The organism is Nocardia sp. NPDC050712 (assembly GCF_040654295.1).
Taxonomy (GTDB): Bacteria; Actinomycetota; Actinomycetes; order Mycobacteriales; family Mycobacteriaceae; genus Nocardia.
The window spans coordinates 456810-505453 of the sequence record NZ_JBFAHT010000006.1 but is presented as its reverse complement, the minus strand read 5'-3'; the positions used below and the strand labels follow the sequence as shown (position 1 = coordinate 505453).

Sequence of the window (48644 nt, the reverse complement as noted above, 5' to 3'; positions counted from 1 at the left end):
GCGTGGAACGCTGCTGGTGAGTTGGAGTATCGGGGTCGTACGGATTTCCAGGTCAAGATTCGTGGTTTCCGTATCGAACTCGGCGAGATCGAGGCGGCACTGCTTGCCCTGCCGGAGATCTCGCAGACCGCGGTGCTGGCGAAGTCCGATCCGCGCACCGGCGATCGCCTGGTGGCCTACCTGGTCGGCGCGGATATCGAGGTGGCGCAGGTGAAGTCGGCGCTCGCCGCCGCACTGCCGTCCTACATGGTGCCCGGTGCCTTCGTCGTGCTCGACGAGCTCCCGCGCACCGTCAACGGCAAGCTGGATCGAAAAGCATTGCCGGAGCCGGAGTTCGAGGCGCACAGCTTCCGAGCCCCGGCCACGCCGATCGAGGAGATCGTCGCGCGGGTCTACGCCGAGGTGCTCGGCGCCGACCGCGTCGGCGCCGACGACGACTTCTTCGACCTGGGCGGCAACTCCCTGCTGGCCACCCAGGTGGCCGCCCGCCTCGGTGCGGCGCTGGACGCCACCGTCCCGGTGCGCGCGCTCTTCGAGGCGTCCACCGTCGCCGGACTGGCCGTCGAGGTCGAGCGGCACGCGGGGAGCGGGCACCGGGCGCTCACGGCGGGCCCACGCCCGCAGCGGATTCCGCTGTCACTGGCCCAGCAGCGGATGTGGTTCCTCAATCAGTTCAACCCGGACTCCGCGGTCTACAACGTGCCGGGCGCGGTCCGGCTGACCGGCGACCTGGATGTGCCCGCGCTGCGCGCGGCGCTCGGCGACGTGATCGCCCGGCACGAGGCGCTGCGCACCGTGTACCCGGATACCGACGGCACCGCCCACCAGGTGATCCTGCCCGCCGAGCAGGCCACCCTGGAACTGACGCCGGAGCCGGTGGCCGCGAGCGCGCTGCGGGCGCGGATCGTCGAACTGGTCTCGGCCGGATTCGACGTGACGACCCAGGTCCCGCTGCGGGCCGGTCTGCTGCGGGTCACCGACGCCCCGGACGAATTCGTCCTGGTCGTCGTCGCGCACCACATCAGCGCGGACGGCTGGTCGATGGGGCCGTTCATCCGCGACGTCGTCCTGGCCTACGCGGCCCGGTCGGCGGGCGCCGCGCCGGGCTGGGCGCCGCTGCCGGTGCAGTACGCGGACTACGCGCTGTGGCAGCGCGAGGTGCTCGGCTCGGAATCCGATCCCGGCAGCCTGATCTCGGCCCAGGCCGGTTACTGGCGGACCGCGCTGGCGGGCCTGCCGGACCAGCTGAACCTGCCCGTCGACCGGCCGCGGCCGCGCCTGCAATCCTTCGCCGGCGGCCAGGTGCCCTTCACCGTCGACGCGGCGCTGCGGGACCGGCTCGACGAGCTGGCCCGGGCGCACAACGCAACCACGTTCATGGTGCTGCACGCGGCGCTGGCGCTGCTGCTGGCGCGGTTGTCGGGCACCGGCGACATCGCCATCGGCACCCCGGTCGCCGGACGCGGAGCGGCCGAATTGGACGACGTGGTCGGCATGTTCGTCAACACCCTGGTGCTGCGCACCGAGGTGCGCGGCGAGCTCGGCTTCGATGCGCTGCTGGCCCAGGCCAAGGCCACCGACCTGCGGGCGTTCGCGCACGCGGACATTCCGTTCGAGCGCCTGGTGGAGGTGCTGGCTCCGGAGCGTTCGACCGCCCGCAACCCGTTCTTCCAGGTGTCGCTGTCGCTGCAGAACCTGCCGCAGGACAGTTTCGAGCTGCCCGGCTTGCGGGTCGGCGCGGTCGATTTCGAGGTCGACATCTCGAAGTTCGACCTCTCCTTGACGATTCGCGAGGCGGGTCCGAACACCGCGGACATCGGCATGCTCGCCGAGTTCACCTACGCGCGTGACCTCTTCGACGAGCCGACGGTCCAGGACTTCGCCCGGCGCTTCGTGCGCCTGCTCGAAGCCGTGGTGGCCGAGCCGGGCACCGCGGTCGGCGATCTGCCACTGCTGGACGCGGCCGAGCAGGCCGCGCTCACCCGGGTGTCGGTCGAGCAGACCGGCGGGTTGTTCCCGGAGCTGCTGGCTCGTGGCCTGGAGTCCGGACCGGACCGCGCGGCCGTGCGCTACGCGGGCCGGACTATCACCTACGGGGAACTCGACGCCGAGTCGAACCGGCTGGCCCGGGTGCTGGCAGCGCACGGTGTCGGCCCGGAAAAGACGGTGGCCCTGGCTGTTCCGCGGTCCTACGAGCTGGTCGTCGCGGTGCTGGCCGTGGCCAAGGCCGGTGGCGCGCACGTGCCGATCGATCCGGCGCACCCCGCGGACCGCGTGCGATATCAGCTCGCGGATTCCGGCGCGGTCCTCGGCTTGTCGCTGACCGAGCCGGGCATCGAAGTGCCGCAGGGCCTCTCGTGGCTGCGGCTCGACGATCCCGAGTTCGCCCGACTATGCGCCGGGCAGTCGGCGGCGCCGCTGACCGACCGGGACCGGATCGCGCCGTTGCGCGCCGAGCACCCGGCTTATGTCATCTACACCTCCGGCTCGACCGGCCGGCCGAAGGGCGTCATCGTCACCCACGCCGGCCTGGGCAACCTCCTCGCCCACGCGACCGAGCGGTACCGCCTGACCGCCGGGCACCGGGTGCTGCACGTGCGCAACCCGATCGCCGATCCGTCGGTGCTGGAATGGCTGAGCGCCTTCGCGAACGGCGCGACGCTGGTCATCGCGCCGGCCGCGGTGCTCGGCGGCGTGGAACTGAGCGAACTGATGCGGGCGGAGCGCGTGACGCACGCGATCATCCCGCCGGGCGTGCTCGCCACCATGGAGCCGGCGGGCCTGGGCGATCTCGAGGTCATCCACGCCGGCGGCGATGTCACCACCCCGGACCTGCTGGCCCGGTGGCAGCCGGGGCGCACCTATCTCAACGCCTACGGGCCGACCGAGTCGACCATCGTGGCCACCTATGCCGAACTGGCGGCCGGGGAGCGGATCACCATCGGCCGCCCGGTGCCCGGCACCTCGGCATTCGTGCTCGATGCCCGGTTGCATCCGGTGCTTCCCGGTGTCGCCGGCGAGCTGTACCTGTCCGGCCCGGCGCTGGCCCGCGGGTATCTCAACCGAACGGATCTGACCGCCGAGCGTTTCGTCGCGAACCCGTGGGCCGGACCCGGCAGCCGGATGTATCGCACCGGCGACCTGGTCCGCTGGAACTCCGCCGGAGACCTGGAATACCTGGGCCGCACCGACTTCCAGGTCAAGGTGCGCGGTTTCCGGGTCGAACTCGGCGAGATCGACGTGGTCCTGCGCGGTCACCCGGACGTGGACTTCGCGGTGACCCTGGGCCGCACCGGCCCGGCCGGGCACCAGATGCTCGTCGGCTACGTGCGCCCGGTCGGCGGCCGCGCGCTCGATCCGGTCCAGATCACCGCGTTCGCGGCCGAGCGGCTGCCCGCGCACATGGTGCCCGCGGCCGTCGTGGTGCTGGACGAGATTCCGCTGACCGCGGCCGGCAAGCTCGATCGCCGGGCGTTGCCGGCGCCGCAACTGGTGGAACGCGAGTACCGGGAACCGGCGACGCCGCTGGCGCGGGCCGTCGCGGGTGTCTTCGCCGAGATCCTCGAGGTCGACCGCGTCGGCGCGGACGACGACTTCTTCGAACTCGGCGGCACCTCGCTGTCGGCCACCCGCGCGGTGAGCCGGTTGCGCACCGTCACCGGCGCCGAGGTGCGCGTGCAGTGGTTCTTCACCGATTCCACCGTCGAGGCCTTGAGCGCCCGGATCGTGGCGGCGCTGTCGGCCGGTTTCGACTACACCGAGGACTCGGAGGCGGCGCTGCGGGTACTGCTGCCGATCCGTGCCGGCGGCACCCGGCGCCCGCTGTTCTGCATCCATCCGCTGTCCGGATTGGCTTGGCCCTACGCGGGTTTCACCCGCTACATCAGCGTCGATCGCCCGATCATCGGCGTGCAGTCCCCGGCCTGGTCGGAACCCGATTTCCTGCCGGATTCGCTCGCGGACCTGGTGCGGCGCTATGTCGCCGAGATCCGGGCGGCGCAGCCGGAGGGGCCGTATCACCTGCTGGGCTGGTCGATGGGCGGCCTGCTCGCGCACGCGATCGCGGTCGAACTCCAGGCGCAGGGCGCGCAGGTCGAAACCCTGGCCATGCTGGACAGTCGCGTCGCGGGTGACATCGCCGAGTTCCGCGCCGAGATCGGTGAGATGTTCGCCGAGCTGGGTGCCGGTCCCGACGCCGTGATCGTCACCGACGACAGCGACGATCTCAGCGCGGCGGCCGTGGCGGCTTTGCACGCGAGCATTCCCCCGGAACTGTCGATCCTCACCGAGGACCGCCTGCGGCGGATCTACCGCAACGCCGCCCGCGCCATCCAGCTGAAATCCTCGTTCGAGGTGGGCGTCTTCCGCGGCCGGGTCGATTACTTCAGCGCCGAGGGCAACGACGTGCTGGACGCGTGGCGCCCGCATATCGACGGTGACCTGATCGTCCATCCGATCGCCGCCAAGCACGAGCAGCTCACCTCGCCGGAGGTGCTGACCGTGCTCGGGCCGCTGCTGGCCGCGCTGCTGGCGGCCGGGTAGCCATCTCGGTGCCACACCGGTGACGGTGCCGGACCAGTTGCGTACCGCATGGTTCGATTGCCGTTCCGGTGTGGACCGAGCAGAAGGGCGCGGCATGCACAATCTGACCAGGGAGGAAAGCGCCCGGCTCCGGGATCTGCTGCTGGCCTCGGCCCGCGAGTTCGAGCCCGAATGGGCCACGCGCTCCGGCCGTTTCGTGGTGCCGGGCCCGGCGGTGAGCAAACTGGCCAGTGATCAGGGCGCCGCCCACATCCTCAACGGCTTCTCCTGGGGTGGGTACGAGCAGATCTACGGCCTGACCACCGAGCGACTCGGCAAGAGTAAAGAGGACCAGGCGGTGCTGGCCAATCTCGAGGACATCGCCGACTGGCGCTGGCCCGGCAAGGCCGATGTGCTGCTCGCCTCCACCGATCACATGGTCGCGGTACTGATCACCACCGACGACTTCATCCTGGTGGCCGGCGATCGGGTTTTCGTGGAGACCGCCCTCGGCATGACCCTGGACCAGGCCCGTACCAGTTTCCAGGCCTATGCCCGGGAGCGGGCGCTGAACGCGCCCCACCTCCCGGAACTGGCCGAACAGTACCGCTGACTACTTCTTGCGGACCTTGTCGACCGCGGCGACGAAGAACTTTTCGGCGGCCGCCTCGTCGAAGTTCGACGTCTGCACGGCGGCGCGCACCGTGACGGTCTGGTTGTCGACGATGGCCCAGCCCAGATAGGCCTTGATGGTGAACGCGCCGAAACCGGGAACCGAGGAGACCGTGGTGGTCCGGTAGGCGACGGCGTCGACGCCGTCCAGCCCGGCCGGCGGCTTGCGCGGTTCCAGGGTGACCTTCGAGCTGAGGTGCTGGCGATCCGGGCTGGTGCTGGTGACCTGCATGCTGGCGCACTTGTCCACGGCCGTGCTGAAAACCGCGAGGTCGACCTTGGTTTTGGAGACGGCTTCGAAGTAGACCGAGGGCGGCGTGCCGCCGGAGGCCGCGGCGAAATTCGCGTCGGCGGTCACCTTCTCGGCCTGGTCGGTCATGTCGTCGACGCGGCCCTGACAATCCGCGGGCGTGACCGAATCGATGGCTTGCACCGACAAAACGTCCGTCATGCGGTCGCGTACCTGGTCATCGGGTATATCCATGGTCTTCTCGCCCGCCGGGAAATCGGATTCCGAGAGCACCACCCCGCCGCTAGAACCGCCGTTCGTAGACGAGCAGGCGGCCATCAGCAATCCTGTGCATATCAGCAATGACTTGCCAAGTGTCCGAATTGTCACCGACCCAGCATGCCAGTGGCAACCCTGTTTACCGGGCAGCGACGCTCGCGGTCGTCTCGAGGGGTGGGCCGGTCCAGGCAATGTGGTAACGAGCGCCCGGTATCTCTACGATGCTGTTCCAGATGGTCGCGGTGTCTAGGGGAGCACAATTGCCGACTGATTGCTGGAGAGATAGGGAAGCTGCTTCATGGTTCGGGTCGACTTGGGTTGCCGCTACGTGCTGACAGGACCGGTGGGCAAATGACCCGGCCGACCAGGACGCGTCCCGCATCCCGCGCTCAGCGGTCACGCGTCAAGACGCTGCCGCAACTGCTGGGCGCCGCCGTGGAGGCGAATCCCGGCGGTGTCGCGGTGTCCTTCGCCGACGCCGAGCAGACCCTGGCCCAGCTGTCCTATGCCGACCTCGATACCCGTTCCACCCGCCTCGCTCGTTTGCTGATTGATCGCGGGGTTGGACCCGAGGATCTGGTCGCGGTGGGTGTGCCACGGTCGGTGGAGTCGATTGTCGCCGTGTGGGCGGTTGCCAAGACCGGTGCGGGCTTCGTCCCGGTGGACCCGAACTACCCGCAGGACCGGATCGAGCACATGGTCGCCGACTGTGGCGCCGTGCTCGGCCTGACGCAGACCGCTCACCGTGATCGCCTGCCCGATTCGGTGCCGTGGCTGGAATTGGACAGCTCCGAGCAGGTGCTCGCGCTCGCCGGGCAGCCGACCGACGCCGTCACCTACGCGGACCGGGTCCGGCCGCTGCGGGCCGAGCATCCGGCCTATGTCATCTACACCTCCGGCTCGACGGGCAAGCCCAAGGGCGTGGTCGTCACCCAGGCCGGTCTATCGAGTTTCAGCGACGAGCAGCGTGACCGCTACCGCGTCACGAGTGATTCGCGCACACTGCATTTCGCGTCCCCGTCCTTCGACGCGTCGGTCTTGGAACTGCTGCTGGCCGTGGGTGGTGCGGCGACCATGGTCGTGGTGTCGCCGACCGTGTACGGCGGCGCCGAGCTTGCGGAGCTGTTGCGGCGCGAGCGGGTGACCCATGCCTTCATCACGCCGGCGGCACTGGCGTCGGTGGATCCGGCCGAGCTGGACGAGTTCCGGGTCGTGGTCGCGGGCGGCGAGGCGTGCCCGCCGGAACTGGTGCGGCGCTGGGGATCCGGCCGCGAGTTCTTCAACGGCTACGGTCCGACCGAGACCACGATCATGACCAACATCTCCGCGCCGCTGGTGCCGGGGGAGACGGTGACGATCGGCGGCCCGATCCGGGCGATCACCGAATATGTGCTGGACGACCGGCTGACGCCGGTGCCGAACGGTGTGGTCGGCGAGTTGTACATCACCGGTGCGCAATTGGCGCGCGGCTATCATCAGCGGCCGTCGCTGACTTCCGCGCGGTTCGTCTCGAACCCGTTCGACGCCAACGGTTCCCGGCTGTACCGTACCGGCGACCTGGTCCGCTGGAATCCGGCCGGTGAGCTGGAGTATCTGGGCCGCAACGACTTCCAGGTCAAGATCCGTGGTTTCCGGATCGAGCTGGGTGAGATCGACGCGGTGCTCGCGGCACACGAGTCGGTGGACTTCGCGGTCACCGTCGGTCACGACCTGGATACGGGTGCAACCATTCTCGCCGCCTACGCGCACGCCGCCGAAGGCCACCGGATCGACGCCGAGGAGCTACTCCGCTTCGCCGCGCGCCGGCTTCCCGAGCACATGGTCCCGACCACGCTGACCGTGCTCGACGAGATCCCGCTGACCCCGGTCGGCAAACTCGATCGCGGCGCCCTGCCCGCGCCGCAGCTGCGCACCGAGGAGTTCCGCGCGCCGGAGGGCCGGTTGGAGACCCTGGTCGCGGCCGTCTACGCCGAGCTGCTCGATCCGCCGAATCCCATTGGCGCGGACGATGATTTCTTCGCGCTCGGCGGCAATTCGCTGATCGCCACCCGGGTGATCGCCCGCCTGGGCGCGGCCCTGGACGCGCAGATTCCGGCCCGCCTGCTCTTCGAGGTGCCCACCGCCGCCCGGCTCGCCGAGCGGCTGCTGGAACTCGAGGGTTCCGGCGGCCGCCACGAACTGAAGCCGATGGCGCGGCCCGAGCGGATCCCGCTGTCGCTGGCCCAGCAGCGCATGTGGTTCCTGAACCGCTTCGATCCGGAATCGGCCGCCAACAACATTCCGTTCGCCATCAGGCTCTCCGGTGAGCTGCAGGTGGAAGCCCTGCAGGCCGCCGTCGCGGACCTGATCGACCGGCACGAATCGCTGCGCACGCTCTACCCGGCCGTGGACGGCACCGGCTACCAGTCGATCCAGCCCACCCTGTGGGTGCTGCCCGACCTGACCCCGCAGCCGGTGGCCGAGCACCAATTGCAGGAGTGGCTGCTCGGCTACGCGCTGACCGGGTTCGACGTCACCACCGAGGTGCCGTTGCGGATGGGCCTGGCCCGGTTCAGCCCCGACGAGCACGTGATCATCGTGGTGGTACACCACATCGCCGCCGACGGCGCCTCGGTCGCGCCGATGGTGCGAGATCTGATGACCGCCTACGTCACCCGGGTTTCCGGCGCCGCTCCGAGCTGGGCGCCGCTGCACGTGCAGTACGCCGATTACACGCTGTGGCAGCGCGAGATCCTCGGCGACGAGCACGACCCGGCCTCCATCGCGGCCGAGCAGATCGCCTACTGGCGAACGGCTCTGGCCGGCGTCCCGGAGCGCATCGATCTGCCCGCGGACCGGCCCCGGCCCGCGGTCGCCACCGGTCGCGGCGCGGTCTACGGGTTCGAGATTCCCGCGGACACGCACCGACGGCTCGACGAGCTGGCGCAGGAGTCCGGCGCGTCGCTGTTCATGGTGGTGCACGCCGCGCTGGCGACCCTGCTCGCGCGCCTGTCGAATACCGACGACATCGCCATCGGCACGCCGGTCGCGGGCCGCGGCGAACGCGAACTCGACGACCTGATCGGCATGTTCGTCAACACGCTGGTGCTGCGCACCCGGATCGACCGGGGCGCCTCCTTCGCCGAGCTGCTGGCGCAGGCCAGGGAAACCGATCTGGCGGCGTTCTCGCACGCCGAGCTGCCCTTCGAGCGGCTCGTGGAGGTGCTCGATCCGGTCCGTTCGCAGGCGCATCACCCGCTGTTCCAGGTGGCCCTGTTCTTCCAGAACATGGAGAACGCGACGCTGCAACTGCCCGGATTGGCCGCGGAGGTCGTCGATTTCGACGGTGCGCTCGCGAAGTTCGATCTGCAGCTGACCATGGTGCCGCAGGATCGCGACGGCGCGCCGAGCGGTTTGTCGGCGCTGTTCACCTATGCCATCGATCTGTTCGACGAGCCCACCGTCGCCGAGTTCGCCGACCGGCTGACCCGCCTGCTGGCGCTGGTGGCCGCGGATCCGCAGCGGCCCGTCGGCGCGATCGAGGTGCTGGAACCCGCCGAGCGCAATCGAATCCTGCTCGGCTGGAACAACACGCATCGCGGCGTCGCCCCGGAGCTGCTGCTGGACGGCTACCGGCGCGCGGTCGCCGCGCACCCGGACGCCCGCGCGCTGGAGTTCGAAGGCGCCCGGCTGACCTACCGCGAGTTCGACGAGCGGGTGAATCGGCTGGCCCGGCTGCTGATCTCGGAGGGCGTCGGCTCGGAAGCCCTGGTGGGCTTGGCCGTCCGGCGTTCGCTGGACCTGGTGGTCGGCATGTACGCGATCATCACCGCCGGTGGCGCCTACGTGCCGCTGGATCCGGACCATCCGGCCGAGCGCATCGGCCATATCCTCGAGACGGCGCAACCGGTCTGCGTGCTGAGCACCACCGACGCCGCCGCGGCGCTGCCCGCGGGGCCGCGCACGATCCTGCTCGACACCGCGGACCTGTCCGGTTTCGACGCCGAACCCGTTCGCCCCGAAGAACTTTCGGCGCCGATCCGTCCGGAGCACCTGGCCTACGTCATCTTCACCTCGGGTTCGACCGGTCGCCCCAAGGGTGTCGCGATCTCGCACGAGGCGATCCACAACCAGATCACCTGGATGCTGGCCGAGTACCCGCTCGGCCCGGACGATGTCTATCTCCAGAAGACCGCCACCACCTTCGACGTGTCGCTGTGGGGCTTCTTCATGCCGCTGCGCGTCGGCGCGACCCTGCTGGTCGCGACGCCGGACGGGCACCGCGATCCGCAGTACGTCCAGGAGGCCCTGGTCACCGGCCGGGTCACGGCCACCGACTTCGTGCCCTCGATGCTGACCGTGTTCGCGGCGCACACCGCGGAATTCGCGGCCGACGGTTCGCGCCGGTCCCCGAACCGCCGCGAGGATTCCCCGCAGCGCTACTGGGACGCCTATCCGTCGCTGCGCCACGTCTTCGTCATCGGTGAGGCGCTCCCGCCGGAAACCGTCGGCGCGTGGCGCACCGTGTCCGGCGCACCCCTGCACAACCTCTACGGTCCCACCGAAGCCGCTGTCTCGGTGACCTATTGGCCCGCTTCGGTCTCCGACGTGCGCACCGTCCCGATCGGTGTCCCGCAGTGGAACACCCAGGTCTACGTGCTGGATTCGCGCATGCAGCCGGTACCCGCCGGTGTCCCCGGCGAGCTCTACCTGGCAGGTGTCCAGCTGGCGCGCGGCTACGTACGCCGCCCGGACCTGTCCTCGGATCGCTTCGTGGCCAACCCCTTCGGGCGCGGCGAACGCATGTACCGCACCGGTGACCTGGTGCTGTGGCGCGACTCCCCGCACCGCCTGGAATACCTCGGCCGCACCGACTTCCAGGTGAAGTTCCGCGGCCAGCGCATCGAGCTCGGCGAGATCGAAACCGCGCTGCTGGCCCAGCATTCGGTCAGCCAGGCCGTGGTGGTCGTGGCCACCGGCCCGACCGGTGATCAGCTCGTCGGCTATGCCGTCGCGGTGCCGGGCGCCGCGCCGGATCCGGTCGAGCTACGGTCGGCGCTGGCCGAGGCGCTACCGCCGTACATGGTGCCCGCCACGGTCATGCTGCTCCCGGAACTCCCGCTGAACACCTCCGGCAAGCTGGACCGCAAAGCGCTGCCCGCACCGGTTTTCGAGACCACCGCCTTCGCCGCGCCCGCCACCCCGATGGAAGCGGCCGTGGCCGAGGTGTTCGCCGAGATCCTCGGCGCCGAACGGATCGGTCGCGACGACGACTTCTTCGCCCTGGGCGGCAACTCGCTCAGTGCCACCCGCGTCGCCGCCCGCCTGGGCGCGGCCTTCAACACCCGCCTACCGGTCCGGACCCTGTTCGAAGCCTCCACCGTCGCCGCGCTGGCCGCCCGCATCGAGGTCGCCGACGACAGTGGCCGCCCGCCGCTGGTCGCGGGCCCGCGACCGGACCCGATCCCGCTCTCGCTGGCTCAGCAGCGGATGTGGTTCCTCAACCAGTTCGATCCCACCGCGGCCGCCTACAACCTGCCGGTGGCCGTGCAGCTGTCGGGCAACCTCGATATCGAGGCGTTGCGCGCGGCGGCGGCCGACATCGTGGTGCGCCACGAAACCCTGCGCACCGTCTACCCGCAGACCGCCGACGGGCCGACCCAGGTCATCCTGGCGCCGGCCGACGCCACCCCGGATCTGGGCCCGATCGTGCTGCCCGAAGCGGAGCTCTACGAACGCGTCTCCGAACTCGCCGCGACCGGCTTCGACGTGGCCGCCGAAGTGCCGGTGCGGATGTCGCTGTTCCAGCTCGCGGACCGCCCCGACGAATACGTCCTGCTCGTGGTCGTGCACCACATCGCCGCCGACGGCTGGTCCCTGGGCCCGCTGACCCGCGACGTGATGGTGGCCTACGCCGCCAGATCCCAAGGCTCCGAGCCGACTTGGGCGCCGCTGCCGGTGCAGTACGCCGACTACACGCTGTGGCAGCGCGGGCTGCTCGGCGCACCGGAGGACCCGGAGTCGACCGCTGCCGCGCAGCTCGGCTTCTGGCAGTCCGCGCTGGCCGAGCTGCCCGAGGAATCGACGCTGCCGCTGGACCGGCCGCGCCCGGCCACCCAGTCCTATCAGGGCGGCGCGGTGAGCTTCCGGGTCGACGCCCGGACCCACCACGGCCTGAAGGACCTGGCCCGCTCCGCCAACGCCACCGTGTTCATGGTGGTGCACACCGCGCTGGCGGTACTGCTGGCCCGCATGAACGGCCGCAACGACGTCGCCGTCGGCACCCCCGTCGCCGGTCGCGGCGCGGCCGAACTCGACGACGTGATCGGCATGTTCGTCAACACCGTGGTGCTGCGCAGCCACCTCGATCCCGCCGAGCCCTTCGCCGCGCTGCTGGCCCGGCAGCGCGAAGCCGATCTGGCCGCCTTCGCGCACGCGGACATCCCGTTCGAGCAGCTGGTCGACGTGCTCGCGCCGGTCCGCTCCACCGGCCGCACCCCGCTGTTCCAGGTGGCGCTGTCCTTCCTGAACCTGCCGGCCGGCGATTTCGAACTGCCCGGCCTCAGCATCCGCGGCCTGGACGCGCCCGTCGACATCGAGCGCTTCGACATGCAGCTGAACATCGCCGAGGGCGGTGCGGGCGGCGCCGAGGGCATGGCGGGCCAGCTCAGCTATGCCCGCGACCTGTTCGACGCGGCCACGATCCGCACCTTCGCCGAGCGGTTCGTCCGGCTGCTGCGCGAGATCGTCGCCGACCCCGCCACCGCGGTGGGTGATCTGCGGCTGCTCTCCGATCTCGAAGCCGACCGGCTCGCCCGGATGAGCGGTCCGGCCGTATCCGTGACCGGCACGCTGCCCGACATCCTCGCCGCGGCCGCCGCGCGCGAACCCGATCGGATCGCCGTGCTGTGCGGCGAGGAATCCCTGACCTACCGCGAATTGGACGCGCGCTCTTCGCGTCTGGCCCGTGAGCTGATCGCCCGCGAGGTCGGCCCGGGTGACCTGGTGGCGGTCGGTGTGCCGCGCTCGATCGAATCGGTGCTCGCGTTCTGGGCGGTGGCGAAGTCCGGTGCGGGCTTCGTGCCGGTGGATCCGAACTATCCGGCCGAGCGGATCGCGCACATGCTCGCCGATTCCGGTGCGACGCTGGGCCTCACGGTGAAGGCCGCGGCCGTCTCCCTGGTCCCGGCGGACGGGGCCGCCACCATCGAGTGGCTCGACCTCGACAGTATCGATGCCGAGGAGCGCAGTGCCGCACCGGTTTCCGATCCGGAGCGGGTGCGCCCGCTGCGCGCGTCGAACGTGGCCTACCTGGTCTACACCTCCGGCTCGACCGGCGTGCCCAAGGGCGTCGCCGTCACGCACGCCGGGCTCGCGGGCTACAGCGCCGAACAGTGCGAACGGTTCACCCTCACTCCGGAATCGCGGACCCTGCACGCCGCGACCCCGAGCTTCGACGGCGCGGTCCTGGAGCTGCTGCTCGCCACCGGCGCCGCCAGCACCATGGTCGTCGTCCCGACCGACGTCTACGGCGGCGCCGATCTGGCCGAACTGCTGCGCGCCCAGCGGGTTACCCACATGTTCATCACCGTGGCGGCACTCGCCTCGATCGACCCCACCGGGCTGACCGATCTGCGGGCGGTGTTCACCGGCGGCGAGAGCTGGTCGCCGGATCTGGTGCGGCGCTGGGCCATCGACGGCCGCCAGTTCCACAATGCCTACGGCCCCACCGAGACCACGATCATCGTGAACTTCAGCGAGCCGCTGGAGCCGGGGACCGACCTGACCATCGGCGCCCCCATCCGCGGCATCACCGAGTGGGTGCTCGACGAGCGCCTGCACCCAGTGCCCGCCGGCGTCGTCGGTGAGCTCTACATCGCCGGTGACCAGCTGGCCAACGGCTACCACCGGCGCCCGGGCCTGACCGCGAGCCGGTTCGTCGCCACCCCGTGGCTGCCCGGCGTGCGGATGTATCGCACCGGCGACGTGGTCCGCTGGACCGCGGGCGGCGAGATCGAGTTCGTGGGCCGCAACGACTTCCAGGTCAAGGTGCGCGGCTTCCGCATCGAACTCGGCGAGATCGACGCCGTGCTCGCCGAGCACGAGAGCGTGGACTTCGCGGTCACCGTCGGCCGCAAGTCGGCCGGCGGCACGATCATGCTGGTGTCCTATGTGCACGCCGCGCCCGGGCAGACCGTCGAGGTCGCCGCGCTCACCGGCTACGCCCAGCAGCGGATGCCCGCGCACATGGTGCCCTCCTCGATCATGGTGCTCGACGAGATCCCGCTCACCCCGGTCGGCAAGCTCGATCGGAAGGCGCTGCCGGAGCCGGTCTTCGAGACCTCGCTGTACCGGGCACCGGTCAGCACCCAGCAGCAGGCCGTCGCCGAGGTGTACGCCGAGGTGCTCGGGCTGGAGCAGGTCGGCGTGGACGACGACTTCTTCGCGCTCGGCGGCAACTCGCTCAGCGCCACCCGGGTGACCGCCCGGCTGGCAGCGGCCCTGGACACCCAGGTGCCGGTGCGCCTGCTGTTCGAGGCGCCGACGGTCGAGGCGCTGGCCGCCCGGCTGGCGACCTCGGCGGACACCACCGGCGCGCGCCCCGCCCTGGTGGCCGGGCCGCGTCCGGAACGGATTCCGCTGTCGCTGGCGCAGCAGCGGATGTGGTTCCTCAACCAGTTCGACACCGCGTCCGCGGCCTACAACATCCCGGTCGCCGTCCGGCTCACCGGCGCGCTCGACCTGGACGCGCTGAAAATGGCGCTGGCCGATGTGATCACCCGGCACGAGATCCTGCGGACCTTCTACCCGCAAACCGGTGTCGGCTCGGGAGATTCGGGCCCGGCCGGTCCGATCCAGGCGATTCAGCCCGCCGCGGCGGCGGTGCCGGCGCTGGCGCCGGTCGACGTGCCCGCCGCCGAACTGATCGACCGCGTCACCGCGCTGGTCGACACCGGCTTCGATGTCGCCATCGAGGTGCCGCTGCGGGTCGCGCTGCTGCGCGTGGACGGTGATGCCGAAGACCACGTGATCGTGTTCGTGGTGCACCACATCGCGGGTGACGGCTGGTCGATGGGCCCGCTGACCCGCGATTTCATGGGCGCCTATGCCGCCCGCGCGCACGGCTCGGCGCCCGGCTGGGCTCCGCTGCCGGTGCAGTACGCCGACTTCAGCGTCTGGCAGCGCACCGTGCTCGGCGCCGAGGACGACTCGGAATCGCTGGCCACCAAGCAGATCGAGTTCTGGCAGCGCGAATTGTCCGGGCTGCCCGAGGAATCCACGGTGGCGGGCGACCGCCCGCGCCCCGGCACACCCAGTTTCCACGGTGGCGCCGTCGATTTCGTGATCGCCGCCGAGGTGCGCGACGCGCTCGCCGAGCTGGCCCGCGCCCAGAACGCCACGCTGTTCATGGTGGTGCACGCCGCGCTGGCCGTGCTGCTGTCCCGGCTCTCCAACGCCGACGACGTCGCGATCGGCACGCCGGTCGCGGGTCGTGGCGACGCCGCGATCGACGACCTGATCGGCATGTTCGTCAACACCGTCGTGCTGCGCAGCACCCTGGAACCGGGGGAGTCCTTCGCCGAACTGCTGGCCCGGCAGCGGGAGAAGGACCTGGCCGCGTTCGCGCACGCCGACATCCCGTTCGAGCGGCTGGTGGACGTGCTCGACCCGGAGCGCTCCACCGCGCGCACCCCGCTGTTCCAGGTGATGCTGGCCTTCCAGAATCTGCCCGGCGGCTCCTTCGAGCTGCCCGGATTGACCGCGGGCACCGTCGATTTCGACCCCGAGGTGGAGAAGTTCGACCTCTCGATGACCGTGCACGAGAGCCCCGAGGGGCTGGGCTGCCGGCTGTCCTACGCCACCGATCTGTTCGACGCGGCGACCGCGGCGGCGATCGCGCAGCGCTGGCAGCGGGTGCTCGCGGCCATCGCCGCCGATCCGTCGATCGCGGTGGGCGCCATCGAGGTGCTCGACGCCGCCGAGCGCGCGGACCTGATCGCGCGCACCGGACTCCCCGCGGTCCCCGCGCGCACCCTGCCGGAGCTGCTGGCCGAGGCCGCGGCGATCAATCCGTTCGCCCCGGCGGTGGTCTCGGGCAACACCACGCTGGCCTACGGCGAGCTGGATGAGCGCTCGAACCGCCTGGCCCGCTTGCTCATCCGGGCGGGCATCGGCGCCGAGGATCTGGTCGCGGTCGCCATCCCGCGCTCGGCGGAATCGGTGTTCGCCGCGTGGGCGGTGTCCAAGACCGGCGCCGCGTTCGTGCCGGTGGACCCGACCTATCCGGCCGACCGCATCGCGCACATGGTCACCGATTCCGGCTCGGCCCTGGGCATTACGGTCGCCTCGGTGCGGGACGACCTGCCCGACACGGTGCGGTGGCTGGTGCTCGAGGATCTCGAGACCGAGCATCTGGACCGCGCCCCGATCACCGACGCCGACCGGGTCCGCCCGCTGCGCCCGGCGCATCCGGCCTACGTCATCTACACCTCCGGCTCCACCGGCGTGCCCAAGGGCGTGCTGGTCACCCACGCCGGCCTGGCCAATTTCAGCGTCGAGCAGCTGGAGCGCTACCACCTCGACTCCGATTCGCGGGCACTGCATTTCGCGTCCCCGAGCTTCGACGCCTCGATCCTGGAATTCCTGCTGGCCATCGTCCGCGGTGGCACGCTGGTGATCGCCCCGCCGCGCATGTACGGCGGCGAGGAGCTCTACGAGCTGATCCGCAAGGAATGCGTCACGCACGCGTTCATCACGCCGTCGGCGCTGGCCACCTTCGATCCGGCGGGCCTGGACAGCTTCCGCGCCGTGGTCGCCGGCGGCGAGGCCTGCCCGCCCGAACTGGTCGCGAAATGGGCGGCGGCACTGCCGGATTGCGCGTTCCACAACGGTTACGGTCCGACCGAGACCACCATCATGACCAACATCAGCGACCCGCTGACGCCCGGAGCCACCGTCACCATCGGCGGCCCGATCCGCGGCATGCAGTCGCTGATCCTGGACGGCGGGCTGCGGCCGGTGCCGGCGGGCGTCGCGGGTGAGCTGTATCTGTCGGGTATTCAGCTGGCGCGTGGCTACCACGCCCGGCCGGGCCTGACCGCCGAGCGTTTCGTGGCGAACCCGTATGTCGCGGGCGAGCGCATGTACCGCACCGGTGACGTGGTGCGCTGGACCGCGACAGGCGAGGTCGAATACGTCGGCCGCTCCGATTTCCAGGTGAAGATCCGCGGCTTCCGTATCGAACTCGGCGAGATCGACGCGGCCCTGGCCTCCTTCGACACCGTCGACTTCGCGGTCACCGTCGGGCACAAGAACGCCGCCGGGGCCGCCTCGCTGGTGTCCTATGTCGTTGCCACGCCGGGGCGTTCGATCGACACCGCCGCGCTGACCGCGCACGTCGAGGAGCGGCTGCCCGCCTACATGGTGCCGTCCTCGATCATGGTGCTCGCCGCGGTCCCGCTGACCCCGGTCGGCAAGCTGGACCGTAAGGCGTTGCCGGAACCCGTCTTCGCGACCACGGTGTCGCGGGAACCGATCGGCGATATCGAGGCCCGCCTCGCCGCGCTGTTCGCCCAGGTGCTCGGCTTGGAGCAGGTGGGCGTGGACGACTCGTTCTTCGCTGTCGGCGGCGACTCGATCCTGTCCATCCAGCTGGTCTCGCGCGCCAAGGCCGCGGGCATCGTGTTCAGCCCGCGCGATGTGTTCGAACAGCGCACCGTCGCCGGCCTGGCGCAGGTCGCCTCGCAGGCGGCCGAAGCGGTAGTGCTGGAAGAACTTCCGGGCGGCGGCATCGGCGAGGTGCCGCTCACCCCGGTGCTCGCCGAGTACCTGCGGCACGGCGCGTTCGACCGGTTCTTCCAGTCCATGATGCTCGGCCTGCCCGAGGACATCGACGAGGCCGGGCTGGTGGCGACCATCGCGGCCGTCATCGATCATCACGACGTGCTGCGCTCCCGGGTGCGGCATGTGAACGGGCAGTGGACCTTCGAGACCCTGCCGGTCGGCGCGCTGCAGATGGCCGACCTGATCACCCGCACCGATGTCCCCGCCGACGTGAGCGACGAGGATCTGCAGTGGATCGCCCGCGAGGCGATGGAAGCCACGGTGTCGGAACTGGATCCGGGTGCGGCCAAGATGCTGGCGTTCACCTGGCTGCACCGGCCGGACGCGCGGGATCTGCTCGTGGTCGCCGCGCACCACTACGCGATCGACGGCGTCTCCTGGCGCATCGTCATCCCCGACCTGGCCGTGGCCTGGTCGCAGCGGCTGGCCGGCGAACCGGTCTCTCTGCCCGCCAACGGCACCTCGTTCCGGCGCTGGGCGCACGGGCTGGCCGATCTCGCGGCCGGCCGCCGCACCGAGCTGGATTTCTGGAAATCCGTGCTGGCCACCCCGGATCCGCTGCTCGGCAGCCGCGCGCTCGATCCGGCCGTCGATACTCAAGCCACCGTGCAGCGGGTACAGATCCAGGTACCCACCGCGATCGCCGAGACCGTGCTCACCAAGGTGCCCGCGCTCTACCGCGGCGGCGTCAACGACGGCCTGCTGACCGCGCTCGCCTTGGCGGCCTACACCTGGCGGGCCCGCCGCGGCGTCCGCGCACCGGCCACCCTGGTGAAACTCGAAGGCCACGGCCGCGAGGAGGAGGTGCTGCCCGGCAGCGACCTGACCCGCACCATCGGCTGGTTCACCAACGTCTACCCGGTGGCCCTGGACCTGGGCCAGGTCGACATCGATGCCGCCTTCGACGGCGGCGAGGCCACCGGCGACGCGATCAAGGCGATCAAGGAACAGCTGCTCGCGGTGCCGGACAAGGGCCTGGGCTACGGCCTGCTCAAGCACCTGGACCCCGAGACCGCCGGGGTGCTCCCGGACCACCTGGGCCAGATCAGCTTCAACTACCTCGGCCGGGTCTCCGCGGGCGGTGTGCCCGAGGGGCTCACCGCGCTCGGCTGGATGCCGACCGGTGAAGCGGGACAGCACAATCCGGACCAGGACGAGGCCATGCCCGCGGGCGCGGTGGTCGACATCAACGCCATCGTCAACGACGGCGAGGACGGCCCCCGGATGGACGTCACCTTCCTCTACGCCGCCGAGGTCATCGGCGAGGCGCAGGTGCGCGAACTGGCGCAGGACTGGCTGTCCGCGCTGGAAGCGCTGGCCTGGCACGCCGAGCACCCGGCCTCCGGCGGCCTGACCCCGTCGGATGTGCCGCTGGTGCACGTCACCCAGTCCGAGATCGACACCTGGCAGCGCGCCTACCCGAGCCTGTCCGACGTGCTGCCGCTCTCGCCGCTGCAAGCGGGGCTGCTGTTCCTCACCGAACTCAGCGCCGCCGCGGACGGGCAGCAGGGTGACGACTACATCGTCCAGTTCACCCTGGAGCTGACCGGCAGCATCTACATCGACCGCATGCAGCGCGCCGCGCAGGGCGTGGTGGACCGGCACGCCAACCTGCGCACCGCGTTCGTCAGCACCGCCGACGGCACCTCGGTGCAGCTGGTGCTCGACCAGGTCGAGGTGCCGTGGCAGGCCATCGACGGCGTCCCCGACGACCAGCTGGCCGACGTGCTCGCCGCCGAACAGCAGCGCCGCTTCGATCCGGCGACCGCGCCCATGGTGCGTTTCGCCATGCACCGCACACTGTCCGGCCGCAGCTTCCTGACGCTGACCACGCACCACATCCTGGTCGACGGCTGGTCCATGCCGCTGCTGATGAAGGACCTGCTCACCCTCTACGCCACCCGCGGCGACGCCACCGTGCTGCCGCGCGTGCGGCCCTACCGCGACTACCTGGCCTGGCTCGCGCGCCAGGATCCCGCGGCCTCGCTGCGGGCCTGGACCGAGGCGCTGGCCGGGCTCGAACCGACGCCGCTCGCGCCCGCGCTGCCCACACCGCCGGTGCCGGGCGAGGGCGTCGGCTCGACGAAGTTCCAGCTGACACCGGAGGAGACCACGGCGCTGTCCGCGTTCGCGACCTCCTCGGGCGTCACCGTCAACACGGTCGTGCAGGCCGCCTGGGCGCTGGTCATCGCCGGCTGCACCGACCGGGACGAAGCCGTGTTCGGCGCGGCCGTCTCCGGTCGGCCGCCGCAGCTGGACGGCGTCGACGAGATGGTCGGGTTGTTCGTCAACACGCTGCCGGTGCGGGTGCGCTTCGACCCGCGCTGGACGGCGCGAGAACTGGTGAGCCGCTTGCAATCCGAGCAGGCCGCGCTGCTGGATCACCACTATGTCGGCCTGGCCGACATCCAGCGCCGGCTCGGGACGGACAACCTGTTCGACTCGCTGATGGCCTTCGAGTCCTACCCGGTCGACACCGAGGGGCTGGCCCAGGCCAGCAACAGCATCGACGGCATGGCCGTCGCCGACCTGAAAGCGGTGAACTACACGCACTATCCGCTGACCGTGCTGATCAACCTCGACGCGCAGCTGCACGTCGAGGTGCTGCACCAGCGGTCGATGCTGAACACCGCCGTCGCCAACGCGGTCGCCGAGCGGCTGCGGATGCTGATCACCGGCTTCGTCTCCGCGCCCGGTCGCACGCTGGCCGAGACCAGCCTGCTGCTCACGGCGGAGAGCCGAATCCTGGGTTCGCTCAACGACACCGAAGCTCCGGAGCTGGCCGCCGACGCGACCCTGGTGTCGCTGTTCCACGAGCAGTGCGCCCGCACACCGCACGCACCGGCACTCACCTTCGGCGCCGAGACCCTGACCTACGCCGAGCTGCGCTACCGCGCGCGCAGCCTGGCCGGAGCACTGGTGCAGCACGGCGCCGGCCCGGAAACCCTGGTCGCGGTGGCCATGCGCCGCTCCATCGACCTGGTGGTGGCGATCTACGCGGTGCTCGAGGCCGGCGCGGGCTACGTCCCGGTCGACCCCGACCATCCGGTGGAACGCAACGACCACGTGCTCTCGGGCGCGCGGCCGCGGTTCGTGCTGACCACCGCCGCGGACGGCTTCGAAACCGACACCGGCATCGAAGTTCTCGACATCGCTTCGCTCCAGCCGATCCCGGCCGACCTGCCCGAGCCGAGCCCGGACAACCTGGCCTACGTCATCTACACCTCGGGCTCCACCGGACGCCCCAAGGGCGTGATGATCACCCACCGCCAGATGGTGAACCAATTCCGCTGGGCCCAAACGGTGTACCCACACGACACCAACGACGTGGTGCTGCACAAGACGCCGATCACCTTCGACATCTCCACGTGGGAGTTGTTCTGGCCCTTGCAGACCGGCGCGCGCCTGGTCGTCGCGGCGCCGGACGGGCATCGCGATCCGCGCTACCTGGCCGAGATCATGGCGGCCGAGCAGGTCAGCACGGTGCACTTCGTGCCGTCCATGCTCGACGCGTTCCTGGACCTCGGCGCGGAACTCCCGGCCACCCCGGCTCGGGTGTTCGCGGCCGGTGAGGCGCTGAGCGGTTCGACCGTCGCCCGGTTCGGCGCGACACTGCCCGGCGCCCTGCACAACTGGTACGGCCCGGCCGAAGCGACCGTGGTCACCGCCTACTGGACCCGGGCCTCCGACGGCGGCGCCGCGGTCCCGATCGGCACACCCGTGGCCAACACCCGGGTGTACGTGCTGGACCGGCAGCTGCGTCAGGTCCCGGTCGGCGCGCCCGGCGAATTGTATGTAGCCGGTGTGCAATTGGCGCGCGGCTACCTCGGCGCGCCCGCGCTGACGGCGGAACGCTTCGTCGCCAGTCCGCACGGGACGGGGGAGCGGCTCTACCGCACCGGTGACATCGTCCGCCTGACCCGCGGCGGCCTGGAGTACCTGGGCCGCGCCGACTTCCAGGTCAAGCTGCGCGGCCAGCGCATCGAGCTCGGCGAGATCGAAGCCGTGCTGCTGCAGCACGATTCGGTCGGGCACGCCGCCGTGGCCGTGGTCAAGGATCCGGATCGGCTGGTCGCCTACGTCGTCGCGGCGGCCGGGCACACGCTCAGCGAGACCGGCCTGATCGAGCACGCCCGCCGCGGCCTGCCGGCCTACATGGTCCCGTCGGTGGTGGTCACCCTGGATCGGCTGCCGCTCAATGCCAGCGGCAAACTCGACCGCAAGGCGCTGCCGGTCCCGGAATTCACCGCACGGGCTTTCCGCGAACCGGTCACCGCCGTGCAGCGCGCCGTCGCCGGGGTCTTCGAGGAGGTGCTCGATATCGAGCGGGTCGGTCTCGACGACGACTTCTTCGCCCTCGGCGGCACCAGCCTGGTGGCCAGCCAGGCGGTGCACCTGCTGCGCGCGCGTACCGGCGTGGAACTGCGGGTGCAGGGCTTCTTCCTCGGCTCCACCGTGCAGGCCCTGGCCGCGCGGATCGCCGAGGCCCAGGACGGCGGCCTGGACTACGACGCCGAATCCGACGCGGCCCTGGGCCTGCTGCTCCCGATCCGCAACCGCGGCACCGAGGATCCGCTGTTCTGCATCCATCCGATGTACGGCCTGGCCTGGTGCTACACCGGCCTGACCCAGTACGTCGACGAGCAGCGCCCGATCATCGGCATCCAGGCCGCGGCCCTGTCCGAGGACGGGCCGCCGCCGGAATCGCTGTACGCGATGGCCGAGCGCTACACCGCCGAGATCCTGGCGGCACAGCCGAGCGGCGCGATCCGCCTGCTCGGCTGGTCGCTCGGCGGCGTGCTCGCGCACGAGATCGCGGTGCGGGTGCGCGGCGCGGGTCGCGAGGTGGCGCTGCTGGCCCTGCTGGACAGCGACCACAGTTTCGACCTGACCACCTGGCGCACCAGCACCGCGGAGATGCTCGCCGAACTCGGCATCACCGGCCTGGACATCGATCAGCTCGATGTGCTGTCCGCGGCCGACTTCGAGAAGCTGCACGAGCAGATCCCGGCCGACATGCTCGGCCTGACCCAGGACCGGCTGCGGCGGGTCTACACCAGCGCCATGCGCTCGGTGGGTCTGACCGAGGATTACGAGCCGGGCGTGTTCGACGGCACGATCGAGTACTTCCGCGCCGCCGCCGACGACCGCCGCACCCACGACGTGATCGCGGCCTGGCGGCCCTATGCCGCCGCGGTGGTCGACCACCCGATTCCGACTCGGCACGAATTCATGACTCAGCCCGAGGCATTGAGCGATATCGGGCCGGTTCTGGATAAACTGCTGCGCGGAGCCGAGGGCGTGGCAGTGACCTCTGTTGTCCCGAACCCCTAGGCCCGTATGGTTGCCGCGTTGCTCTGACTTGTGCACATTTCCAATCAGAAGAAAAGTAGGTGCAAAGTGATTCGTCGACAGAACCGGCGCCGTGGCTCCCGAGCCGCGGCGATGATCGCGGCATCCGCAGTACTGGCGGGTGTCATGACCGGGCTCGGCGCGTCACCGGCATCGGCGGTAGACCCGGTGATCGATAACAAGGCGCTGCTGGCCAACCCGGTCGCGCCGGACGGTTCGAAGATCACCAAGGCCGAGATCAAGGACGGGCGCAATATCCGGCTGCACGTCTACTCGGCGGCCATGGATAAGACCATCCCGGTCGACGTGCTGCGCCCGGCCGACGCCTCGGTGCCGCGCCCGGTGCTGTACCTGCTCAACGGCGCCGGCGGCGGCGAGGACCAGGCCTCCTGGAACGCCAAGACCGACGCGCTGACCTTCCTGAGCGACAAGGACGTCAACGTCGTGCAGCCCATCGGCGGCAAGTGGAGCTACTACACCGACTGGATCAAGGACGATCCGACGCTGGGCCGCAACAAGTGGACGACGTTCTTCACCGAGGAACTGCCCCCGCTGGTCGACGGCGCGCTGGGCACCAACGGCGTGAACGCGATCTCGGGCCTGTCCACCTCCGGCACCACCGTGCTCGCGCTGCCGATCGCCAAGCCCGGCCTGTACAAGGCGGCCGCCGCCTACAGCGGGTGCGCGCAGACCTCCGATCCGGTCGGCTCGGAGTTCGTCAAGCTCACCGTCGAGACCTGGGGCGGCGGCAACACCGACAACATGTGGGGCCCACAGGGTTCGGCCGAGTGGGTGAAGAACGATCCCTACGTGAACGCCGAGGGGCTGCGCGGCGTGGATCTCTACATCTCCACCGGCACCGGCCTGCCCGGCCAGTACGACACCCTGAACGGGGAGTACGCCCTGCCGGGCGCCTACGGCCTGGCCAACCAGCTGCTGATCGGCGGCGTCATCGAGGCGGGCACCAACTTCTGCACGCACAACCTGCAGAACAAGCTGAACGAGCTGGGCATCCCGGCGACCTTCAACTTCCGCCCGACCGGCACCCACTCGTGGGGCTACTGGAACGACGATCTGCATCAGTCGTGGCCGGTGCTGGCCCGCGGTCTCGGCCTCTGAATCTGTTCGACTCCGCCCTGGTCACCCCTCGTGACCAGGGCGGTTTGCTTTTTCCGGGGTAAGCTAAACACAAAGTTCGGTAACCCGTAAAATTCTGTTCCGTGAGTACAACCCTCGGGGCGCCGGAATCGTCCGCGCGGCGTGCGCGCTCCTTCTTCGCGCTGCTCGGTCCGGCGTTCGTGGCCGCCATCGCCTACGTCGACCCGGGCAACGTCGCGTCCAACATCAGCGCGGGCGCCGAATTCGGGTACCTGCTGGTGTGGGTCATCGTGATGGCGAATGTGATGGCCGGGCTGGTGCAGTTCCTGTCCGCGAAACTCGGGTTGGTCACCGGCATGTCGCTGCCGGAAGCGGTTCGCGAGAAGTCCGGCCGGCGGCTGCGCCTGGCCTACTGGGGGCAGGCCGAAACCGTCGCGATGGCGACGGACCTGGCCGAGGTGGTCGGCGGCGCGATCGCTTTGAAGCTGCTGTTCGGGCTGCCGCTGGTGGTGGGCGGTCTGATCACCGGCGTGGTGTCGATGGGACTGCTGCTGGTGCAGGACCGGCGCGGCCAGCGCCCCTTCGAGCGGGTCATCACCGGGATGCTCGCGATCATCGCGATCGGCTTCCTGGCGAGCGTGGTGATCGCCCCGCCGTCGGCGAGCGAGACCATCGGCGGCCTGGTGCCCAAGTTCGACGGCGCCGAGAGCGTGCTGCTCGCGGCCGCCATGATCGGCGCGACCGTCATGCCGCACGCGGTCTACCTGCACTCGGGTCTGGCGCGGGACCGGCACGGCAGCCCTGAACGCGGCCCGCTACGGGTGCGGCTGCTCAACGCGACCAAAGTCGATGTCGGGCTGGCGATGGTGCTCGCGGGCACGGTCAACCTGTCCATGCTGCTGATGGCCGCGAACACGCTGCGCGGCCGGGAGAACGTGGACACGCTCGAAGGCGCGCACGCGGCCGTCGAGGATGTGCTCGGCCCGGTCGCCGGACTGCTGCTCGCGATCGGCCTGCTCGCGTCCGGGCTCGCCTCCACCTCGGTCGGCGCCTACGCGGGCGCCATGATCATGGAGGGCCTGATCCAGCGCCGGATTCCGCTGCTGCTGCGCCGCCTGATCACGTTGATCCCGGCCATCGTGATCCTGGCCGCGGGCATCGATCCCACCCGGGCGCTGATCATCTCGCAGGTGGTGCTGTCCTTCGGTATCCCGTTCGCGCTGATCCCGCTGGTGCGGCTCACCAGCGACCGCGTGCTGATGGGCGCCGATGTCAACCATCGGGTCACCACCGCGCTGGCCTGGCTGGTGGCGCTGATCATCAGCGCGCTCAACGTCGTACTGATCTACCTCACGGTCACCGGCGCCTAGACCCAGTTCTCGATCCAGTACTTCCAGATCCGCGCCGCGTAGGCATCCAGCGGCGGCACCTTGATGTCGGTGCCCGCCAAGGCCTCGGTGGTGTTGCGGCAGTCGAAGCGGCAGCTGAACTCGCTGTGCTCGAGCACCTCCAGCGGCACGCCGACCCGGGGGAGCAGCCAGTTCGCGCCGGGCACCCGCAGCGTCAGCGCCAGCGTCGGTTTGGGCATCACCTCGACCAGGTGCGGTGCCCCGGCCTCGTCGGCGAACAGGTTCAGCGCCTCCGTGGCGCCGAACCGGCGCGGGTCGACCAAATGGTAGGTCTCCGAATTCGGGCCGGGTCGATGCGCGATGTGGTCGAGGGCGCGGGCCACGAAATCGACCGGAACCATATTGGTTTCGCCGAGCTTGGGCGCGAGCACCGGCAGCAGCCGCGGCAGTTGCGCGGCCATCCGCAGCAGCCGGAAGAAGTGGTACGGCCCGTGGATCCGGTGGATCTCGCCGGTCTCGGAGTGCCCGATCACGATGGAGGGCCGGTAGATCCGCCATGGCAGCGGGGACTCCCGCACGATCCGCTCGGCGTCGAACTTGGCCTGCTGCGCCGGCGTGTGCCGCGCCTCGTCGGTCTCGAACATGTCCTCGGTGAACACGCCCTCGGACCGGCCCGCCACCTCGACCGTCGAGACGTGATGCAGCAGGGCGGCCTGGAGGTCGATGGCGGTGTCGACCACGTTGCGGGTGCCGGCGCCGCGCCCGAGCGTGTCGTAGCCGACCGCCAGGTGCACGACGTGCTCGATCCGCCCGCGCTGCTCGGCCAGCCAGTCCGGATGGATCCCGAGTAGCGGCGCGCCGAGGTCGCCGTGCACGGGCCGGACGCGGTCGCCCGCGTTCCAGTCGCTCGCGCACTCGGCGAACCGGTCGGCGGCGTCGATCCCGGGCCGCACCAGGACGTGAATGTCGCCCTGGCGCTCGAGCAGCTCAGGGATGAGAAATCGACCGATGAACCCAGTTGCTCCAGTAACCAGGTAAGTCATAGCCAGTCAACATAGTCCGCTCGACCGGGGCCTACCCAGCGGCCCCGGTCGGGCGCTCAGTCCTGGAAGACCGGCTTGCGCTTGGTCAGCATCGCGGTCGCGCCCTCGAAGAAGTCGGGGGACTGCAAAAGCTCACTCTGCCCGGCCTTCTCGGCCGCCAGCGCGCCGTCCAGGGCGCTCAGGGTGGCGTTGTTCAACGCCTGCTTGGTGAGTTCGAGCGCGCGGCGGGGGCCGGCGGCCAGCTTCGCCGCCGCGGCCTCCACCTTCGCGTCCAACTCGTCGTCGGCGAGCACGGCGGTGAACAGGCCCGCCCGCTCGGCGGCCGGCGCGGGCAGCCGCTCGCCCAGCAGCGCCATCTCCGCGGCCAGCGGGCGACCGGCGGCGGCCGCGATCATGGCGGCCGCGCCGCCGTCGGGCATCAGGCCGATATTGATGAAGGCGAGCAGCAGGTAGGAGTCCTCGCTCGCGTAGACCAGGTCCGCCGCCAGCGCGATACCGACGCCGACGCCCGCGGCCGCGCCCTTGACCCGCGCGATCACCGGGACCGGGGCGTCCACGATCGCCTTGACCAGGCGGTTCGCCGCGTCCATGACCATGTCGGAGGTGATGCCGCGGGCGGCCTCCTCCGGTCCGGTGGACAGGTCGGCGCCGGTGCAGAAGTCGCTGCCCTCGCCGGTCAGCACGATCACCCGCACCGAGCGGTCCGCGGCGGCGGCCACGAAGGCCTCGCCCAGGGCGAGCATGGTGTCGTAGTCGACGGCGTTCTTGCGCTTGGGCTTGGTCAGGGTGACGCGCAGGATCTTGCCGTCGCGAACCGCAGAGAAACCCGCCGGTCGGTCGGAATCGGGATTACCCATTGTGTGCTCCTGGTCTGGCATTCGGCGGGCGTAGCGCCATGAATAATGGTTAACTTTGCGAATTGTGGTTAACTTAGGTGGACTGGTCCGGCGCTGTCAACAGGCGGTGCCGAGGGAGAACGGGAGAGGTGCATGGTCGCGGATCGCAGCGAGGTGGACCTCGCGCCTGCCGCCCCGGTTCGCCGTCGTCCCAAGGACCGAAAGGTACAGATCATCCGGGCCGCCGCGCGGGCTTTCAGCGAACGCGGCTACTACCCGGTGGGCGTCGACGAGATCGCCGCGGAGGTCGGTATCTCCGGCCCCGCGCTGTACCGGCACTTCACCAACAAGTACGCGCTCCTGGTCGCCGCCGCGGAGGAAGGCGCCAAGCACCTGCTGACCGTGGCCGTCGCCGCCGACGACCCCCAGCTTCCGCCCGGCGAACGCCTGGACGCGCTGATCCGCGCGATCGGCGAGCACACCATCGAGATCCGCCGCGAGGCCGGGCTCTACCGGTGGGAGCGCCGCTACCTCGAACGCGTCGACCGGATTCGCATCCGCAAGATCTACGAGGACCTCAACGCCACCCTGGCCGCGCCGATCGCGCTGCTGCGCCCGCAGGACCCACCGGCCGATGTCGCGATGCGCGCCGCCGCCGTGCTCAGCGCGATCGCCAGCATCTCCGCGCACCGCACCGCGTTGTCCGGGGCCCGGATGCTGCCGCTGCTGCACGACATGGCGCGGTCCGTGCTGCGCGTCGAATTACCGAGCGCCCCGCCCGACCCCGACCCCGGGCCCGCCGTGCGCGGCCTGCCGGTCACCTCCAAGCGCGAACAACTGCTGACCGAGGCGATCCGGATCTTCGGCCGCCAGGGCTATCACGAGGCCAGCATCGAGGAGATCGGCGCCGCCGTCGGGATCAACGCCTCCAGCGTGTACCGGTACTTCACCAGCAAGGCCGACCTGCTGGCCGCCGCGTTCTACCGCACCGGTGACCGCGTCGCGATGGCGATCACCGAGGCGCTCGCCGAGGCCACCAGCCGACCGGACGCGGTGCGCCGCATTGCCGAACGCCAGGCCAAGCTGACCTTCGCGATGCCGGAGATCATGCCGGTCTACTACGCCGAGTTCTCGAATCTGCCGCCGGCCGAGCAGCACAAGCTGCGCGCCATCCAGCGGCAGAACGTGCTGGAGTGGGCCAACCTGCTCGACGGCGATCCGGTCGAGGCCCGGTTCCGGGTGCACGCCGCGATCGGCCAGGTGATCGACGTCGGACGGCTCGTTCGCTTCGATTCCCGGCCCGAACAGCTGGCCCGCGTCAGCAGACTGATGGCGGCCGTGCTGCTCTCAGACGGCGTGCTCGACCGCCCACTCGAGGACGTCGGCGGCCGCTAGCCCCAGCACGTCCATATGCGCGCCACCGGTGTACGTCCGGTGCACCACCTCCGCTCCGTTCCCGGCCAGCTGCGCGCACGAGCGCGCGGCACTGGCCGGCGGCGACACCGGATCGGCTTCGATCGTGCACACCAGGAACGACTTGGTCGGCGTCGGCGGAAGACTCCGGCACCGGGTCAGCGCCGCGGTGACCGGCGTCCGGGCCGCAACTCGGTGCACACCCAGATCGCCGACGGTGTACGGCGCCAAGAGCTCCCGCATCTGCCGGACCGACAGGGACGTGATCGCCGACAGGCACTCGGCTCCGGTGCGAGTGAGGAAATCCTCGGGGCGAAAGCTCGCATCGGTGCCGCGCATGCCCGCCAGCAGCACCAGGATCAGCGCGTCGGCCGGCCGGTCGGCGTCGGCGGTGACCTCGGTGAAATAGGGGAGATAATCCGGCGGCGCCAGCGCCACCGCGCCCTTGTAGTTCAGTTCGAAGCCCGGGTGCGCGGCGTGCAGCGCGGCCCGGCCGCCCTGGCAGAAGCCACCGGCCAGCACGGTCTTCTCGATCCGCTCGTCGAGTTCGCGCGCGGCCGGGCAGATGCCCATGAGGTCGGCGGCGATTTGGTGGGTGCCCGGGAACGGACTGAGGCCGCAGCCGTCCAGGCCCTTGAAGTCGGCGGCCGCCACCGCGAAACCCCGTGCCAGCCAACCGGACAGGTGCTCGCGCTCGACCCGGGGCAGGCCGCACACCGACGGCGCGCTGTGGCGATCGAGCCCGACGAAGCAGTGCGCCCAGGTCAGCAGCGGCATACTGGCCGGCTCGCCGGCCGGCAGAAACACCGACCCGGAGCTGACCCGCCCGCTATCGCGATAGCGAATCCGATAGCCGCCGCCCGCGCCGGCCGGCCACAACTCGGGCGGCAGCGGGCAGACTTCGGCCAGGTGTGTCCACGTGGTCACCGCGGCTCACTCCGCCCGGCCGAACAGCCAGTAGCCGGGTGCCCCTTCGTCGTCGCCGGTCAGGAAGTGCACGACGCTCGCGGCCAGCTCGTCCACCACGAGGTAGCCGTCGCCGTCGGTATCGGTCAGCCCGAAGATGACATCGGACTCGGCCTCGGCGATGCCGAGCCCGTGCGTCACCGCGCGGAACTGCGCGCGCGAGATCTGGTCGCCGGTACCGTCGATCAACCCCAGGACGGCCGTCACGAGTTCGCGCGCGGCGTCGGTGATCTCGGCCGGCACCGGGCCGGCATCGGTGGCGAGGAACTCGGTCAGGTCGACGTGGCCGTCGCCGTCGCGGTCGTAGTGCTGGATCAGGTGCCGGGCCAGCTGCTCGTAGCCCTCGCGCACCCGGATCGCGATCGGGTCGCCCAGCGGGTGCCCGAAGCTCTGCACCAGCCGCAGCGCGTGGGCGCGGAAGTCGTCCGGGCCGATCCGGCCGTCGCCGGTGGCGTCGAGGATCCGGAAGCGGATGTCGCGGTCGTCGACCCGCTGCTCGGCGGCGTCGACGGCGGGCGCTCGGCTGACCAGGCCGACAGCCCAGCGGGTGGCATGATGGCCCGCCGGTTCCAGCAGCGCCACGTGATCCAGGGTCTCGAAGTCGTGGAAGCGGACGTCGGTGCCGCACTCGGCCAGTTCCTTGGCGAACTCGCTGCCCTGATGCGAGGTGAACACCGGGTCGGCGCCGCCCGCGAACAGGAACAGCGGCCGGTCGTACTTGGTCACCGGCGGACTCGTGGAGGCCAGGGCGTCGACGAGGGGCTGCCAGGTCGCGATGCCGGTGGTCCCGGCCTCGTCGTTGGTGGTGGCCGAGCACAGCCGGTCCAGGTCCTGCATGGACTGCTGCCCGGCGGCTTCGAGCAGCGACCGGCCCACCGGCCCGAGCCGATCGCCGGGATCGAAGTCCGGGCGCCGGGTGTGCAGCCCGGCCAGGATGGTGGGGACGAGCGCGTGCACCGGCTGCGCGCCGTCCACGGTGTAGGGCGCGACGAATTCCAGGAAGCGCACCGGCGGCGCCAGCGACACCGTGCCGCGCCAGTCCAGTTCCGGCGCGTAGGCCGTGCAGATCGCCGCCGCGAACAGCGAGCCGTGGCCGCCCTGGGAGAACCCGCCGATCACGGTGCGGGTGTCGATGTTCAGATCCATCTGGTGCACGGCCCGCGCGATGTCGATGATGTCGTCGGCGATGGCCTCACCGTCGAGGTAGGGGTGCGGTTCCTTGGTGCCCAGACCCTCGTAGTCGGTGGCGGCGACGACGAATCCGGCGGCCAGCCACTGCGCCAGGTGCCCGCGCTCCTCGGGAATCAGCCCGACCTTGGAGGGCGCGTTGTGCTCGTTGCTGCCGACCGTGCAGTGCGCCCAGGTCAGCACGGGCGCCGAGGCCGAGCCGAGCTCCGGGACGAAGACCGAGCCGCCGACGGCGCGCTTGCCGCCGCTGAAATTGGAGGCCACGTATTCGATGCGGTAGCCCTGCTGCGTGGCGTCCGGCCACAGCTCCGGTGGTAGCGGTTCGACGGTGAGAAGGGTGCCGTTGGCGAGCTCCGAGCAATCCACTGCGGTAGTCAAACCGTCCTCCGATGCGCGAATGAGGGTGACCGAACGACAACGGGACGAGCTTGGATCGAGCCTAGTGAAAGCCGACCGCTTGCCATGTGGGAACGGTCGACTTCAGCCTCTGACCGGGCGCGGGCTCAGGTGCGACGCGCGTGCCGGATGCGGAACATGGTGCGGGCCGTGCGCAGATGCCGGCCCTGACGATCGAAGGTGGACAGGTTCACCGGCGCGCGATATCGCTTGCGGGCGATCGACAGGGTCCGGCTGAACTCGCGCAAGCCCTGGTCACCATGGCTGTGGCCCTGGCCGTACTCGCCGACGCCGCCGAAGGGCAGTGCCGGGATCCCGGCGTAGGCGCTGGAGGAGTTGATCGTCACCACGCCGACTCGCAGCCGTTCCGCGAACGCCGGAACGCTGGCGGCGTCGCGGGTGAACACCGAGACCGCCACCCCGTTGCCGGTGGCGTTGATCCGCCGCGCCGCCTCCTCCATCGAGGGCACCCGGTTCACGATCAGCACCGGCCCGCACGCCTCCCCGGTGACCGCGACGCTCTCCTCGGGCACCTCGGCCAGCACGATCGGCTCGATATAGGGCTCCCGGAACGAGTCCAGCCCGCCGACAACGGCTTTACCGCCGCGGGCCAGGGCGTCGCGCACCTGTTTGCGCACCACGTCGACCTGTGACTCCACGATCATCGGCCCGTAGCTGGCCCGCTTGCTGGCGCCGGGGCGCAGACGGCGGGCCTGATCGGCGACCAGTTCCAGGAACCGGTCGTACACCGAGTCGGCGACGTAGGCGCGCTGGATACCGGTGGGGTTCTGGCCGGCGTTGGCCATCGCGCCGAAGACCGCGGCCTCGGCGGCGTCGTCGAGTTTGGCGTCGACCTGCACGACCATCGTGCCCTTGCCGCCGCGCTCGATCACCACGGGCGTCAGCGTCTGCGCGCAGAGCGAGATCACCTCGCGGGCGCCGGGATCCGAGCCGGCGTAGGCGATCTTGTCGAGCTTGGCCCGGCACAGCGCGTTGGTGGTGGACTTGTCGCCGGTGACGGCCTGCAACACGGGCTGGCTCGGGGCCAGCCGGCTCCAGCTCTCGGCCAGCCAGACGCCGACGCCGGTGGTCAGCTCGTGCGGTTTGAACACCACCGCGTTGCCGGCGGCCATGGCGTAGGCGATCGACCCCATCGGCGTGAAGACCGGGTTGTTCCAGGATCCGAGCACGCCGATCACACCGAGCGGCAGGTAGCCGACGGAGGCGTGCTGGTTGCGGGTGAGCCAGGTGGAGCCGAGCTTGCGGCGGTGCAGGACGCGGTCGGCGTTGCGGGCCGCCCAGTCCAGGGTCTCCACCGCGAGCATCACCTCGATGGCGGCGTCCGCCTCGGGTTTGCCGGTCTCCTCGCAGACCAGGTCGACCAGCTCGCCGGCCTGCCGGGCGATCAGGCGTTTCCAATCCAGCAGCCAGCGCTTGCGGCTGCCGGAACCCAGTCCGGCCCACCACTTCTCGGCGGCGCGGGCGGAGCGGACGGTGCGGTTGAGTTCGCCGTGCCCCATCACGGCGTAGTTCCCGACGATTTCCCCGGTGCGCGGGTCGTACGAGGTCAGCACATTCGAGCCACCCCGTTGCCCCGCTACTCGTGATTGCGCGGACTCGGCCATTCGTCTCACCTCCCTGAATTGCAGGGTATGGGCGTGTTCGCGGCCCGACAAGGCACTGACGCCGCCACCGCACTGCCCTTGACGGCGCGACCAGCGCCGATTCCGAATTGCGCCAATGCAATTCGAGATCTGTGAGCAACGACACACTTAGCTGATGGTGGAAGTGGGTACGGCGCTGACGCCTCGGCCGGTTTCACCCAGCCGGTAACATCACGCCCATTGGGACGGATCTCCTCCGGAGACGCCATGCCGCCCCGGCCGATAGTGGAGAGTTGATGCCGAGCTTGACCAAGCCAGATTCGCACGTGGAGACCCTCAGCGGGCCGGAACGTGAGACAGCGGTCTTCGTAGAGGACGTGCACAAGTCCTTCGGGGACGTGCACGCCCTGCAGGGCATCAGTTTCACCGCCGACAAGGCCAGCGTGCTGGGTATCCTCGGCCCGAACGGGGCGGGGAAGACCACCATGGTCAAGATCCTGTCCACGTTGCTGCGCCCGGATTCCGGCACCGCCGTGGTCGCCGGCCACGACGTGCGGACCGACCCGGCGGCCGTGCGCCGCTCGATCATGATGACCGGCCAGTACGCCGCCCTGGACGAGAACCTCTCCGGGCGCGAGAACCTGGAGCTGTTCGGCCGCCTGATGGGCCTGCGCAAGGCCGCCGCCCGCAAGCGCGCCGACGACCTGCTCGAGCAGTTCGACCTGGTCAGCGCGGGCCGGCGCGCGGTGCGCAACTACTCCGGCGGCATGCGCCGCCGGGTGGACATCGCCTGCGGCCTGGTGGTGCGGCCCGAGGTGGTGTTCCTCGACGAGCCCACCACCGGCCTGGATCCGCGCAGCCGCCAGGGCGTCTGGGATCTGGTGCAGGTGCTCAAGTCGCAGGGCATCACGGTGCTGCTGACCACGCAGTACCTCGAGGAAGCCGACGTGCTGAGCGACAACATCATCGTCATCGACAAGGGCACGGTGATCGCCGAGGGCACCGCCGACGAGCTCAAGGAGAAGACGGGCGGCAGCTTCTGCGAGGTGGTCCCGCTGGACCCGAGCAAGCTGCAGACCGCCGCCGACGCGCTGGGCGATCTCGTGCCCGCCGCGGTGCTGGCCGACCTCGGTTCGTCGGACCGGATCTCCTTCCCGGCCCCCGATGGCGCCACCACCCTGGCCGAGGCGCTGCGCCGCCTGGACTACGTGGGTGTCGACCTCGCCGACATCGGCCTGCGGCGCCCGTCGCTGGACGACGTCTTCCTCTCGCTGACCGGGCACTCGGGCGGCAAGGCGTGAGTGCACCCACCGCCGATCCGGGGGTGCTGTTCGCGCAGCTACCCTCGGCGAAACCGTCGTCGTTCGCCCAGTGGCGGGCGCTGACCGGCCGCGTCGTCTGGACCATGGCGACCAAGGGCGAACTGATCGTGGCCTTCGTGACGCCGCTGGTGTTCACCCTGGGCTTCTATCTGCCGCTGAAGTTCGTGATGCAGTTCCAGGGCATCGACTACAAGCAGTTCGTCATGGCGGTGATCGTGCTGCAGACCATGGCCTTCACCATGATGTCGAACGCGCAGCTCTCGGCCTTCGAAGCCTTGACGGGTCTGAGTACCCGGCTCCAGACCATGCCGATCGGCATTCTGGTGCCCTTCTCCGCGCGCATCTCCGCGGGCCTGGTCCGTTCGGTCACCTCGCTGATCGCGGCGATCCTGTTCGGGCACATGATCGGCTTCCGCTTCCTGGCGGGGTTCTGGCAGGCCGTGTTGTTCTGCGGGTTCTCCCTCGCGGTCGGCACCGTGCTCGCGATCGGCGCCGATGGTCTCGGCTCGCTGACCAAGAGCCCCGAATCGCTGAGTCAGGCGCTGACCCTGCCGACGCTGATCTTCGGCATGCTGTCCACCGGGTTCGTGCCGGAGAGCAGCTTCCCCTCCTGGATTCAGCCGTTCGCCCGTAATCAGCCGATTTCCCAGTGGTCGAGCGCGATGCGGGCGATGGCCGATCACGGTGTCACCTGGGACGGGCTGTGGGTGCCGCTGCTCTGGCTGGGCGGCCTGGCCATTGCGTTTATTCCGTTTGCGATCTGGGCGAGTGTGAGGCGGTCATGAGTTCCGTGGAGGCCACCGAAGCGCCGCTGGAGATCTCGGCGGAGAACTGGACGGCGCTGCCCGAGGTGGCGACACCGTCGGAGAACGCGCTGTCGACCCTGGTGTCGCACAGCCTGCTGCAAGCCAAGCGGCTGCTGTTCGGTTGGGCGCGCGACCCCGCGACCACCATTCAGACGCTGGTCTATCCGGCGCTGACGCTGCTGATGTTCGATGTGGTGCTCGGTAATTCGATCAGCAATGCCACCGGTAAGCCCGCCATCTACGGCCAGGTCGCGATGATCACCCTGGTGGCGGCCATGTCCGGTGCGGTCGTGAGCGCGCTCGGCTTCAAGACCGAGAAGGCCACCGGGCTGCTCGGCCGGTTCTGGACCATGCCCCTGCATCGCGCGGCCGGGCTGACCGGTCGGCTGCTGGCCGAGGCCGTGCGCGTGCTGATCACCACCCTGTTCGTGCTCGGCGTCGGGTTCACCCTCGGCTTCCGTTTCGATCAGGGCTGGGTCGCCGCGCTGGCGCTGATCGCACTGCCCGTGCTGTTCGGCGTCGGCTTCGCCGTCCTGGTCACCGCGCTGGCGACCATCACCGAGGGCGTCATGCTGGTCAGCCTGGTGACCATCGTGAACACCCTGCTGATGTTCTTCAACACCGGCTTCGTCCCGAAGGTCGCCTACCCGGTCTGGTTGCAGGACATCGTGGCGAACCAGCCGATGAGCTGTGCCATCGAGGCGATGCGCGGCCTGTCCTACGGCGGCCCGGTGGCGGAATCGCTGTGGAAGACCGTCGCCTGGACGGTCGGCTTGATCGTGCTGTTCGGCTGGCCCGCGATCCGCGGGTACCAGCGCGCCGCGCAAACCGCGGGCTGAGAATCGCCGTCGAACGCCGTGCCGGACCTATCCGGCGCGGCGTTCGCTGCGTTCCGGGGCGGCCGCGAACGGGAAGTCGACCCAGCGGTCGCGGTTGGTCCAGCCGACCAGGTCGTAGCGCCAGCGGAACGGCCAGGTGTGGGCGACGGTGTTGAACAGGACCGCGCCGAGCGCGGTGTAGTCGTCGTGGGCCGATAGTAGGGCGCGCTGGCCGCGCTCGGATTCGGTGAAGAACGCCTCGAACATGGCGGTGGACTGGTCGGTGGTCAACCGGCCCAGCCCCCACAGCCCGCGCATGCGCATCCAGTAGACGAGGCGGGCCCGCCAGGGCCACAGCGCCTCGATGGGGTCGCGGCCCGCGCGCACGGCCGCGATCGCGGTGTCGGCCAGGGTGAGCGAATCGGCCACGCTGTATCCGGTGCAGGGATGCATCATCCCGCCCCGGGATCCGAACGGGACCGCCTGTGCCACACCCTTTTTCGGTGGCGGCTGATCGATCGGATAGTGCGCGGCCTCGGTGGGCTCGGTGCCTTCGATCCGGATCCCGTGGGTGGCCAGGCGATGCAGCGTGCGTCTGCGTAGCTCGTGCTGGGGCATACCGCCGCGTAGCCCGAGGCTGGTCTCCTCGAAGATCACCGTGCCGTCGCCGAGCGGGACCGCGTAGAGGAACGAGGGCGGCTCGTCCGGGCCCGCGCCGTTCTCCGGTCGCCAATCCAGCAGCAGGCCCTCGCCCTCGGCGATCATCGGCGCGGCGGTCTCGGCGGCGACGAAGATGCCGTGTGCGCTCGCGGCCCGGCGCCGGCCCAGCGCCGGCACGCCGCGGCAGTCGAAAACCGTTGCGGCCCTGAGGATCGTGCCGTCGCGCAGTTCGACCTCATGGGTGTCGACGCGGGTGGCGCGGCCGGTGATCACGGTGGCGTCGTCCAGGGCGAGCGCCGCGTGCAGGCCCGGCTTGGACAGCACGCAGTAGGGGCGCGGAATCCGGTGCGCGGTCTTGGTCCAGACGGTCGGCGCCTCGATCCGCTGGGCGATGGCACTGGCGGGCAGCCACTCGGGCAGTTCGTCGATCCAGCAGGAGAAGGTCTCGGGCCACAGCCGGTCCGGGCGCGGGTCCACGGCCACGACTCGCAATCCGGCCCGCATCGCGCGATGCGCCAGCGCGCGTCCGGTCGGCCCCAGCCCGACCACGCACAACTCGAATTCCCCACCCACGGTCGCGCTCATAGACGCATCTAAACCGTTTCGCCAGTCCGGTGGCAACAACCCGCCGGGCGCGGCCGGAGTGACCTCCGCCGCACCCCGCCGGCCTGCTACTTCGGGGTGACCCAGGTGGTGATCTCGGCGTGCACGACCTCGAGTCCGTGCTTGTCGTACACCGAGATCGGCACCACGACGTTGGTGCCCTCGGTGATCTGGGTGAAATCCGGAATCTCGGGCAGCTTGGCGACCGCGCGCAGCCCCGTCTCGGCCTTCGCGAGGTACTGCACGTTCATCGCCTTCGGGATCCAGCGATGGGTGGCGGGCACCGTGGCCTCGCTCAGCATCCCCATCGCGACCTCGGCCAGGTTGCACGCGGCGATCGCGTGGTAGGTGCCCAGATGGTTGTGAATGCCGAACCACTTCGGCGAGGTCACCTCGCACAGGCCGGGCTCCAGGCGCACCACGCTCGGGAGCACCGTGCCGAAATACGGAACCCGCGCCACCATTCCCAGCGAGAACAGCGTGTGGCCCAGCCGGTTGTCCGGCAGCTTCTTCCAGCCGCGGTAGGTCGCGGTTTCCTTCGTCATGGCCCGTATCTTACTCAAGAGTCAGTTCAAAGCGATAGAGCCTGCTCAGGCGCGTTTGACCGGGGATCCGGGGGCGGATTTGAACTGGGCGATCGCGTCGGGCATACTGTTCGGGTTGCCTTGCACAGGGTCGTGCTCACTCCTATGGAGTGGAGCGTGATCAGCGAGGCGAGTACTACATCGTGTACTTCACCGGGAATCCGGTGTGAGTACGTCCGGGACACTGTTCCGAGCCTGAGATGAAGTTTTGATCCAGCGCTGGGGACTGAGCAACAGGGCGACACGCCCGACCGCGTGGACCGGAGAACCATGACAGATGAACAGCGGCGAGAGATTGAGCGTGCCTTGCGCGCGCCTCGATCGTGGTCTCACGTGAGACGTCTTCGTGTGTTCGGGCTGTGTAAATGAGGGTGGTTTCGGCCGAGCTCCAGGGCTTTCCGGGATCACGAACGAAAGCGGAGAAAAGGACACTTAGCGTGGCGGGACAAAAGATCCGCATCAGGCTCAAGGCCTACGACCACGAGGCGATCGACGCGTCTGCGCGCAAGATCGTCGAGACGGTGACCCGTACCGGGGCCCGTGTCGTCGGCCCGGTGCCGTTGCCCACCGAAAAGAACGTGTACTGCGTTATCCGCTCGCCGCACAAGTACAAGGACTCGCGCGAGCACTTCGAGATGCGCACGCACAAGCGGCTTATCGACATCCTCGACCCGACGCCGAAGACGGTTGACGCGCTGATGCGCATCGACCTGCCGGCCAGCGTCGACGTCAACATTCAGTGACGGGGACTCGAGACATGACTATTGACAACAAGAGCAGGCCTGCGGCCGGCATCCTGGGCACCAAGCTCGGTATGACCCAGGTGTTCGACGAGAACAATCGCGTCGTTCCCGTGACCGTCATCAAGGCCGGACCGAACGTCGTCACCCAGATCCGCACCGAGGAGCGCGACGGCTACAGCGCCGTTCAGATCGCTTTCGGCGCCATCGACCCGCGCAAGGTGAACAAGCCGGTTTCCGGTCAGTTCGCCAAGGCCGGTGTCACCCCGCGCCGCCACGTTGCCGAGATCCGCGTCGCGGACGCGTCCACCTTCGAGGTCGGCCAGGAGCTTTCGGCCGACGTGTTCGAAGAGGGCACCTACGTCGACGTCACGGGTACCAGCAAGGGCAAGGGCTTCGCCGGCACCATGAAGCGTCACGGCTTCGCCGGTCAGGGCGCCTCGCACGGTGCGCAGGCTGTGCACCGTCGCCCGGGTTCCATCGGTGGTTGCGCCACTCCCGGCCGCGTGTTCAAGGGCATGCGGATGTCGGGCCGGATGGGCAACGACCGCATCACCACCCAGAACCTCTCGGTTCACAAGGTGGATGCCGAAAACGGCTTGCTGCTGATCAAGGGCGCTGTCCCGGGTCGTCGCGGCAACGTCGTGGTGATCAAGAGCGCCGTGAAGGGTGGTGCACACGCATGACCAGCCTCGAGAAGAAGGCCAGCCTGACCCTGCCGGTCAAGGAAATTGGCGGCAAGACCAACGGGACCGTTGATCTGCCCGCCGAGATCTTCGACGTGACGGCGAACATCTCGCTGATGCATCAGGTTGTCACCGCGCAGCTCGCTGCGGCTCGCCAGGGCACCCACTCCACGAAGACTCGTGGCGAGGTCCGTGGTGGTGGCAAGAAGCCGTACCGGCAGAAGGGCACCGGTCGCGCCCGCCAGGGTTCGACCCGCGCACCGCAGTTCGTCGGCGGTGGCGTCGTGCACGGCCCGCAGCCGCGCGACTACAGCCAGCGCACCCCCAAGAAGATGAAGGCCGCCGCTCTGCGTGGCGCCCTCTCCGATCGGGCGCGCAACGAGCGTATCCACGTGGTCACCGAACTGGTCGCGGGTCAGAACCCGTCGACCAAGACCGCCAAGACCTTCCTGTCCGAGCTCTCGGATCGCAAGAAGTTCCTGGTTGTCATCGGCCGCGAGGACACCGCCGCGTGGAAGAGCGTGGCGAACCTGGAGAACGTGCAGCCGATCGCCCCGGATCAGCTCAACACCTACGACGTGCTGTACAGCGACGAGTTGGTGTTCAGCGTCGAGGCTCTGAACGCTTTCGTTCACGGCCCGGCCGAAGCGGCACAGGAGGAGAGCAAGTGAGCACCATCGCCGACCCCCGCGACATCCTGCTGGCGCCGGTCATCTCGGAGAAGTCCTACGGACTGATCGAGGAAGGCACCTACACCTTCATCGTGCACCCGGACTCCAACAAGACGCAGATCAAGATCGCCGTCGAGAAGGTTTTCGGCGTGAAGGTGACCAGCGTCAACACCGCCAACCGTCAGGGCAAGCGCAAGCGGACCCGCTTCGGTTACGGCAAGCGCAAGGACACCAAGCGCGCGCTCGTGACCATCTCGGCCGACAGCAAGCCCATCGAGATCTTCGGAGGCCCGGTCGCGTAAGCGCCTGGGAATCCAGAAAGTAGAGAAGAACTCATGGCAATTCGTAAGTACAAGCCGACAACCCCGGGCCGCCGCGGGTCCTCCGTCTCGGATTTCGCCGAGATCACCCGGTCGACCCCCGAGAAGTCGCTGATCCGCCCGCTGCACAGCACCGGTGGTCGTAACGCGCACGGTCGTATCACCACTCGTCACCGCGGTGGCGGCCACAAGCGTGCCTACCGTCTGATCGACTTCCGTCGACTGGACAAGGACGGCATCCCGGCCAAGGTCGCGCACATCGAGTACGACCCGAACCGCACTGCCAACATCGCGCTGCTGCACTACAAGGACGGCGAGAAGCGCTACATCATCGCCCCCAAGGGCATCGCGCAGGGCACCCCGATCGAGTCCGGCCCCACCGCCGACATCAAGCCGGGTAACAACCTGCCGTTGCGCAACATCCCGACGGGTACCACCATCCACGCGGTGGAGCTGCGTCCGGGCGGCGGGGCCAAGATGGCCCGCTCGGCCGGCATGAGCATCCAGCTGCTGGGCAAGGAAGGCCCCTACGCGACCCTGCGTATGCCCTCCGGTGAAATCCGCCGCGTCGACGTGCGCTGCCGCGCCACCGTCGGCGAGGTCGGCAATGCCGAACAGTCGAACATCAACTGGGGCAAGGCCGGCCGTATGCGCTGGAAGGGACGTCGTCCCACGGTTCGTGGTGTTGTCATGAACCCGGTCGACCACCCGCACGGTGGTGGTGAAGGCAAGACCTCCGGTGGTCGCCACCCGGTCTCGCCGTGGGGCCAGGCCGAAGGCCGTACCCGCAAGCCCAACCGCCCGAGCGACAAGCTCATCGTCCGCCGCCGTAAAGCCGGCAAGAACAAGCGCTGAAGGAGGAGGTAAGAAATGCCACGCAGCCTTAAGAAGGGCCCGTTCGTCGACGACCATCTCCTCGCGAAGGTGGACGTTCAGAACGAAAAGGGCACCAAGCAGGTCATCAAGACCTGGTCCCGTCGTTCGACCATCATCCCCGATTTCATCGGCCACACTTTCGCCGTCCATGACGGTCGCAAGCACGTGCCGGTGTTCGTCTCGGACAACATGGTCGGGCACAAGCTGGGTGAGTTCGCGCCCACCAGGACGTTCAAGTCCCACGTCAAGGATGACCGGAAGAGCAAGCGGCGATGACCACTGAGACTCAGAATCCGACTGCGCGCGCGACGGCCAAGCACGTTCGCGTGACCCCGATGAAGGCTCGTCGTGTCGTGGACCTGGTCCGCGGCAAGCGAGTCGAGGACGCTCTGGCGATCCTGAAGTTCGCTCCGCAAGCTGCGAGCGAGCCGGTCGCCAAGGTCGTGGCCAGTGCCGCGGCGAACGCCGAGAACAACCTCGGCCTCAACCCGGCCACCCTGGTCATCTCGACGGCGTATGTCGACGAGGGCGCGACCATGAAGCGTTTCCAGCCGCGGGCCCAGGGCCGTGCGTTCCGGATTCGCAAGCGCACCAGCCACATCACCATCGAGGTCGAGAGTGTCCCCACCGCCGGTGGCGCAACTCGCAACCGCCGGAAGGGAGGGGCAAAGTAAATGGGACAGAAAATCAATCCCCATGGCTTCCGCCTCGGTATCACCACCGACTGGAAGTCGCGTTGGTACGCGGACAAGCAGTACGCGGAATACGTGAAGGAAGACGTCCAGATCCGCAAGCTCCTCGCCACTGGCATGGAGCGGGCCGGCATCTCCAAGGTGGAGATCGAGCGCACCCGTGACCGGGTTCGCGTCGACATCCACACCGCTCGTCCGGGCATCGTCATCGGCCGCCGTGGCGCCGAGGCCGATCGCATCCGCGCCGAGCTGGAGAAGCTCACCAAGAAGCAGGTGCAGCTGAACATCCTCGAGGTCAAGAACCCCGAATCGGATGCGCAGCTCGTTGCTCAGGGTGTCGCGGAGCAGCTGTCCAACCGTGTGGCGTTCCGTCGTGCGATGCGTAAGGCCATCCAGTCGGCCATGCGTTCGCCGAACGTCAAGGGCATCCGTGTGCAGTGCTCGGGCCGCCTCGGTGGCGCCGAAATGTCGCGCTCGGAGTTCTACCGTGAAGGTCGCGTGCCGCTGCACACCCTGCGTGCGGACATCGACTACGGCCTCTACGAGGCCAAGACCACCTTCGGTCGCATCGGTGTGAAGGTCTGGATCTACAAGGGCGACATCGTCGGTGGCAAGCGTGAGCTCGTCGCCGCCGCCGCTCCGGCCGGCGGTCGTGACGACCGTCCGCGTCGTGAGCGTCCGTCTCGCCCGCGTCGCTCCGGTTCCGCCGGCACCACGGCGACCAGCACCGAGGCCGGTCGGGCCGCTTCCGCGGAAGCTGCTGCCCCGGCAGAGACATCACAGGAGGGCTGACGCAATGCTGATGCCTCGCAAGGTCAAGCACCGCAAGCAGCATCACCCGGGTCGTTCCGGCATGGCCAAGGGCGGCACCTCGGTGGCGTTCGGTGAGTTCGGCATCCAGGCGCTGGAGCCGGCTTACGTGACCAACCGGCAGATCGAGTCCGCTCGTATCGCGATGACCCGCCACATCAAGCGTGGCGGCAAGATCTGGATCAACATCTACCCGGATCGCCCGCTGACCAAGAAGCCTGCCGAAACCCGCATGGGTTCCGGTAAGGGTTCGCCGGAGTGGTGGATCGCGAACGTCAAGCCCGGTCGCGTGATGTTCGAAATGTCTTACCCCAACGAGGAGACCGCTCGTGAGGCCCTGCGCCGCGCGATGCACAAGCTCCCCATGAAGTGCAGGATCGTGACCAGGGAGGAGCAGTTCTGATGGCTACCGCGAAACCAGCCGCAGAGCTCCGCGAGCTCAACGAAGAAGAACTCGTTTCCCGCCTGCGTGAGTCGAAGGAAGAGCTGTTCAACCTGCGCTTCCAGATGGCGACGGGTCAGCTCGACAACAACCGTCGTCTGCGCGTCGTCCGTCACGAGATCGCGCGCATCTACACGGTCATGCGTGAGCGCGAGCTCGGTCTGGCCACGGCACCCGCTGGCAAGGGAGATGCGGCATGAGCGAGAAAATCGAAGGGCAGCGCAACAGCCGCAAGGTTCGCAGCGGCTACGTTGTCTCGGACAAGATGAACAAGACGATCGTCGTCGAGCTGGAAGACCGGCACCGGCACGCTCTCTACGGCAAGATCATCCGCACCACCTCCAAGGTGAAGGCGCATGACGAGAACGAGACCGCCGCTGTCGGCGACCGCGTTCAGCTGATGGAGACCCGCCCGCTGTCGGCCACCAAGCGCTGGCGTCTGGTCGAGGTCCTGGAGAAGGCCAAGTAGGGCACTCTCCAGACCGGCAGGTCATTACCACGCAGGCCCGCTTCCCGAAAGGGAAGCGGGCCTGCGTCGTTCGGTGCGCCGGTCGCGCTCCTAGGATCGTCGGTATGGGAGTGCAGCGGCCGACGGCGCGGGTGATCCTTGTCGACTCGGAGGACCGGGTGTTGCTGTTCCGGTTCACCCCGCCGCCACCGTTCGAACCCGCGACGGGCTGGCTCACCCCGGGCGGTGGGCTCGATCCGGGGGAGAGCGTCGCGGACGGTGCGGTGCGAGAGCTGTTCGAGGAGACCGGGTATCGGATCGAGCGCGCACAGTTGAGTCCGGTGGTGGCGGTCAGCGCCGGGCAGTGGTCCTCGGCGGAGGGCACCGTCTACGACGCGACCGACTCCTACTTCTTCGTGCGCACCGGCGTTTTCGAGGTGGACATCTCCGGGCACGAGGAGCTCGAACGCAACGCGCTGTCCGGGCACCGCTGGTGGGGGTTGCCGGAGTTGCGGGCTACGCCCGATCGCGTGTTCCCGCTCGGCCTGGCCGGTTTGCTGGAACGCCTGCTCGCCGGGGACATCCCCGACGAGCCGTTGCGTCTGCCGTGGCGGTAGCCCGCCTTACTTCACGGTGATGCCGATGGTCTTCTTCTCGGTCTTGGCCGGCAGCTTCGTGGTGTCGACGGCGAGGATCTCGCCCGAATCCTGGACACCGTTCGGCATGGTCTTGGCCTTCAAGGTGAAGGGCGGCTGCTCGCCCTTGGCGCCTTCCAGGCCGAAGTCGCTGTCGTTGGCGATGTAGAGGGTCTTGCCGCCGTCGGTGGTGGCCACGCCTTCGATCTTGTCGTGGGCGAAGAACTTGCCCTCGGGGCTCAGCCCGTCGACCAGACCGCCCAGGTCGAGGCTGAGCTTCTTGGTGACCGGGGTGATCCCGGCCTTGCGCAGCGCGGCGACACCGTCGGCGGTGGGCACGGTGCCGACCCAGGTCTCCAGCGGTTTACCGTCGATCAGCAAGCCCTGCTCCGGATCGTATCGCGTGCCGGGGACCGCGGACTGCGGCCCGATATCGGTCGCGCCGGTGAGGTCGATGGTCCAGAGCTTCTTGTTGGCCTTGGGCGCCTTTCCGCCGTCGCGCTCGTCCACCAGGAAGGTGGTGTTGCTCAGCGCGGTGATCTCGGAGACGGCGAGCTTCTCCTTCGGGTTCTCCAGCGGGTACGCGAACTCCTTGACCGCCTTGGTCTTCAGGTCGACGGTGACGATGCGGGTCATCGGCACCTCGCGCGCCGAGGTCACCCCGGCAGTCGTCAGACCACTCTGGACGATCCCCACCAGCGTGCTCCCGTCCGGCGTGACGGTGAGGCCTTCCATACCTTGGTTCGGGGTCCGCAGCCGCAGCTCCTTGGGCAGCCCCTTGCCGGGGGAGAGCCGCTCCAGCTCGGTGCCCCCGGCATCGAAATGCACCAGGAACGGCCCGTATTCGTCGGAGATCCAGAACGTCCCGTCGGCCAGCGCCGCCAGGCCCTCGCTGTCGATTCCGTGATCGGTGGGCGCGAGCACCTTGCCGTCGAGGTCCTTCATGGTCTCGCCGGTATCGGCCGACAGATCCACCAGCCCGTTGAACGGCTGCCCGGCCGGATTGCGCAGCAGAATGGTCGACTGCACCACGGCCTTGTTGCCCACCAGCTTGAACTTCGCGATCTGCGGGGTGAAATCCGGGACGACCGCGAGCTTCTCGTTCTTGCCCTTGCCGTCCACATTCGGCCCGCGATCGGTGAGCCCGTAGAACTCGTCGGTGGTTCCCGGCACCGGCACCAGCGCCGAACCGTAGGCGCTGCCCTGTACCGGCACTCCGCCGAACTCGCCGAGCGGCTTGATATCGGTGGTGTAGAGCCGCACCGCGTCGGTCGTGGTCACCTCGAGGGTGTCCGATCCGGTGTATCCGGCCGCGGGCGTGTACACCAGCGCGCCGTCGGTGCGCCGGGCGATGGTCCCGTGCTGTGGGTCAGCGATGGCGACTGCCGCGGTCCCGCCGGTTTCGGCCAGCAGTTCGTCCAGGCCGATCACCAGGGGCTGGTCCTTGGTGGCGGTGAAGCCCGCGCTGGGATCGGACGAACAGCTCGCGGCCAGGGCGGCGGCGCACACGGCGACGACCGCGGTTCGGGTATTACGGCGAATTCTCACCTGCGATGCCTACCGCCCCGGATCGACATCGAGTTGACGGCAATCTGAACACTCGTCCTCGTCACCCCGCCACGGTATGCCGCCGGGGCCGGAATGCCCGGGAGGCTCAGTCCGCGAGGTCGGCGCGGTCGAGCAGGTAGGTGATGAGCGGGCGGTAGTGCGTGGGCAGGATGCCGTCGTCGAGCGGAACGGTGGCGCTGAGCTTGCCCTCGGCCAGGCCCGCGAACAGGGCGGGGTCGTTGCAGTCGGCGAATCCGACGGTGTCGATGCCGGCTTCGGCGGCGGCGCCGGCCCAGCCGTGATCGGCCATGACCAGGTCGGGCCAGGTGCCGGTGCCCTGGAGATCGCTGAGCATGGCCTGCATCGGCTGGGGGTCGTGGGTGTGGCGGTATTCGCCGTCCTTGCTGACCAGGGCGGCGACGCCGGAGGTGTAGGAGATCTCCCGGTACTTGAGACCGTCGGTGGAGGAGGCGTAGCTCCAGTTGTCGGCCGGGGTGGGGATCGGGCAGCCGCGCGCGCCGAGCTTGTCGGCGACGGCACGGTAGACGCCCATCAGGGTGGCGGGGTGACCGGTCGCGAACAACACCGTCGCGCGGTGGCGGGCGGCGTAGGCGAGCCGCTCGGCCATGGCGTCGAGGGCGTCGATGGTGCGGTCCGGGTCGATGGTGTCGACGCCGTGCGCGTGCGCTGGGTCGGGGCTGACGCCGCAGAGCCGGGCCATCATGGCCAGGGTTTCCTCGAAGGTCCAGTCGCGCAGGCGAAGTCCGAACTGGTAGCCGGGATCGCGGGCCACCATGAGCCGGAAGTTGGCCAGGTTCGCCTCGCGCGAGGTCGCCACCTCGCCGGCGATCCTGGTGCGAACCAGATGCTCGCGCAACGTTTCTCGATCTATCCGGGACTCGCTCGCGACCGCCATACCTCCACTGTGCTCCTTCGCCGGGGTGGGCGCTAGACAGGCAGGGTGTCGGGTTGTGCGGCCGCCCGCCGATGCATCGCCGCGACCAGCACCGCCAGCACCACGCCCAGTCCGATACCCAGCGCGCCCGTGGCGGCGAAGCCGGCCCGGTATCCGCCCAGGTCGATCGCGACACCGGCGAGCCCGCTGCCGAATCCGTTGCCCAGCGTCATGGCCGCGCCGTGCCAGCCGATGGCCTCGCCCCGCCCGCGCTCGGGCACGATGCGGCTCAACTGGTCGACCGAGGCGGTCAGCGTCGGCGCGCACAGCAATCCGGCGAAGAACCCGGTGACGCCGAGGGCGAGCGCGCTGCTCGCGAACACCATGGGCAGGGTGACCAATCCGAGCCCGATGAGCAGGAGATAGGTGGAGATCGACCGGTGCAGCGCGCCGTAGACCAAACCGCCCACCAGGGACCCGAAGCCCCACACGGCCAGCACCACACCCAGCAATTTCTGCTCGCCGAATTCCCGCATCGCGGCGACGAAGATCAGTTCACAGCCGGCCAGCAGGGTGATGCCGGCACACGCGCCGGCGCAGAGCGCGACGAATTCGGTGCGGAACCAGGTCTTCCGGGCGACCGCGGGGCCGGCGTCATCGCTGGAACGCAGTGGGGGATCGAGGATCCAGACCAGCACACCGGCCAGCACCAGCGACATCTGCATGCAGAACAGCGCGACCGTGGTCGACAGGAAGGCGGTCAGGGCCACGCCGAGCACCGGCCCGATCATGAACGCCGCCTCGACCGACACCGACTCCAGGGCCAGCGCCGGCTGCCGGTTGCGCTCGGTGGTCGCGCCGATGACCGCCTGGCGGACCACGGTGAAGATCGGTATGTCGAACAGTCCCGCGACCGCCGCGAGCACGAGCAGCGTCCCGTACTCGGCGAACGGCGCGATGGACCAGCACACCGCCCCGACCACGATCGAGGGAAGAATGGTGCGCCGCAACCCGATCCGGTCCAGGAACCGCCCGCGCCACGGGCCGCTGGCGGCGACGCACGCGGTGACGACCGCGGTCAGCACCCCGGCCTGCAGGTAGGAGCCGTGCAGCGTCTGCACCACGTGCAGGGCGAGCAGCACGCCGCCGGCGAAGAACGGTATCCGCACCAGCGACCCGAGGATCAGCACATTACGTACTGCGGGGTTGGCCAGTACCTCCCGATAGGACCGCACCGGACGAGCCTGTCACGCGCTCCGGCGGCGCGCCAGCGATTAATCCCATGAATGATCACCTTGCGTTATACGTATACATCTACTTATAGTGGCGGTACGCCAAAACTGCAGATCAAACAGGTACGACGGGCCGGAAGCAAGGGGCACCGCCGCTACTAGATCCATGCAAAATTGCGCATTCGCTAATGGAAATGAGGGGAATCATGTCCACCGATCCACAGCCCGTCGACGTCACCAAGCAGCCCGGGGAATTCGAGCAGATCACCGTCAAGGTCGGCCCCGGCGGCCACCGCGCGCAGCGGTTCTTCGGCAAGCAGATCGCCGAGGCCTGCGCGGCCACCCGGGCGGGCGTCGCCGTGACCCGGGTCTACCGCAGCCGCAAGGGCAAGTTCGTGGTGCACAAGCGGCAGTCGAACTGGTCCGAGCTGGCCGAGGTCTGCCACTGGGGTACCGACTGGAAGAGCTGGGTCGGCCAGGCCGTCACTCCGCTCGCCGCCGAGCAGGGCTCGGGTGACTACACCGTCGACATCCTCGACACGCTCGAAGAACTCCGCGAGCACGTGCCCGCCCGGACCTACCGCGAGGTCGCCGACGTCGTGCAGAACCCGAGCACGCAGGACCTCGACGTCTGACGCGGTCGGCGGCCTGATCGCCATGGCCGCCAAGGCTTTCGACCTCGAGATGGATACCTCGGTGAACTCCATCCTGCTGGTCGTGCTCTTCGGCGTCGGCACCGACTACATCCTGTTCCTGATGTTCCGCTACCGGGAACGGCTGCGCGCCGGCGAGGATCCGAAGACCGCCATGGTCAGCGCCATCTCCGTCGGGATCGCGATCGCCGCGTTCGTGATGGCGATGTTCTTCACCCCCGCGGTGACGGCGCTGCTCGGGCGGGCCGCGTGGTGGCCGGGGCATGGCGATCGGACCAAGGTCGTTTCAGGGCAGCAGCCGGATGGTGGGTGCTTCCGCGTTGACAGCCATGACGGTTTCGCAATGGACGCAGGTCAATTCGTACGGGCGGTCCAGATTCGTCTGTAGCGACTCCTTGCCCGCTTCGTCCCGATGCGGGCAGGAGTATCCGAGA

Annotated in this window: 35 protein-coding genes (1 of these 35 only partly in view); 23 read left to right on the top strand and 12 right to left on the bottom strand. The window is 69.4% G+C overall.

Going from position 1 to position 48644, the window contains the following annotated elements; translation table 11 throughout:
* The first annotated feature begins 21 nt into the window (after positions 1-21).
* Positions 22-4542, top strand: a complete 4521-nt coding sequence (locus tag AB0H76_RS37595; protein WP_357332197.1) for an amino acid adenylation domain-containing protein — start codon at positions 22-24, stop codon at positions 4540-4542.
* A gap of 70 nt (positions 4543-4612) precedes the next feature.
* Positions 4613-5134, top strand: coding sequence for a hypothetical protein (locus AB0H76_RS37590; protein ID WP_357332195.1), 522 nt, complete (start codon positions 4613-4615; stop codon positions 5132-5134).
* Here the strand turns inward: AB0H76_RS37590 and AB0H76_RS37585 are convergent, their stop codons facing one another.
* A complete protein-coding gene (locus tag AB0H76_RS37585) occupies positions 5135-5644 on the bottom strand; it encodes a hypothetical protein (RefSeq protein ID WP_357332193.1) in 510 nt (169 codons plus the stop codon). It lies immediately after the preceding gene.
* Positions 5645-6052: 408 nt separating this feature from the next.
* On the opposite strand from AB0H76_RS37585, the gene AB0H76_RS37580 reads away from it, so the two are divergent.
* The 3 genes from AB0H76_RS37580 to AB0H76_RS37570 all read left to right on the top strand — a co-directional run bounded on the left by AB0H76_RS37580 (position 6053) and on the right by AB0H76_RS37570 (position 25344).
* Positions 6053-22858, top strand: a complete 16806-nt coding sequence (locus AB0H76_RS37580; RefSeq protein WP_357332191.1) for an amino acid adenylation domain-containing protein — start codon at positions 6053-6055, stop codon at positions 22856-22858.
* A 144-nt stretch (positions 22859-23002) separates the two neighbouring features.
* The gene (locus AB0H76_RS37575; protein ID WP_357332234.1) at positions 23003-23995 is read left to right on the top strand and encodes an alpha/beta hydrolase family protein; all 993 of its coding nucleotides are present in this window, start codon (positions 23003-23005) and stop codon (positions 23993-23995) included.
* A 101-nt stretch (positions 23996-24096) separates the two neighbouring features.
* Positions 24097-25344 carry an Nramp family divalent metal transporter gene (locus tag AB0H76_RS37570; RefSeq protein WP_357332189.1) on the top strand — a complete coding sequence of 416 codons (1248 nt, stop codon included), beginning with the start codon at positions 24097-24099 and terminating at the stop codon, positions 25342-25344.
* Here the strand turns inward: AB0H76_RS37570 and AB0H76_RS37565 are convergent.
* Positions 25341-26366 (bottom strand): SDR family oxidoreductase, encoded by a 1026-nt coding sequence (locus tag AB0H76_RS37565; RefSeq protein WP_357332187.1) that lies wholly within the window; start codon positions 26364-26366, stop codon positions 25341-25343. The two genes, AB0H76_RS37570 and AB0H76_RS37565, sit on opposite strands and share 4 nt — an antisense overlap.
* A gap of 56 nt (positions 26367-26422) precedes the next feature.
* Positions 26423-27223 carry an enoyl-CoA hydratase-related protein gene (locus AB0H76_RS37560; protein WP_357332185.1) on the bottom strand — a complete coding sequence of 267 codons (801 nt, stop codon included), beginning with the start codon at positions 27221-27223 and terminating at the stop codon, positions 26423-26425.
* Between the two features lie 132 nt (positions 27224-27355).
* Here AB0H76_RS37560 and AB0H76_RS37555 point away from each other — a divergent pair, with 132 nt between their 5' ends.
* On the top strand, positions 27356-28597 hold the full coding sequence (locus tag AB0H76_RS37555) for a helix-turn-helix domain-containing protein (protein ID WP_357332183.1): 1242 nt from the start codon (positions 27356-27358) through the stop codon (positions 28595-28597).
* Here the strand turns inward: AB0H76_RS37555 and AB0H76_RS37550 are convergent.
* From AB0H76_RS37550 to AB0H76_RS37540, 3 genes are all read right to left on the bottom strand, one after another.
* A complete protein-coding gene (locus AB0H76_RS37550) occupies positions 28550-29542 on the bottom strand; it encodes a hypothetical protein (RefSeq protein WP_357332181.1) in 993 nt (330 codons plus the stop codon). The genes AB0H76_RS37555 and AB0H76_RS37550 overlap by 48 nt on opposite strands.
* A 6-nt stretch (positions 29543-29548) precedes the next feature.
* Positions 29549-31147 (bottom strand): lipase family protein, encoded by a 1599-nt coding sequence (locus AB0H76_RS37545; RefSeq protein WP_357332179.1) that lies wholly within the window; start codon positions 31145-31147, stop codon positions 29549-29551.
* Between the two features lie 125 nt (positions 31148-31272).
* A complete protein-coding gene (locus tag AB0H76_RS37540; RefSeq protein ID WP_357332177.1) occupies positions 31273-32790 on the bottom strand; it encodes an aldehyde dehydrogenase family protein in 1518 nt (505 codons plus the stop codon).
* Positions 32791-33065: 275 nt separating this feature from the next.
* Here AB0H76_RS37540 and AB0H76_RS37535 point away from each other — a divergent pair, with 275 nt between their 5' ends.
* Genes AB0H76_RS37535 through AB0H76_RS37525 form a run of 3 tightly spaced genes read left to right on the top strand, consistent with a single transcriptional unit; the run spans position 33066 to position 35736 of the window.
* Positions 33066-34070: an ATP-binding cassette domain-containing protein gene (locus AB0H76_RS37535; protein WP_357332175.1), complete on the top strand. Its 1005-nt coding sequence runs from the start codon at positions 33066-33068 to the stop codon at positions 34068-34070.
* Positions 34067-34876, top strand: coding sequence for an ABC transporter permease (locus AB0H76_RS37530; protein WP_357332173.1), 810 nt, complete (start codon positions 34067-34069; stop codon positions 34874-34876). The genes AB0H76_RS37535 and AB0H76_RS37530 overlap by 4 nt, the downstream gene beginning before the upstream one ends.
* The gene (locus AB0H76_RS37525; protein WP_357332171.1) at positions 34873-35736 is read left to right on the top strand and encodes an ABC transporter permease; all 864 of its coding nucleotides are present in this window, start codon (positions 34873-34875) and stop codon (positions 35734-35736) included. Before AB0H76_RS37530 ends, AB0H76_RS37525 begins: the two co-directional genes overlap by 4 nt.
* 27 nt (positions 35737-35763) lie before the next feature.
* Here AB0H76_RS37525 and AB0H76_RS37520 read toward each other — a convergent pair whose 3' ends face one another.
* Positions 35764-36960 carry a lycopene cyclase family protein gene (locus AB0H76_RS37520; protein ID WP_357332169.1) on the bottom strand — a complete coding sequence of 399 codons (1197 nt, stop codon included), beginning with the start codon at positions 36958-36960 and terminating at the stop codon, positions 35764-35766.
* 86 nt (positions 36961-37046) lie between these two features.
* Positions 37047-37523 carry a hotdog fold domain-containing protein gene (locus tag AB0H76_RS37515; protein WP_357332167.1) on the bottom strand — a complete coding sequence of 159 codons (477 nt, stop codon included), beginning with the start codon at positions 37521-37523 and terminating at the stop codon, positions 37047-37049.
* A 476-nt stretch (positions 37524-37999) separates the two neighbouring features.
* Here AB0H76_RS37515 and rpsJ point away from each other — a divergent pair, with 476 nt between their 5' ends.
* The 12 genes from rpsJ to AB0H76_RS37455 all read left to right on the top strand — a co-directional run bounded on the left by rpsJ (position 38000) and on the right by AB0H76_RS37455 (position 43864).
* Positions 38000-38305, top strand: a complete 306-nt coding sequence (gene rpsJ / locus AB0H76_RS37510) for a 30S ribosomal protein S10 (RefSeq protein ID WP_003938093.1) — start codon at positions 38000-38002, stop codon at positions 38303-38305.
* Between the two features lie 14 nt (positions 38306-38319).
* On the top strand, positions 38320-38988 hold the full coding sequence (rplC, locus tag AB0H76_RS37505) for a 50S ribosomal protein L3 (RefSeq protein ID WP_357332165.1): 669 nt from the start codon (positions 38320-38322) through the stop codon (positions 38986-38988).
* On the top strand, positions 38985-39659 hold the full coding sequence (gene rplD / locus AB0H76_RS37500) for a 50S ribosomal protein L4 (protein WP_357332163.1): 675 nt from the start codon (positions 38985-38987) through the stop codon (positions 39657-39659). The genes rplC and rplD overlap by 4 nt, the downstream gene beginning before the upstream one ends.
* Positions 39656-39961 (top strand): 50S ribosomal protein L23, encoded by a 306-nt coding sequence (gene rplW / locus AB0H76_RS37495; RefSeq protein WP_030522697.1) that lies wholly within the window; start codon positions 39656-39658, stop codon positions 39959-39961. Before rplD ends, rplW begins: the two co-directional genes overlap by 4 nt.
* 33 nt (positions 39962-39994) lie before the next feature.
* Complete coding sequence (gene rplB / locus AB0H76_RS37490; RefSeq protein WP_357332161.1) at positions 39995-40834, top strand: 50S ribosomal protein L2; 840 nt, start codon at positions 39995-39997, stop codon at positions 40832-40834.
* 15 nt (positions 40835-40849) lie between these two features.
* Positions 40850-41131 carry a 30S ribosomal protein S19 gene (gene rpsS / locus AB0H76_RS37485; protein WP_019045020.1) on the top strand — a complete coding sequence of 94 codons (282 nt, stop codon included), beginning with the start codon at positions 40850-40852 and terminating at the stop codon, positions 41129-41131.
* On the top strand, positions 41128-41529 hold the full coding sequence (gene rplV, locus AB0H76_RS37480) for a 50S ribosomal protein L22 (protein WP_194817299.1): 402 nt from the start codon (positions 41128-41130) through the stop codon (positions 41527-41529). The genes rpsS and rplV overlap by 4 nt, the downstream gene beginning before the upstream one ends.
* Positions 41530-42339: a 30S ribosomal protein S3 gene (gene rpsC / locus AB0H76_RS37475; RefSeq protein WP_357332159.1), complete on the top strand. Its 810-nt coding sequence runs from the start codon at positions 41530-41532 to the stop codon at positions 42337-42339.
* Positions 42340-42343: 4 nt separating this feature from the next.
* Positions 42344-42760 (top strand): 50S ribosomal protein L16, encoded by a 417-nt coding sequence (rplP, locus tag AB0H76_RS37470; protein ID WP_327112480.1) that lies wholly within the window; start codon positions 42344-42346, stop codon positions 42758-42760.
* The gene (gene rpmC, locus AB0H76_RS37465; RefSeq protein ID WP_357332157.1) at positions 42760-42999 is read left to right on the top strand and encodes a 50S ribosomal protein L29; all 240 of its coding nucleotides are present in this window, start codon (positions 42760-42762) and stop codon (positions 42997-42999) included. Before rplP ends, rpmC begins: the two co-directional genes overlap by 1 nt.
* A complete protein-coding gene (gene rpsQ / locus AB0H76_RS37460; RefSeq protein ID WP_357332155.1) occupies positions 42996-43268 on the top strand; it encodes a 30S ribosomal protein S17 in 273 nt (90 codons plus the stop codon). The genes rpmC and rpsQ overlap by 4 nt, the downstream gene beginning before the upstream one ends.
* 104 nt (positions 43269-43372) lie before the next feature.
* Positions 43373-43864: an NUDIX domain-containing protein gene (locus tag AB0H76_RS37455; RefSeq protein WP_357332154.1), complete on the top strand. Its 492-nt coding sequence runs from the start codon at positions 43373-43375 to the stop codon at positions 43862-43864.
* 6 nt (positions 43865-43870) lie between these two features.
* On the opposite strand, the gene AB0H76_RS37450 is transcribed toward AB0H76_RS37455, so the two are convergent.
* From AB0H76_RS37450 to AB0H76_RS37440, 3 genes are all read right to left on the bottom strand, one after another.
* Complete coding sequence (locus tag AB0H76_RS37450; protein ID WP_357332152.1) at positions 43871-45430, bottom strand: esterase-like activity of phytase family protein; 1560 nt, start codon at positions 45428-45430, stop codon at positions 43871-43873.
* A gap of 106 nt (positions 45431-45536) precedes the next feature.
* A complete protein-coding gene (locus AB0H76_RS37445) occupies positions 45537-46346 on the bottom strand; it encodes a phosphatase (protein WP_357332150.1) in 810 nt (269 codons plus the stop codon).
* A gap of 32 nt (positions 46347-46378) precedes the next feature.
* Positions 46379-47560, bottom strand: a complete 1182-nt coding sequence (locus AB0H76_RS37440; RefSeq protein ID WP_357332148.1) for an MFS transporter — start codon at positions 47558-47560, stop codon at positions 46379-46381.
* Between the two features lie 203 nt (positions 47561-47763).
* On the opposite strand from AB0H76_RS37440, the gene AB0H76_RS37435 reads away from it, so the two are divergent.
* Positions 47764-48192 carry an EXLDI protein gene (locus AB0H76_RS37435; RefSeq protein WP_357332146.1) on the top strand — a complete coding sequence of 143 codons (429 nt, stop codon included), beginning with the start codon at positions 47764-47766 and terminating at the stop codon, positions 48190-48192.
* 22 nt (positions 48193-48214) lie between these two features.
* On the top strand, positions 48215-48598 hold the full coding sequence (locus AB0H76_RS37430) for an MMPL family transporter (RefSeq protein ID WP_357332144.1): 384 nt from the start codon (positions 48215-48217) through the stop codon (positions 48596-48598).
* Here the strand turns inward: AB0H76_RS37430 and AB0H76_RS37425 are convergent.
* Positions 48497-48644: the 3' end of a hypothetical protein gene (locus AB0H76_RS37425; RefSeq protein ID WP_357332142.1), read on the bottom strand. The gene runs 350 nt beyond the window's last position; 148 of the gene's 498 nt are visible here — the last part of the coding sequence; the start codon falls outside the window, past its right edge — the gene reads right to left on this strand; its stop codon occupies positions 48497-48499. The genes AB0H76_RS37430 and AB0H76_RS37425 overlap by 102 nt on opposite strands.

Bases quoted from the DNA above. Each gene is read 5' to 3' on its own strand.
- AB0H76_RS37585 (WP_357332193.1), bottom strand. From the start codon at position 5,644: ATGACGGACGTTTTGTCGGTGCAAGCCATCGATTCGGTCACGCCCGCG.
- AB0H76_RS37580 (WP_357332191.1), top strand. From the start codon at position 6,053: ATGACCCGGCCGACCAGGACGCGTCCCGCATCCCGCGCTCAGCGGTCA.
- AB0H76_RS37575 (WP_357332234.1), top strand. From the start codon at position 23,003: ATGACCGGGCTCGGCGCGTCACCGGCATCGGCGGTAGACCCGGTGATC.
- AB0H76_RS37565 (WP_357332187.1), bottom strand. From the start codon at position 26,366: ATGACTTACCTGGTTACTGGAGCAACTGGGTTCATCGGTCGATTTCTC.
- AB0H76_RS37560 (WP_357332185.1), bottom strand. From the start codon at position 27,223: ATGGGTAATCCCGATTCCGACCGACCGGCGGGTTTCTCTGCGGTTCGC.
- AB0H76_RS37555 (WP_357332183.1), top strand. From the start codon at position 27,356: ATGGTCGCGGATCGCAGCGAGGTGGACCTCGCGCCTGCCGCCCCGGTT.
- AB0H76_RS37540 (WP_357332177.1), bottom strand. From the start codon at position 32,790: ATGGCCGAGTCCGCGCAATCACGAGTAGCGGGGCAACGGGGTGGCTCG.
- AB0H76_RS37535 (WP_357332175.1), top strand. From the start codon at position 33,066: ATGCCGAGCTTGACCAAGCCAGATTCGCACGTGGAGACCCTCAGCGGG.
- AB0H76_RS37525 (WP_357332171.1), top strand. From the start codon at position 34,873: ATGAGTTCCGTGGAGGCCACCGAAGCGCCGCTGGAGATCTCGGCGGAG.
- AB0H76_RS37520 (WP_357332169.1), bottom strand. From the start codon at position 36,960: ATGAGCGCGACCGTGGGTGGGGAATTCGAGTTGTGCGTGGTCGGGCTG.
- AB0H76_RS37515 (WP_357332167.1), bottom strand. From the start codon at position 37,523: ATGACGAAGGAAACCGCGACCTACCGCGGCTGGAAGAAGCTGCCGGAC.
- rplC (WP_357332165.1), top strand. From the start codon at position 38,320: ATGACTATTGACAACAAGAGCAGGCCTGCGGCCGGCATCCTGGGCACC.
- rplD (WP_357332163.1), top strand. From the start codon at position 38,985: ATGACCAGCCTCGAGAAGAAGGCCAGCCTGACCCTGCCGGTCAAGGAA.
- rplB (WP_357332161.1), top strand. From the start codon at position 39,995: ATGGCAATTCGTAAGTACAAGCCGACAACCCCGGGCCGCCGCGGGTCC.
- rpsS (WP_019045020.1), top strand. From the start codon at position 40,850: ATGCCACGCAGCCTTAAGAAGGGCCCGTTCGTCGACGACCATCTCCTC.
- rplV (WP_194817299.1), top strand. From the start codon at position 41,128: ATGACCACTGAGACTCAGAATCCGACTGCGCGCGCGACGGCCAAGCAC.
- rpsC (WP_357332159.1), top strand. From the start codon at position 41,530: ATGGGACAGAAAATCAATCCCCATGGCTTCCGCCTCGGTATCACCACC.
- rplP (WP_327112480.1), top strand. From the start codon at position 42,344: ATGCTGATGCCTCGCAAGGTCAAGCACCGCAAGCAGCATCACCCGGGT.
- rpmC (WP_357332157.1), top strand. From the start codon at position 42,760: ATGGCTACCGCGAAACCAGCCGCAGAGCTCCGCGAGCTCAACGAAGAA.
- rpsQ (WP_357332155.1), top strand. From the start codon at position 42,996: ATGAGCGAGAAAATCGAAGGGCAGCGCAACAGCCGCAAGGTTCGCAGC.
- AB0H76_RS37455 (WP_357332154.1), top strand. From the start codon at position 43,373: ATGGGAGTGCAGCGGCCGACGGCGCGGGTGATCCTTGTCGACTCGGAG.
- AB0H76_RS37445 (WP_357332150.1), bottom strand. From the start codon at position 46,346: ATGGCGGTCGCGAGCGAGTCCCGGATAGATCGAGAAACGTTGCGCGAG.
- AB0H76_RS37435 (WP_357332146.1), top strand. From the start codon at position 47,764: ATGTCCACCGATCCACAGCCCGTCGACGTCACCAAGCAGCCCGGGGAA.
- AB0H76_RS37430 (WP_357332144.1), top strand. From the start codon at position 48,215: ATGGCCGCCAAGGCTTTCGACCTCGAGATGGATACCTCGGTGAACTCC.